50 protein-coding genes and 4 pseudogenes are annotated in these 55389 nt (G+C 70.9%); 32 read left to right on the top strand and 22 right to left on the bottom strand.

The window, feature by feature from the left end:
- Positions 1–167: 167 nt before the first annotated feature.
- Positions 168–428 (bottom strand): UBP-type zinc finger domain-containing protein, encoded by a 261-nt coding sequence (locus tag ACWD6R_RS10885; protein WP_451818395.1) that lies wholly within the window; start codon positions 426–428, stop codon positions 168–170.
- A 35-nt stretch (positions 429–463) separates the two neighbouring features.
- Here ACWD6R_RS10885 and ACWD6R_RS10880 point away from each other — a divergent pair, with 35 nt between their 5' ends.
- Positions 464–2074: a Na+/H+ antiporter gene (locus tag ACWD6R_RS10880; RefSeq protein ID WP_451818394.1), complete on the top strand. Its 1611-nt coding sequence runs from the start codon at positions 464–466 to the stop codon at positions 2072–2074.
- On the opposite strand, the gene ACWD6R_RS10875 is transcribed toward ACWD6R_RS10880, so the two are convergent.
- From ACWD6R_RS10875 to ACWD6R_RS10860, 4 genes and pseudogenes are all read right to left on the bottom strand, one after another.
- Positions 2041–2958: a 1-aminocyclopropane-1-carboxylate deaminase/D-cysteine desulfhydrase gene (locus ACWD6R_RS10875; RefSeq protein WP_451818393.1), complete on the bottom strand. Its 918-nt coding sequence runs from the start codon at positions 2956–2958 to the stop codon at positions 2041–2043. The two genes, ACWD6R_RS10880 and ACWD6R_RS10875, sit on opposite strands and share 34 nt — an antisense overlap.
- Before the next feature lie 50 nt (positions 2959–3008).
- Positions 3009–3564: pseudogene (locus ACWD6R_RS10870) on the bottom strand (N-acetylmuramoyl-L-alanine amidase).
- Positions 3565–3703: 139 nt separating this feature from the next.
- Positions 3704–4900 (bottom strand): globin domain-containing protein, encoded by a 1197-nt coding sequence (locus tag ACWD6R_RS10865; protein WP_451818392.1) that lies wholly within the window; start codon positions 4898–4900, stop codon positions 3704–3706.
- An 86-nt stretch (positions 4901–4986) separates the two neighbouring features.
- A complete protein-coding gene (locus ACWD6R_RS10860; protein ID WP_451818391.1) occupies positions 4987–5433 on the bottom strand; it encodes an RrF2 family transcriptional regulator in 447 nt (148 codons plus the stop codon).
- Between the two features lie 177 nt (positions 5434–5610).
- On the opposite strand from ACWD6R_RS10860, the gene ACWD6R_RS10855 reads away from it, so the two are divergent.
- From ACWD6R_RS10855 to ACWD6R_RS10830, 6 genes and pseudogenes are all read left to right on the top strand, one after another.
- Entirely contained in the window at positions 5611–7017 is a 1407-nt protein-coding gene (locus tag ACWD6R_RS10855; RefSeq protein ID WP_451818390.1) for a family 2B encapsulin nanocompartment shell protein, read from the top strand.
- Between the two features lie 267 nt (positions 7018–7284).
- A complete protein-coding gene (locus tag ACWD6R_RS10850) occupies positions 7285–8328 on the top strand; it encodes a family 2 encapsulin nanocompartment cargo protein polyprenyl transferase (RefSeq protein ID WP_451818389.1) in 1044 nt (347 codons plus the stop codon).
- Positions 8329–8454: 126 nt separating this feature from the next.
- A pseudogene (locus ACWD6R_RS10845) lies at positions 8455–9050 on the top strand (GNAT family N-acetyltransferase).
- A gap of 67 nt (positions 9051–9117) precedes the next feature.
- Complete coding sequence (locus ACWD6R_RS10840; protein WP_327244409.1) at positions 9118–9786, top strand: DUF6304 family protein; 669 nt, start codon at positions 9118–9120, stop codon at positions 9784–9786.
- A gap of 128 nt (positions 9787–9914) precedes the next feature.
- On the top strand, positions 9915–10886 hold the full coding sequence (locus ACWD6R_RS10835) for a DUF1648 domain-containing protein (protein WP_451818388.1): 972 nt from the start codon (positions 9915–9917) through the stop codon (positions 10884–10886).
- A 2-nt stretch (positions 10887–10888) separates the two neighbouring features.
- Entirely contained in the window at positions 10889–11248 is a 360-nt protein-coding gene (locus ACWD6R_RS10830) for a GntR family transcriptional regulator (RefSeq protein WP_451818387.1), read from the top strand.
- Positions 11249–11269: 21 nt separating this feature from the next.
- Here ACWD6R_RS10830 and ACWD6R_RS10825 read toward each other — a convergent pair whose 3' ends face one another.
- The gene (locus ACWD6R_RS10825) at positions 11270–11725 is read right to left on the bottom strand and encodes a group II truncated hemoglobin (RefSeq protein WP_451818386.1); all 456 of its coding nucleotides are present in this window, start codon (positions 11723–11725) and stop codon (positions 11270–11272) included.
- Positions 11726–11892: 167 nt separating this feature from the next.
- On the opposite strand from ACWD6R_RS10825, the pseudogene ACWD6R_RS10820 reads away from it, so the two are divergent.
- From ACWD6R_RS10820 to ACWD6R_RS10805, 4 genes and pseudogenes are all read left to right on the top strand, one after another.
- A pseudogene (locus ACWD6R_RS10820) lies at positions 11893–12055 on the top strand (LysR family transcriptional regulator); the annotation flags it as partial.
- 80 nt (positions 12056–12135) lie between these two features.
- On the top strand, positions 12136–13152 hold the full coding sequence (locus ACWD6R_RS10815; protein ID WP_451818385.1) for an NAD-dependent epimerase/dehydratase family protein: 1017 nt from the start codon (positions 12136–12138) through the stop codon (positions 13150–13152).
- Positions 13153–13535: 383 nt separating this feature from the next.
- Entirely contained in the window at positions 13536–13898 is a 363-nt protein-coding gene (locus tag ACWD6R_RS10810) for a DUF952 domain-containing protein (RefSeq protein WP_345510397.1), read from the top strand.
- On the top strand, positions 13895–14806 hold the full coding sequence (locus tag ACWD6R_RS10805) for an NAD(P)H-binding protein (RefSeq protein ID WP_451818384.1): 912 nt from the start codon (positions 13895–13897) through the stop codon (positions 14804–14806). Before ACWD6R_RS10810 ends, ACWD6R_RS10805 begins: the two co-directional genes overlap by 4 nt.
- A gap of 241 nt (positions 14807–15047) precedes the next feature.
- Here ACWD6R_RS10805 and ACWD6R_RS10800 read toward each other — a convergent pair whose 3' ends face one another.
- Complete coding sequence (locus tag ACWD6R_RS10800; RefSeq protein ID WP_358859758.1) at positions 15048–15659, bottom strand: TetR/AcrR family transcriptional regulator; 612 nt, start codon at positions 15657–15659, stop codon at positions 15048–15050.
- 100 nt (positions 15660–15759) lie between these two features.
- Here ACWD6R_RS10800 and ACWD6R_RS10795 point away from each other — a divergent pair, with 100 nt between their 5' ends.
- From ACWD6R_RS10795 to ACWD6R_RS10780, 4 genes and pseudogenes are all read left to right on the top strand, one after another.
- Positions 15760–17235, top strand: coding sequence for an MFS transporter (locus tag ACWD6R_RS10795; RefSeq protein WP_451818383.1), 1476 nt, complete (start codon positions 15760–15762; stop codon positions 17233–17235).
- A 131-nt stretch (positions 17236–17366) separates the two neighbouring features.
- Positions 17367–17711 (top strand): hypothetical protein, encoded by a 345-nt coding sequence (locus tag ACWD6R_RS10790; protein WP_451818382.1) that lies wholly within the window; start codon positions 17367–17369, stop codon positions 17709–17711.
- Between the two features lie 144 nt (positions 17712–17855).
- Positions 17856–18308 carry a hypothetical protein gene (locus ACWD6R_RS10785; protein ID WP_451818381.1) on the top strand — a complete coding sequence of 151 codons (453 nt, stop codon included), beginning with the start codon at positions 17856–17858 and terminating at the stop codon, positions 18306–18308.
- A gap of 41 nt (positions 18309–18349) precedes the next feature.
- Positions 18350–18670, top strand: a pseudogene (locus ACWD6R_RS10780) (tyrosine-type recombinase/integrase); the annotation flags it as partial.
- 10 nt (positions 18671–18680) lie between these two features.
- On the opposite strand, the gene sodN reads toward ACWD6R_RS10780, so the two are convergent.
- Positions 18681–19076 (bottom strand): superoxide dismutase, Ni, encoded by a 396-nt coding sequence (gene sodN / locus ACWD6R_RS10775; RefSeq protein ID WP_266981604.1) that lies wholly within the window; start codon positions 19074–19076, stop codon positions 18681–18683.
- 166 nt (positions 19077–19242) lie between these two features.
- Here sodN and sodX point away from each other — a divergent pair, with 166 nt between their 5' ends.
- On the top strand, positions 19243–19689 hold the full coding sequence (sodX, locus tag ACWD6R_RS10770; RefSeq protein WP_451818380.1) for a nickel-type superoxide dismutase maturation protease: 447 nt from the start codon (positions 19243–19245) through the stop codon (positions 19687–19689).
- Here the strand turns inward: sodX and ACWD6R_RS10765 are convergent.
- Positions 19593–20222 carry a CGNR zinc finger domain-containing protein gene (locus ACWD6R_RS10765; protein WP_451818379.1) on the bottom strand — a complete coding sequence of 210 codons (630 nt, stop codon included), beginning with the start codon at positions 20220–20222 and terminating at the stop codon, positions 19593–19595. The two genes, sodX and ACWD6R_RS10765, sit on opposite strands and share 97 nt — an antisense overlap.
- A gap of 95 nt (positions 20223–20317) precedes the next feature.
- On the opposite strand from ACWD6R_RS10765, the gene ACWD6R_RS10760 reads away from it, so the two are divergent.
- The 3 genes from ACWD6R_RS10760 to ACWD6R_RS10750 all read left to right on the top strand — a co-directional run bounded on the left by ACWD6R_RS10760 (position 20318) and on the right by ACWD6R_RS10750 (position 22477).
- Positions 20318–21079 carry a class I SAM-dependent methyltransferase gene (locus tag ACWD6R_RS10760; protein ID WP_451818378.1) on the top strand — a complete coding sequence of 254 codons (762 nt, stop codon included), beginning with the start codon at positions 20318–20320 and terminating at the stop codon, positions 21077–21079.
- Between the two features lie 145 nt (positions 21080–21224).
- Positions 21225–21713 carry a SigE family RNA polymerase sigma factor gene (locus ACWD6R_RS10755; protein WP_451818377.1) on the top strand — a complete coding sequence of 163 codons (489 nt, stop codon included), beginning with the start codon at positions 21225–21227 and terminating at the stop codon, positions 21711–21713.
- Positions 21710–22477 (top strand): hypothetical protein, encoded by a 768-nt coding sequence (locus ACWD6R_RS10750; protein WP_451818376.1) that lies wholly within the window; start codon positions 21710–21712, stop codon positions 22475–22477. Before ACWD6R_RS10755 ends, ACWD6R_RS10750 begins: the two co-directional genes overlap by 4 nt.
- Before the next feature lie 94 nt (positions 22478–22571).
- Here the strand turns inward: ACWD6R_RS10750 and ACWD6R_RS10745 are convergent, their stop codons facing one another.
- The 3 genes from ACWD6R_RS10745 to ACWD6R_RS10735 are packed head-to-tail and all read right to left on the bottom strand — an operon-like array spanning position 22572 to position 25259.
- Positions 22572–23324: an amino acid ABC transporter ATP-binding protein gene (locus tag ACWD6R_RS10745; RefSeq protein ID WP_451818441.1), complete on the bottom strand. Its 753-nt coding sequence runs from the start codon at positions 23322–23324 to the stop codon at positions 22572–22574.
- 11 nt (positions 23325–23335) lie between these two features.
- Entirely contained in the window at positions 23336–24274 is a 939-nt protein-coding gene (locus ACWD6R_RS10740; protein WP_451818375.1) for an amino acid ABC transporter permease, read from the bottom strand.
- Between the two features lie 28 nt (positions 24275–24302).
- Positions 24303–25259 (bottom strand): ABC transporter substrate-binding protein, encoded by a 957-nt coding sequence (locus tag ACWD6R_RS10735; protein WP_451818374.1) that lies wholly within the window; start codon positions 25257–25259, stop codon positions 24303–24305.
- Between the two features lie 547 nt (positions 25260–25806).
- Between ACWD6R_RS10735 and ACWD6R_RS10730 the strand changes: the two genes are divergently transcribed.
- Together ACWD6R_RS10730 and ACWD6R_RS10725 are read left to right on the top strand one after the other, a co-directional pair.
- Positions 25807–27030, top strand: coding sequence for an NAD(P)-dependent malic enzyme (locus ACWD6R_RS10730; RefSeq protein WP_451818373.1), 1224 nt, complete (start codon positions 25807–25809; stop codon positions 27028–27030).
- A gap of 205 nt (positions 27031–27235) precedes the next feature.
- Positions 27236–28201: a zinc-binding dehydrogenase gene (locus tag ACWD6R_RS10725; RefSeq protein WP_384140397.1), complete on the top strand. Its 966-nt coding sequence runs from the start codon at positions 27236–27238 to the stop codon at positions 28199–28201.
- A 306-nt stretch (positions 28202–28507) separates the two neighbouring features.
- Here the strand turns inward: ACWD6R_RS10725 and ACWD6R_RS10720 are convergent, their stop codons facing one another.
- Positions 28508–28642: a hypothetical protein gene (locus ACWD6R_RS10720; protein ID WP_451818372.1), complete on the bottom strand. Its 135-nt coding sequence runs from the start codon at positions 28640–28642 to the stop codon at positions 28508–28510.
- The gene (locus ACWD6R_RS10715; RefSeq protein WP_451818371.1) at positions 28639–28794 is read right to left on the bottom strand and encodes a hypothetical protein; all 156 of its coding nucleotides are present in this window, start codon (positions 28792–28794) and stop codon (positions 28639–28641) included. Before ACWD6R_RS10715 ends, ACWD6R_RS10720 begins: the two co-directional genes overlap by 4 nt.
- A 29-nt stretch (positions 28795–28823) precedes the next feature.
- On the opposite strand from ACWD6R_RS10715, the gene ACWD6R_RS10710 reads away from it, so the two are divergent.
- On the top strand, positions 28824–29033 hold the full coding sequence (locus ACWD6R_RS10710; RefSeq protein ID WP_014154112.1) for a sigma factor-like helix-turn-helix DNA-binding protein: 210 nt from the start codon (positions 28824–28826) through the stop codon (positions 29031–29033).
- A complete protein-coding gene (locus tag ACWD6R_RS10705; RefSeq protein WP_451818370.1) occupies positions 29033–29626 on the top strand; it encodes a Clp protease N-terminal domain-containing protein in 594 nt (197 codons plus the stop codon). The genes ACWD6R_RS10710 and ACWD6R_RS10705 overlap by 1 nt, the downstream gene beginning before the upstream one ends.
- Positions 29627–29948: 322 nt before the next feature.
- On the opposite strand, the gene ACWD6R_RS10700 is transcribed toward ACWD6R_RS10705, so the two are convergent.
- Both ACWD6R_RS10700 and ACWD6R_RS10695 read right to left on the bottom strand, forming a co-directional pair.
- Positions 29949–30944 carry a helix-turn-helix transcriptional regulator gene (locus ACWD6R_RS10700; RefSeq protein WP_451818369.1) on the bottom strand — a complete coding sequence of 332 codons (996 nt, stop codon included), beginning with the start codon at positions 30942–30944 and terminating at the stop codon, positions 29949–29951.
- A gap of 1 nt (position 30945) precedes the next feature.
- Positions 30946–31806 carry a DUF4097 family beta strand repeat-containing protein gene (locus tag ACWD6R_RS10695; RefSeq protein WP_451818368.1) on the bottom strand — a complete coding sequence of 287 codons (861 nt, stop codon included), beginning with the start codon at positions 31804–31806 and terminating at the stop codon, positions 30946–30948.
- A gap of 153 nt (positions 31807–31959) precedes the next feature.
- Between ACWD6R_RS10695 and ACWD6R_RS10690 the strand changes: the two genes are divergently transcribed.
- Positions 31960–32781: a hypothetical protein gene (locus ACWD6R_RS10690; RefSeq protein ID WP_451818367.1), complete on the top strand. Its 822-nt coding sequence runs from the start codon at positions 31960–31962 to the stop codon at positions 32779–32781.
- A 62-nt stretch (positions 32782–32843) separates the two neighbouring features.
- Here ACWD6R_RS10690 and ACWD6R_RS10685 read toward each other — a convergent pair whose 3' ends face one another.
- Complete coding sequence (locus ACWD6R_RS10685; protein ID WP_023586593.1) at positions 32844–33023, bottom strand: DUF6104 family protein; 180 nt, start codon at positions 33021–33023, stop codon at positions 32844–32846.
- Positions 33024–33414: 391 nt separating this feature from the next.
- On the opposite strand from ACWD6R_RS10685, the gene ACWD6R_RS10680 reads away from it, so the two are divergent.
- The 8 genes from ACWD6R_RS10680 to fxsT all read left to right on the top strand — a co-directional run bounded on the left by ACWD6R_RS10680 (position 33415) and on the right by fxsT (position 46912).
- Positions 33415–34014, top strand: coding sequence for a CU044_2847 family protein (locus ACWD6R_RS10680; protein ID WP_451818366.1), 600 nt, complete (start codon positions 33415–33417; stop codon positions 34012–34014).
- Between the two features lie 56 nt (positions 34015–34070).
- Positions 34071–36095 carry a VMAP-C domain-containing protein gene (locus ACWD6R_RS10675; protein ID WP_451818365.1) on the top strand — a complete coding sequence of 675 codons (2025 nt, stop codon included), beginning with the start codon at positions 34071–34073 and terminating at the stop codon, positions 36093–36095.
- Positions 36096–36210: 115 nt separating this feature from the next.
- A complete protein-coding gene (locus ACWD6R_RS10670; RefSeq protein ID WP_451818364.1) occupies positions 36211–37257 on the top strand; it encodes an AAA family ATPase in 1047 nt (348 codons plus the stop codon).
- Between the two features lie 7 nt (positions 37258–37264).
- Positions 37265–40726: an SAV_2336 N-terminal domain-related protein gene (locus tag ACWD6R_RS10665; protein WP_451818363.1), complete on the top strand. Its 3462-nt coding sequence runs from the start codon at positions 37265–37267 to the stop codon at positions 40724–40726.
- Between the two features lie 100 nt (positions 40727–40826).
- Complete coding sequence (gene fxsA, locus ACWD6R_RS10660; protein ID WP_451818362.1) at positions 40827–41030, top strand: FxSxx-COOH cyclophane-containing RiPP peptide; 204 nt, start codon at positions 40827–40829, stop codon at positions 41028–41030.
- A gap of 285 nt (positions 41031–41315) precedes the next feature.
- Positions 41316–42461 carry an FxsB family cyclophane-forming radical SAM/SPASM peptide maturase gene (locus ACWD6R_RS10655; RefSeq protein ID WP_451818440.1) on the top strand — a complete coding sequence of 382 codons (1146 nt, stop codon included), beginning with the start codon at positions 41316–41318 and terminating at the stop codon, positions 42459–42461.
- The gene (locus ACWD6R_RS10650; protein ID WP_451818361.1) at positions 42458–43843 is read left to right on the top strand and encodes an aKG-HExxH-type peptide beta-hydroxylase; all 1386 of its coding nucleotides are present in this window, start codon (positions 42458–42460) and stop codon (positions 43841–43843) included. The genes ACWD6R_RS10655 and ACWD6R_RS10650 overlap by 4 nt, the downstream gene beginning before the upstream one ends.
- 90 nt (positions 43844–43933) lie before the next feature.
- Positions 43934–46912, top strand: coding sequence for an FxSxx-COOH system tetratricopeptide repeat protein (gene fxsT, locus ACWD6R_RS10645; protein ID WP_451818360.1), 2979 nt, complete (start codon positions 43934–43936; stop codon positions 46910–46912).
- A 106-nt stretch (positions 46913–47018) separates the two neighbouring features.
- Here the strand turns inward: fxsT and ACWD6R_RS10640 are convergent, their stop codons facing one another.
- From ACWD6R_RS10640 to ACWD6R_RS10620, 5 genes are all read right to left on the bottom strand, one after another.
- Positions 47019–50816 (bottom strand): multifunctional oxoglutarate decarboxylase/oxoglutarate dehydrogenase thiamine pyrophosphate-binding subunit/dihydrolipoyllysine-residue succinyltransferase subunit, encoded by a 3798-nt coding sequence (locus tag ACWD6R_RS10640; protein WP_451818359.1) that lies wholly within the window; start codon positions 50814–50816, stop codon positions 47019–47021.
- Positions 50817–51076: 260 nt separating this feature from the next.
- Positions 51077–52153 carry a HAMP domain-containing sensor histidine kinase gene (locus ACWD6R_RS10635; RefSeq protein WP_451818358.1) on the bottom strand — a complete coding sequence of 359 codons (1077 nt, stop codon included), beginning with the start codon at positions 52151–52153 and terminating at the stop codon, positions 51077–51079.
- The gene (locus ACWD6R_RS10630) at positions 52150–52887 is read right to left on the bottom strand and encodes a response regulator transcription factor (protein WP_266981553.1); all 738 of its coding nucleotides are present in this window, start codon (positions 52885–52887) and stop codon (positions 52150–52152) included. The genes ACWD6R_RS10635 and ACWD6R_RS10630 overlap by 4 nt, the downstream gene beginning before the upstream one ends.
- 236 nt (positions 52888–53123) lie before the next feature.
- The gene (locus ACWD6R_RS10625) at positions 53124–53816 is read right to left on the bottom strand and encodes a spermidine synthase (RefSeq protein ID WP_451818357.1); all 693 of its coding nucleotides are present in this window, start codon (positions 53814–53816) and stop codon (positions 53124–53126) included.
- Between the two features lie 417 nt (positions 53817–54233).
- On the bottom strand, positions 54234–55067 hold the full coding sequence (locus ACWD6R_RS10620; RefSeq protein ID WP_451818356.1) for a nucleotidyltransferase: 834 nt from the start codon (positions 55065–55067) through the stop codon (positions 54234–54236).
- Between the last annotated feature and the right edge of the window lie 322 nt (positions 55068–55389).

The raw sequence follows: 55389 nt of genomic DNA, 5'->3' as shown, positions 1-55389 counted from the left end.
ACGTCTTCGGTTCTTGGTCCGGCGACGCTATCGCGATTCATGATGCCGTGTCGCCGGGACCCCATCCCACAACTGTCACTCATGGTAAACCCATGAGCACACACAGTGGCTAGAGGTCTGCGGCAGTCAATTACGAAGAACCGGCGCCGGTTTGACGTACCCAGGCGTCAGACGATCGAACCGTCCTCGAAGCACCAGCGCCAGTTCTCTCCCGCCTCGAAGCTCCGCATGACCGGATGGCCGGTCTCCTTGAAGTGTCCCGTCGCGTGCTGCAGGGGCGACGAGTCGCAGCAGCCGACATGCCCGCAGACCAGGCAGAGCCGCAGTTGCACGGGGTGGGTGCCCGCGGCAAGACATTCGGGACATGTGGCACCGAGCGGGACAGGCTCGGGGCTCGGCAGTTCGAGAACGTGCAGGCACTCACTCATGATTGTCAGGTTACGACGGATGCGAGGACCGTGAGATGGACGCATTGCCGCTGGTGGCACTGGTCGCGGCCAGTGCCGCGATCGCGGGCGCGGCGAGGCGCACCCCGGTACCGGCCCCGCTGCTGCTGGTGACCGCGGGGCTGCTCGCCTCCTACCTGCCCGGGGTGCCGACGTACACCCTGGACGCGCACATCGTGCTGCCGCTGCTGCTGCCTCCGCTGCTCTACACGGCTGCGGTCGACAGCTCGTATCTCGATCTGCGGGCCAATATCAGGCCGATCGCCCTGCTCTCCGTCGGCTACGTCCTCTTCGCGACCTTCGCGGTCGGCTGGCTGGCGTACTGGCTCGTGCCCGACCTGCCGCTGACCGCCGCGCTGGTGCTGGGCGCCGTCATCGCGCCGCCGGACGCCGTCACGGCCGCCGCCATCGCCCGTCGGGTCGGGCTGCCCGCCCGGGTCACGACGATCCTGCAGGGCGAGTCCCTGGTGAACGACGCGACCGCGATCACCGCCTACAAGGTGGTGCTGGCCGCCGCTGTCGGCGAGGGCGTCAGCTGGGGCGCCGGGATCGGCGAGTTCTTCCTCGCGGCGGTCGGCGGTGTCGGGGTCGGTCTGGTGCTGATGGTGCCGCTGCACTGGCTCCGCACCCATCTCAGGGAACCCCTGCTGCAGAACACCCTGTCGCTGCTGATCCCCTTCGTGGCGTACGCGGCGGCGGAACGGGTGCATGCCTCCGGAGTGCTCGCCGTGGTGGTCGTCGCGCTCTTCCTGGGGCACCGCTCCTGGCAGGTCGACTTCGCGACCCGGCTCCAGGAGGCGGCCGTGTGGAAGATGGTCGCCTTCATCCTGGAGTCGGCGGTTTTCGCGCTGATCGGACTGCAGCTGCCCTTCGTGCTGAAGGGGCTCGGTACCTACGCCGTCGCGGAGGCGCTCTGGTACGCGGTTGCCGTGTTCCTCGCCGTCGTCGTGGTCCGCTTCGTCTGGGTGTACCCGGCCGCGTACCTGCCCCGCTGGCTCTCGCAGCAGATCAGGGAACGCGAACCGGAGACCAACTGGACCTCGCCCCTGATCGTCGGCTGGGCCGGGATGCGCGGCGTCGTCTCGCTCGCCATCGCCTTCTCCATTCCGGTGATGACGACCGCAGGGGCCCCCTTCCCGGCCCGCAACCTGGTGCTGTTCCTGACCTTCACGACTGTCATCGGCACGCTGGTCATCCAGGGGCTCACCCTGCCGCTCCTGGTGCGCGTCCTGAAGCTCCCCGGGCGCGACGCGCAGGCCGAGACCCTCGCCGAGGCACAGGCCCAGAGCGAGGCGTCCGCGGCGGCCGAGGCGCGCCTGGACGAACTCCTCCAGGACCCGCGCAACTGCCTGCCCGGACCGCTCACCGACCGGCTCCGCACTGTCCTGGAGCGCCGCCGCAACGCCGTGTGGGAGAGGCTCGGCGCCTCCAATCCGCTGACCGGGGAGTCGGCGGACGACACCTACCGGAGGCTGGCCGGCGAAATGATCGAGGCCGAGCGCACCGTCTTCGTCCGGCTGCGGGACGAACGTCGGATCGACGACGAGATGCTGCGGAACCTGCTGCGGCGGCTGGACCTGGAGGAGGCGGCGGCCTACCGGGAGGAGTCCGACGCCCCCCAGGGCTGACCCGTGACGACAGCGGCGACCGTGGTGCCCGGAGCGAACGCGCCCTCCTGGGCGAGTGTCGTTAGTCCATAGAGCAATTTGGCGACATAGAGCCGCTCGACGGGCAGCCCGTGCCGGTCCTCGAAGTCGTCGGCGAAGGCGTGCAGCTCCGGTGTCGTCCGGGCGTAGCCACCGAAGGCGAAGCGCTCGTCCAGCGACCACGCCCCGGCCGGGCCGCCGAACGCCTCCCGCTGCAGCTCCCGTACCGCGTCCCCCAGGAAGCCGCCGCGCAGCACCGGGATGCCGAGTGCCCGCTGACCGGGTGCGAGGCCCGCGGCGAGACCGGCGAGGGTGCCACCGGTGCCGCACGCCACCGCGACCACATCGGCCCGGCCGTGCATCTCCCGCCCCAGCGCTGTGCAGCCCTGTGCGGCCAGGGCGTTGCTGCCGCCCTCCGGGACGACGACGCACTCCCCGCAGGCGCTCAGCAGCCCCGCCAGGACCGCTGGAGCGGTCTTCGCGCGGTACGTCGCACGGTCCACGAAGCGCAGACGCATGCCGTCCGCCGCGCACTGCGCCAGCGACGGGTTGAGCGGGCGGCCGGCCAGCTCGTCGCCGCGCACGACGCCGACGGTCGGGAAGCCGAGCAGTCGGCCGGCGGCGGCGGTGGCGCGCAGATGGTTGGAGTACGCACCGCCGAAGGTCAGCACGGTGCGCCCGGTGGCGGCCGCCAGGTTGGGGGAGAGTTTGCGCCACTTGTTGCCCGGCAGATCGGGGTGGATCAGATCGTCGCGTTTGAGCAGCAGCCGCACGCCGTGCCGGGCGAAGCGCTCGTCCTCGGCCGGTTGCAGGGGTGACGGGAGCACCGGCCGCAGCCGGGAGAGGGCGGGCGGGTCGGAGGGCATGCGCCCATTGTCGCCCGGCGCCCCGGTTACCTCGGGCGGGGGCGTGCGGGCTACTTCAGCCGGTCGCGGATCCGGGCGCGTAGGGAGTCCATCGTGAAACCGCGCGGATCGACCTTGCCGGGCTGCCACTCCCTGTGCCCGATGACGGACCGGGAGGTCCAGTCGTGGTGGCGGCAGACCGCGGCGGCGGCCGTCTCGACCGTCGCCGAGGTTCTCGCACTCGAAGCCGTAGAAGTGCCTGTTCCCGTCGGTGTTGGCCTCGTTGTCGGCCGGCAGGCGCTTCTCGGCGACGACGGCGCGCAGGACGTCGTCGTCGCCGAATCCGGCGTGGTTGGTGCGGCCGTGGCCGAGCAGATAAATCCGGCCGTCCTTGGCGATCACGCCGTGGCAGAGCGGTGCGGGAAGCTCCGGGTAGCTGTCACGGCAGATGCGGACGGTGGCCTCGGTGCCCCTGGTGGCGGTGTGATGGATCATCACGCCGTTGACGGGGCCCCAGGGGCCCTTGTGGTTGCGGTTGTGCGTACGCCAGTCGCCGACCTGGACGACGGTGAGCCCTTCGTTCATCAGGGCTTCGAGGAAGGTGCTCGCGGACATGGGTGAGGACATGGCCGACTCCTTGTGCGCGTGGGAGGAGCGAGTCCTTGCAGCGCTTGTACCGGAGCGCCGGGATCCGGGCCATTCCCGGGCCCTTTGTTCGGGCGGTGTGCGAGCCGATCCGGTCAATTCCGCGAGCACCCACGGCGGTTCAGTCCTGGGCGAGCCACAGGTCGGGGCCGAACACCTCGTAGTGGATGTCGGCCGCCGGGACACCCTTGGCCAGCAGCTGGGTGCGCACGGCCCGCATGAAGGGCAGCGGACCGCAGAGGTACGCGTGCGTGCCGGGCGGGACCGGGATGCTGCCCAGGTCGACCAGGCCGGTGCGGTCGGCCGGGTGGCCGGGCTCCGGGTTCTCGTACCAGAAGTGTGCCGCGCCGTCCGGGAGCTTGGCGGTGAGCTGCGCATGGTCGGTGCGCAGGGCGTGGTCGGCGGGGGAGCGGTCGCCGTGCACGACGGTGACCGGGGCCCGGTGGCCGGTCGCCGCGAGGTGCTCCAGCATCGACAGCATCGGGGTGCAGCCGATGCCCGCGGAGGCGAGCAGCAGCGGGGCGTCGACGGCGTCGATGACCAGATCGCCGTACGGGGCGGAGACGCGCAGCCGGTCACCGGCCCGGGTGGTGGCGTGCAGGTGCGTCGAGACCTCGCCGTCGGGCGAACCGCCGCCGTGCACCCGCTTGACGGTGATCGAGTGCAGCCGGGAACCGGGACCGCCGGAAAGGCTGTACTGCCGTATCTGCCGGGCCCCGTCGGGCAGTTCGACCTGCACGGAGACGTACTGGCCGGGCCGGAAGGCGGGGGCGGGCGCGTCGTCGGCCGGGCGAAGCTGGAAGGTGGCGACGTCGTCGTTCTCCTCGATCCTCGCGACCACCTCCCACTCGCGCCAGACGTCACCGGCGACGAGGCCCTGCTGGGCGTAGAGCCGGTTCTCGATGGCGATCAGGGCGTTGGCCATCAGCCAGTAGACCTCGTCCCAGGCGGCCGCGACCTCCGGCGTGACCGCGTCACCGAGCACCTCGGCGATGGCGGCGAAGAGATGGGTGTGCACCACCTCGTACTGTGCGGCGGTCACGCCGAGCGAGGCGTGCTTGTGGGCGATGCGGCTGAGCATCACGTCGGGACGGGTGTCCGGGTGCTCGACCAGCTGGGTCGCGAACGCGGCGATGGACCCGGCGAGGGCCTGGCGCTGGGCGCCGGAGGCCTGGTTGCCGCGATTGAAGAGGTCGCGCAGCAGCTCGGGGTGGGCGTCGAAGAGTTTCCGGTAGAAGAGATCGGCGATGTCCCCGATGGCTGCGCCGACGGCGGGGAGGGTGGCACGGACGGTGGCGGTCGACGACTCGGAGAGCATCGGGCGGACTCCTCAGGGTGTTGAATTGGTATTTTGGATTCTTATTTTTGGGCAGAGGTGAGGCCGGGCTGTGCCGGGCGGGGGATTCAGTCGGCGGGACGGCTGCTGCTGATGCCGATCAGCAGGGGGCCGGTGGGGGAGGTGACGAGTTCGGTGACGGTGATCGGGTCGAGCGAGGCGTAGAAGGCATCCTCTGCCAGGCGCAGGGCGCCGCGCAGCCGGCAGGCCGAGCGCAGCGGGCAGGGGGTGCTGCCCTCGCACTCGACGACATCGCCGGGCCCTTCGAGCTCGCGGACGAGTCCGCCGATCGATGCGGACCGGCCGGCTCCGGTGAGGCTGAGCCCGCCGCCGCGGCCGCGCCGCGCCTCGATCAGGCCGAGGTGCTGGAGCCGGGCGACCACCTTCGCGGTGTGGGTGTACGGCACCCGCATGGTCGCCGCCACCTCCCGGGTGGTCGGCGGATCCTCGTTCTCCACGACGGCGAGGCGCATCAGTACGCGCAGCGCCACGTCGGTGAATCTCGTCAGCCGCATGACCGTCACGTTAGATAACTTGCATCGAGGATGCAAGTTATCCGGGTCCGGAGACATCGCGGAGCGTCGTGCCCAGCCCAAAGCCCGATTAGTCACACTCTTTTGTGTAATAGCGCGCCGAGTCCCCATGCTGAAAGGCTCTTCACGCAGGTCAGCCGATGATCGAGAGGACGTCAGATGTCCGTTGGTGAAGAGGTTCAGAACGCGCAGGTACCGCCGCAGCAGAGTCTGGGCACGGCGGCCGCGCGGAACCTCGCGACGACCACCAAGTCCGCTCCGCAGATGCAGGAGATCACCTCGCGGTGGCTGCTGCGCATGCTCCCCTGGGTGCAGGTGCAGGGCGGCACATACCGGGTGAACCGCCGGCTGAGCTACTCGGTCGGAGACAGCCGGGTGACCTTCGTGCAGACCGGCGACCGGGTCACGGTGATCCCCGCGGAGCTCGGCGAGCTGCCCGCCCTGCGGGACTTCGCCGACGAGGAGGTGCTCGCCGAGCTGGCCCGCCGGTGCGAACAGCGCGAGATCGCCGCGGGACAGGTGATCGCCGCGTCCGGGGAATCGGCGGACCGGGTCTTCCTGCTGGCGCACGGCAAGGTCGAGAAGGTCGGCACCGGCCCGTACGGCGACGAGACCGTGCTCGGGGTGCACGCCGACGGGGCGTACTTCGGCGACCACTCGCTGATCGAGGGCGACGCCGTCTGGGAGTACACCGCACGTGCCGTCACGGCGTGCACGGTGCTCACGCTCAGGCGGGCGGACGTGCTCAACCTCGCCGAGCGGGCGGACTCGCTCCGCGCGCATCTCACCGGGCTGCTCAACATCCCCCACCAGCGCACCAACAAGTACGGCGAGGCGGAGATCGACCTCTCCGCGGGCCATGTCGGCGAGGCCGTCGTCCCGCACACGTTCGTGGACTACGAATCTGCCCCTCGTGAGTACGAGTTGAGCGTCGCCCAGACCGTGCTGAAGGTCCACAGCCGGGTCGCCGACCTCTACAACCAGCCGATGAACCAGACCGAGCAGCAGTTGCGGCTCACGGTCGAGGCGCTCCGCGAGCGCCAGGAGCACGAGCTGATCAACAACCGCGAGTTCGGGCTGCTCAACAACTGCGACTACGGGCAGCGCCTCCAGCCGCACGACGGGGTGCCCGGCCCCGACGACATGGACGAACTGCTCTCGCGCCGCCGCGGATCGAAGCTCTTCCTCGCGCACCCGCGGGCCATCGCCGCCTTCGGCCGCGAGTGCAGCAAGCGTGGACTGGTGCCGGAGAGTGTGGAGATCGGCGGACACCATGTGCCCGCCTGGCGCGGGGTGCCCATCTTCCCGTCCAACAAGATTCCGGTCACCGACTCCCGCACCACGTCGATCATCTGCATGCGAACGGGCGAGGCCGAGCAGGGGGTCATCGGACTGCAGCAGACCGGCATCCCGGACGAGATCGAGCCGAGCCTCTCGGTCCGGTTCATGGGCATCGACGAGCAGGCGATCATCTCGTACCTGGTGACGGCGTACTACTCGGCGGCCGTCCTGGTGCCGGACGCCCTGGGCATCCTGGAGAACGTCGAGGTCAGCCGCTGGCGCTGACGGTCAGGGGGCCCGGACCGGACCGTCAGGATCCGGGTCCGGGCCCGTGACGGCGTCGGCCCGGGTCGCGCACGACCGGGGTGCCCCACCGCAATGACCCCGTGGAAACCACCCACCCACCGAGTCCATCCATGCCCCGGGTCCGGGTTGCTCCGGACCCGGGTACTCACCGAAACCACCCACGCCCCCGGTCCGGGGTGCGCCTGACCGGGGTGCCCCGAGCCGGCGCACCCCGGTCAGGGGGTGCCTCAGGGGGAGCCTGTGACCATGATCAGTACGGACGCCGCCACCGAGGCCAACGAGGCCGCGGCGCTCCTGGAGTGCACCCGGAACCTCGTAGACCCACAACTGCGGTCAGCAGTCGAATCGTTGCCCGGATCCATCCGGCGCGTGGCGATGTACCACTTCGGCTGGGAGCACGCCGACGGCTCCACGGCCGGCGGGCAGGCCGGCAAGGCGATCAGACCCGCGCTTGTCCTCGCCGCGACCAGGGCGGTGGGCGGCGACCCCGAGCGGGCGGTGCGGGCAGCCGTGGCCGTGGAACTGGTCCACAACTTCAGCCTCCTGCACGACGATGTCATTGACGAGGACCGGACCCGCAGGCACCGTCCCACGGCCTGGACGGTCTTCGGTATCCCGGCCGCCGTCATCGCGGGCGACGCCATGCTCGCCCTCGCCCACCGGCTGCTCGCCGAGGACGCCCGCCCGGTGTCGGCGCGCGCCTCGGCCCGGCTCGCCGGCTGCGTCATCGAACTGTGTGCGGGTCAGCAGGCGGACTGCTCCTTCGAGAAACGCGGCCCCGACGAGGTCTCGCTGGACGAGTGCCTTGCCATGGCCACAGCCAAAACCGGCGCCCTGCTCGGCTGTGCCTGCGCGCTCGGCGCGCTGTACGCGGGGGTGGAGGAGCGGACGGTCGGCGCGATGGACGGCTTCGGCCGGGAGGCGGGCCTCGCCTTCCAGCTCATCGACGACCTGATCGGCATCTGGGGGGACCCGATGCAGACCGGGAAGCCGGTCGGGGCGGATCTCGCCGCCCACAAGAAGTCCCTGCCGGTGGTCGCCGCACTGACCTCCCACACCCCGGCCGCGGCCGAGCTCGCCGGGCTCTACCGGGGCTCCATGAACACGCCCGACGAGGTGAGCCGCGCCGCCGATGCCGTCGACCGGGCCGGCGGCCGGGACTGGGCACAGGCCTGCGCGGGGGACCGGATGGCCCGCGCCGTCCACCATCTGTCCCGGGCGGTTCCCGACCTGACCGCGGCGGGTGACCTGCTGGCCCTGGCGGAGTTCGTCACCCGCCGGACGCACTGAACCGGAGAGAGGAGGGAAGCGGAGACCGACGGGGCTCCCACCGGACGCGTGCGGCTTCAACTCCAAGATCCTGTGCGTAGGTTGAGGTCGCGCGAGTTCATGGGCGAGAGAGGGCGGGAGCCGGGCATGGGCGTACGGATACGGCAGGCGGACGCGGCGGACCGGGAGCAGGTCGTGCGGCTCCTCGACGAGTCGTTCCACGACGACCCGGTCAGCCGCTGGGTCTTCCCGGACGAGACGCACCGCCGGGCCGTTCATGGAAAGTTCCTCGGCGTCTTCGTCGATGTCACGCTCGCCGAAGGCCGTATCGATTTGCTGGAGGACGGAACGGCCGTCGTGTTGTGGCTGCCGGTGCCCGCCGGTGCACCCACGGAGGAGGACCCCGCCCCTGCCCTGATGCGGGCGACCGCGGACCCCGACAACGAGCGGACCGAGCTGGTCGGGAAGCTGACGGGGCGATCCATCCGCACGACCGGGCCCATGAGTACCTGCTCATGATCGGGGTGTCTCCGGAACGCCAGGGGGAGGGGATCGGGGCGGCCCTGATGGCCGAGGTGCTGGAGCGCTGCGACCGCGACGGCGTTCCCGCCTATCTGGAGGCGAGCAGCGCGCGCAGCCGCCGGCTCTACGAACGGCTCGGGTTCACCTTCATGGGCACGACCGTGGATCTTCCGGACGGCCCGGCGATGTGGCCCATGTGGCGGGAACCGCAGGCGGGCTGAGTCCGCGCGGCACGCAAGCGGAGGGCGGCACGGGGACGCCGGCGGGCACGGGCTACAGTCCCTGCCCATGACAGACGAGTCATGGGCAGGCTGGTACCGGGACCGCCAGGGTTCCGACGCCATCATCCTCACCACCGACGGACAGCAACTCCGCATCCGGATCCGGGGCGTCGATTTCGAGGGCGAGAGCTTCGACGACCTCGGACCGGTTTCCGGCATGCCGCCGGAGAGCGGCATGTTCGCCCTGGCGGACGGCGCGCTCACCGACTGCGTGCTGGAGTGGGACCTGCCGCTGCCGGTGATCTCGGACGGCACGGTCCATCAGGCCACCCTCAGCTGCCTGCTGTCGCTGCGCCGCCCCGACGCCGATCTCCATCTGGAGCTGCACTTCGGCGGCGCGGTCTACGGTTCGCGCCGGGCCGAGTGCGACTTCGCCACCGCGCTCGCCACGATCCAGCGCATCCTGCCGCCCGGAGTCCGTCTGCAGACCTGCATCGCCTGCGCGTTCTCGGACTACTTCCCGGCGCCCGGCCGTGGACTGTCCGGTGGCCTCGCCTGCTTCCGGGGTGCGAAGGACGCGTACCGGGGGGCGGCGGGCGAGGACGACGTCATCGGTCTGTGGGACCGGCGTACCGGATTCGTCCAGGAGATCTGGAGCTGCCGTGAGTTCGAGGCGCGCCCGGCGGAGGGTGCGGGCACCGGACACCGCGGCGCGTTCCCCCTCGAACACGCCTGACCCCTTTCCCGCCCGACGACATGTCCGGCGGCGCGCTGTGCCCCGTACCGGATGAACCTTCCCGGTGCGGGGCACAGCGCTTTACTGGAACCTCATTGTTCTACTAACATGCGAACAAGGAGGTTTTAATGAACCGTAAGAATGTCGGCCGCGCGACCCTTGTCGCCCTGCCGTTCCTGCTCGCACTCATCGTCGACCTGGCCCTCCTGGCCGCGTTCCGTGACCGGCTGCCCGGACAGTTGGCCAGCCACTTCGAGGCCGGCGGGCAGGCGAACGGCCATGTGGGCCGGACGTCGTACGTCCTTGTCACCGTCGTCCTGTTGGTGGTGACCGGCGCCTTGTGGGCCACCACGATGGTGAAGGAGAACTTCTCCGGCCGGGCCTACCGCCTGCTGGTCGCCGGGGGATACGCCTTCGCCGGATTCTTCGGCTATCTGATGGCCGCCGTGCTGATCGTGAACCTGGACGCCGGTGAAGGCGCGCCGGGTGTGTCGTTTCCGATGTGGCAGCTGGCTGCCGCCCTCGGTGCCGGCGCGCTCGCCGCCGGTCTCGGATTCGTGCTGGCCGCACTGGGCCCCGTACCGCAGCAGCCGGACCGTTCCACGGAGGCCATGGACGGAGAACGCATTGTGCTCGCCGACGGGGAGGTCGCCGGATGGGCACGCAGTGCCGACAGTTGGTGGCTGCCGCTCGTCGCGCTCGGACTCCTCGTCCTCGGAGTCGTCCTCTTCTTCGTCGGCGACTGGTCCGTCGCTGTTCTGCTGCTGATCGTCGGCGTGGTGCCGGCAAGCTTTGCCCGGCCGTACGTGAGCGTGGACCGGCGGGGCATCACCGTCTCCGGGATGCTGCCCTGGCCGCGCATCCGGGTGCCGCTCGACCGGATCGAGGCGGCGACCAGCCGGGACATCAACGCCCTTGCGGAGTACGGCGGCTGGGGCTACCGCATCCGGCCCGGGCGGACCGGGGTCATGATCCGCTCGGGCGAGGGGATCGTGGCGAGGCTGGTGGACGGGCGGGAATTCGCGGTGACCGTCGACGACTCCGCGACCGGTGCCGCGCTCCTCAACACCCTGATCGACCGGCGCCGGGCGGGGCACTGACCATGCTCTTCCGGGTCGATCCCACCTCCACCGTGCCGCTCGGCGACCAGATCGCGGCCTGCGTCCGCCGGGCCGTCGCCGACGGGGCAGCGGTCCCGGGCGAGCGGCTTCCCGCCGCCCGGGTCCTTGCCGAGTCCCTCGGCGTCAACGTCCATACGGTGCTCCGCGGCTACCAGCAGCTCCGTGAGGAAGGGCTGATCGAACTGCGCCGGGGCCGGGGCGCGGTCGTCACCGGTGGCGCCTCGCCGCACCGCGCCCGGCTGCTGGAACACGTACGCGACGTCGTCGCGGACGCACGCGAGCTGGGAATGACGGAGGACGAACTGCTGGCCCTGATCCGTACCGAACTCGACAACACATGAAGGCCGTTGAAGGGGCGGGGGTCAGCGCAGGCCGTCCCATCCCCAGCGTGGTGTCGGCCCGGGATCGCCGAGATCTTCGCCGGCCGGGGACGCCGAGACATCGCGTGCGATCTTCGTGCCCCAGTCGAAGTACTCCACGACGCGGCGGCGCAGCAGCTCGTCGTCCGGCAGCTCCTTGTCGACCGCCGCCGTCATCAGCTCCATCCAGCGCAGCCGCTGCGGCTCGGTGATCGACAGTCCGAGATGGGTGCGCAACAGTGCCTGGTGGCCGCCGAGCCTCGCCGTGTAGTCGGCGGGACCGTCGAAGATCTCGGCCAGCCACACGGCGACATGCTCGATGTGCGTCGGGGTGAAGTCCGCGAAGACAGGGGCGAGCAGCGGGTCGGCCAGCGCCTCGTCGTAGAAGGTGTTGCTCAGCCGGCGCAGTACGTCGATACCGCCGACGGCCTTGTACAGCGTTTCCGGACGCTCGCTCACGCGGGTACCTCCATGGGTGGGCCCGACCCTCGCGGGCCGCTGAGCCCAGCATCCATCAGGGGGCTCGGCCCCGCCGGGACCGTTCGCTGCCGGCGCATCAAGCGGGGGCAACCGTTCCCCCGTTCCGTCCCCCTTCCCGCATGCCGCAAGGGGCCGCCCCGGCATGCGACCCGCTGGCCGTACGGCTGCTGCTGGTGTCCCGGCCGGGCGCCGACATGGGTCCGGTATTGCGGGGAACTGGAAGCGGCCTACCGGGAGGCGGCGCAGCGGGTCGCCGGGTACCACCAGTGGCTGGTGCGCCACCGCAGCCCGCTCGCACGGCTGCCCTGACGTCCCGCCCAGCCCCGGCCGATTCCGCCCAGAGCGAGGAGCTGTTCCCAACTGCCCCGGCTGCGGGCAGAGTCGGTCCCATGAGGCTCTTGATCCTGGGCGGTACGGAATTCGTCGGGCGCGCCGTCACCGAGGCGGCACTCGCACGCGACTGGCAGGTCACCGTGTTCCACCGCGGCCGCCACGCACCCCCGGCCGGCGTCACAGAGCTGTTCGGCGACCGCACCGACGCCGACGGACTTGTGGCGCTCGCCGCCGCCGCGGGGGAGAGTGAGGGAGGGGCGCACACCTGGGACCTGGTCGTCGACACCTGGAGCGGCGCCCCCTCGGCCGTACGGGACGCGGCCCGGCTGCTCGCCGGCCGTGCCGGGCAGTACGCCTATGTCTCCAGCCGTTCGGTGTACGACTACCCCGCCCCGGCCGGACTCCCCGAGGACGGCCCGCTGGTGGACGGGGCCTCGCCGGACGCCGGGGCGGATGTCCCGTACGCGCAGGCCAAATGCGGCGGTGAACTGGCCGCACTCGACGCGTTCGGCGACCGCGCCCTGCTGGCCAGGGCGGGGCTGATCCTCGGGCCGTGGGAGAACGTCGGCAGGCTGCCGTGGTGGCTGCAGCGGATCGCCCGCGGCGGACCGGTACTGGCCCCGGGGGTGCCGGACACCCCGCTCCAGTACATCGACGCCCGCGACCTCGCCAATTGGCTGCTGGACGCGGCGGAACGCGGACTGCACGGACCGTACAACGTGGTCAGCCGCCCGGGGCACACCACCATGGGTGAGCTGCTGGACGCCTGTGTCCGTGTCACCGGCTCGGGCGCCGAACTGCGCTGGACGGCCGCCGAGGAGATCCTCGCGGCGGGTGTCGAGCCATGGAGCGAGCTGCCGATCTGGCTGCCGCCGGGCGAGCTGTACGACACCATGCACCAGGGCGACGTCAGCCGGGCGCACACGGCCGGGCTGCGCTGCCGGCCGGTCGGGGAGACGGTCACGGACACCTGGGACTGGCTGCGCGGGCTGGGCGGCGCGGCGCCGCAGCGGCCGGACCGGCCCGCGGTGGGACTGGACCCGGAGACCGAGGCGAAGCTGCTGACGGCCTGAGAGCCTGTCGGGTGACCTTCGATCGGAAAGCGGACGCGGTCTGGTGCGTGCGATTCCAAGGCGCCGGAAGGCCCTCGGATGGGGTCTCCCCTGCTCGAACGAAGCTGAGAGCTTGGGGAAGGAGCTACTAGGGCATTTCGGCAACGCGGGAAGCGTGCGTGCCAGGGCGTGGCCGCCCGATCAGAGGTCACCCGACAGGCTCTGAGCCGCCGGTGGCACGGCCGGGCGGTCGCAGAAGCGTCCACCCTCCCGGCGTGGCAAAGCGGCTGCTCGCCGCCCGGCCCCGGCGTAGTAGGCGGAGTAGCCTCCGCCTTGCGATGTGCCGCGTCTGACGCCGCGCGCTGGTGCGCCAGGGATCACGGGACAACCCTTAGTTTGGCCCCATGGCCGAACTCCTGCTGCACCTCACCGAAGGCCCTCTGTGGGAGGCGGCCCGCGGGATCGGGACGTACGAGATGTCCACCCGCGGCCGCACCCTGCACGAAGAGGGCTTCATCCACTGCTCGCTGCCCCACCAGCTCCCCGGCGTGGCCGAGATGCTGTACGGCGCCGGGGCCCCGGCCGATGCCGAGACCCCGGCCGACCTGGTGGTGCTCGTCATCGACCCCGCGCGGCTCTCCGTGCCCGTGCGGTACGAGTCGTTTGCGCCCGGCGGCGAGGAGTTTCCGCACATCTATGGCCCCGTCCCGGTGGACGCGGTCGTGGAGGTACGTCCCTGGCCGCGCAAGGAAGGCAGCCCCGCATGAACACCACACCTCCCACCGGCGCCCCGATCATCGCGGTCACCGGAGCGAGCGGCGCAGTCGGCGGCCGCGTCGCCCAGCGGCTCGTGCGCGCCGGCGTCCCCGTGCGGCTGCTGGGCCGTGACCCGTCCCGGCTGCCGAACCTGCCCGGCGCGGTCGCCGCTCCACCCGCCTCCTACGGCGACGGGGCGGCCATGCGCCGGGCGCTCGCCGGGACGCACACCCTGTTCCTCGTCTCCGCGCACGAGAGCCCCGACCGGGTACGCGAACACACCACCGCCGTGGACGCGGCGGTCGCCGCCGGTGTCGAACGCATCGTGTACGTGTCCTTCCTCGGCGCCGCACCCGACGCCACGTTCACCTTCGGCCGCGACCACTGGCACACCGAGGCGCACATCCGTGTCTCCGAGGTGCGCTGCACCTTCCTCCGCGACAGCTGGTACCTCGCCGGGATCCCGGCGATGACCGGGTCCGACGGAGTGCTGCGCGGCCCGGGCGGTGACGGCCGGGTCGCGGCGGTGGCGCACGAGGACATCGCGGACGCGGCGACGGCCGTCCTGCTGGCCGGCACCGAGAGCGCGGACACCCGCCACGACGGGGCGACGTACGACCTCACCGGACCGGAGGCATTCACCCTCGCCGAAGCTGCCGAGGAACTGAGCCGGGCCACCGGACGGACCATCACCTACCACCCGGAGACCCGGGAGGAGGCATACGCGTCACGGGCGCAGTACGGCGCGGCGGACTGGGAGGTCGCCGGCTGGGTGACGTCGTACGAGGCGATCGCGACCGGCGAGATGGCCACCGTCTCGGACGCCGTACCGCGTCTGACCGGCCGTCCGGCGCAGAACCTGGCCACGTACCTCCGGGAGCATCCGGACAGCTATCGGCACCTGCTCCGGACCGACTGAACTCCCGGCGGACCGGCCGGGACGCCGGCCGGCCGGACCGGTCCGACGGGACGGAACGACGGCACATGCGCACAGAAATCTCCTGGGGCCCGTGGGAGCCCGCCCCGCTCCCCGAGGTCGCCCGCCGCTTCTCCGTACGGGGAGTGCGCGACGGCTGCGCCACAGTTGTGGCGGACACCGCGCCGATGGCTGGGCCGCGGTTCCCGCGGACACTGGGCACCCCCGCCCGGCGCGCACCGCGTCACCTCACGTACACGCCCGCCCGCGCCGCAGCTGCCGCGGCCTCGGCGGCGAGGTCGGCGGCCGCCGCGTCGAGGGGAGCGCCGCTGGCCAGCAGCCGGTAGTAGAGCGGGGCCGAGACCGCGCGGATCACCTCGTCGGGGTCCGTGCCCGCGGGCAGCTCGCCGCGTTCCAGGGCCGCGGTGACGCAGCCCGCCCACTCCTCGACGCGGATCGCGTAGAAGCGGTGCAGGGACTCGGCCGTGCGCGGGTCGCACGTCGCCGCGGCGATCACCGACGTGAAGAGCGGGCCCTGGCGTGGGTCGGTCAGGGTCTTCACCACGAGCAGCGCATTGGCCCTGAGGTCCTCGATCAGTGAACCCGTGTCCGTACGGGGAGAGGACTGCTCGGCCATGTCGTCGAGCAGATCGGCGATGAGACCGGTGGGGGTGGACCAGCGGCGGTAGACGGTGGTCTTGCCGACCCCCGCACGGCGGGCGACATCGGCGAGGTCGAGGCCGTCGAAGCCGTGCTCGACCAGGGCGTCGCCCGCCGCCCGCAGGACGGATTCCCGGACCCGGGCGGTACGCCCACCGGGCCGGACGGTGCCTGGCTCCACACCCTCAGAAGTCATAACGGGTCTCCAGTTCCATTAGACAGGCTTCCCCTGCTACGGCGACCCCCACCTTAACGGAACTATGGAACCGTTAAAACTCCTCCTGAGGAAGACACTCATGTCCGCACCCAGCACAACCCCGTCACCGACGGTCGAAGCCGGCGCCACCGCCGCCGCCGCGCAGCCCGGGATCCGCATGACCGGGCGGCAGAAGCTCGTCCTCACCCTTCTTCTCGGCGCCCAGTTCATGATCGCCGTGGACTTCTCGATCCTGAACGTCGCACTGCCGGTCGTCGGCAAGGGGCTCGGCTTCTCCCTCGCCAACCTCCAGTGGATCGCGACCGCCTTCGCGCTCGCCGCCGCCGGCTTCACCCTCCTCTTCGGGCGTGTGGCAGACATCGTCGGGCGCAAGCGGCTGTTCCTCGGCGGGATGGCCGTCCTCGGCGCCTCCTCCCTCCTCGGCGGACTCGCCACCTCGCCCGAAGTCCTGCTCTCCGCGCGCGTGCTGCAGGGTCTGGCCACCGCGGCCGTCACTCCGGCCGGACTTGCCCTGCTGACGACGGCCTTCAAGGAGGGGCCGCTGCGGGAACGCGCCCTCGGTCTCAACGGCGCCCTGATGTCGGCCGGGTTCACCGCAGGGGCCATCCTCGGCGGACTCCTCACCGACCTGCTCTCCTGGCGCTGGGCATTCTTCATCAACGCCCCCGTCGCCCTGCTCGTCCTCGTTCTCGCTCCGTCCGTCATCACCGACTCGCGCCCCACCGAGCGGCCCAGGCTCGACATCCCCGGCGCCGTGACCGTCACCGGCGGACTCCTCGCCCTCGTCTACGGACTCACCCAGGCCGGTGAGACCGGCTGGACCACCCCCACCACCCTGGCCGCGTTCCTCGCGGGCGTCGCTCTTCTCATCGCCTTCTGGTTCGTCGAGAAGCGGGCCGCGACCCCCCTGGTGCCCGTACGGATCCTGAAGCGACGCAGCGTCATCTGGGGCAACGCCGCAGGGCTGATCGCCTTCGTCACCGAGACCTCCCTCGTCTTTCTCCTCACCCTCTACCTGCAGGAAGTTCTCGGCTACTCGCCCCTCGCCACCGGACTCGCCTTCGGGGTCCTGGGCCTGGGCACCGTCATCGGCGGCACCCTCGGTGGCCGCGCCGTCGGCCGCCACGGGACCCGGACCACCATCGTCACCGGCGGCATCGTCCAGGCCGCCGCCACGCTCACCCTGGTCGCCCTGGGCACGTCCGGCGCCTGGATCTGGCTCCTCCTCGCCGCCACCTTCATCGGCGGCATCGGCAACATGCTGATGATCGTCGGCTTCATGGTCACCGCCACCTCCGGCCTCCCCGACACCGAACAGGGCCTGGCCACCGGCCTCGCCACGATGACCCAGCAGGTCGGCATCACCATGGGCATCCCGGTCATGAGTGCCGTCGCCGCCGCCCGGATGGCCTCGCTCGGCGACACCGGACCCGTCGGCGTCCTGTCCGGAGTCACCGTCGCGATCCTGGTCAACTCCGCACTGGTCCTGATGGGTTCGCTGCTGGCCGCCGCGTTCCTGGGAACCCGGCGGCGCGGGGGAGCCGCCGGCCGGTGACCACCCGGGAGGTCCCGCCGAACCGGGGAGCTGCCGGGCCGTCCGCCCGGCAGCTCCCTGTCCTTCCACGGCGCCGCGGAGGCCGAGGAATCGGCTCGCGAGGGGCTTCCCGACCGCTCTAGGCTGGCCCCATGCCGGATCAGGATCTGCTGGACCAGGGGCAGTTGGCTGAGTTCGCCGAGCGCGGCTTTCTCGTGGTGCCACGGGCGGTGCCGCCGGACCTGGTGGCCACGGCGTCACAGGTCATCGACGAGCTGATCGACGGCGAACCGCCGGGTCCTGAAGTGCGCGAACCTCACAACTACTTCCCGGAGGCCGCACAGGCTCCGGCGCTGGCCGCGCTGCTCATGGACAGCACCGCCTTCGCTCTGGCCGAGTCGCTCACCGGCCCCGGGAGTTTGGAAGCGCGAGCGGGAGTGCCCTCACCGGCGCCCGGTCGTTCGCTTGGCAGGGACAGGGAAGATGTCCGAAGTTGAAGTAACGTCCGCGGGGCTGGCCGAGGTCAGCCCCGCGGGGCGGGCGGTCATCGCGTCGCTCGCTCTGCACAGGGTCTCGCTGTTCCCGATGGAGGGCGGATTCTCCGAGCTTTTCCCGGTTCGGAGGCATTCTTCGAGAGGACCGTGGCCGTCTCCAAGGCTCTGGCCTCGGGAGAGCCGGCCGCGGACGAACTCGCGGAAGTTCTGGAGGTGTACAACGAGCTCGTCCAGCCCGATGGCGAGCACATCGAGGAACCGGACGGCCCGGGTGCCTGGGGAATGGACGTCCTGGACATCGCAGGTTACGTCCTCGAAGCGTGGGACGATCCGGATTCCAGCGCCGAAACGGTCGCGGACGCCCTGGATGCGATGCATTCCTTCGCGGACGCCCTGGAAGAGATGATCCCCGTGGTGAGGGACGGCGACGATCCGGCGGACCTCCGCGAACTGGAGATCCAGCGCCAGGTCGACGATGTCGCCGATGTCCGTGCGGTTACCGCCCGGGGCGGCATCGACGCAGCGGCCATCGACCGTCTCTACACGGCATCGCTGCCGCTCGCGCGTGCCTATCGGGAGCGGATCGGCCTGCTTCCGTAGCGTGAGCGGTGAACTGTTCACCGCGCCGGCTGCGGGCCACCTGCGCCCGCAAGGTGCTCCAGGCGGCGGAGAACAGGGCGGCCGAGCGTGAGGGCCGCAAACCCGTCGAGCTGCCGCACATGGTGACCCACGACCTGCGGCACTTCTACGCCTCCGCGCTCATCGCAGGCGGGGCGAGCGTCAAGCAGGTCCAGATGGTCCTCGGCCACGCGTCCGCTGTCATCACGCTGCGGATCTACGCGCATCTGTGGCCGGGCGAAGAAGACCGCACCCGGTCCGTGATGGACGCCGTCCTCGGCGGCCTGCGGACCGGGTGCGGACAGGTAGGCGACGTGACCAGCGAAACCGCAGGTCAGGCGGCCTGGCCGGAGATCAAGCCTTCTTGGTCTCCCAGAAGATCTTGTCGATCTCGGCGATGTAGTCCAGCGCCTTCTGGCCCGTCGCCGGGTCCGTGGAGGCCTTCGCGGCCGACAGCGCCTTGAGGGCGTCGTTGACCAGCTGGTGCAGCTCCGGGTACTTCTCGAAGTGCGGGGGCTTGAAGTAGTCGCTCCACAGCACCGAGATGTGGTGCTTAGCGAGCTCGGCGCGCTGCTCCTTGATGACCACCGCGCGGGCCCGGAAGTGCGGGTCCTCGTTGGCCTGGTACTTCTCCTGGACGGCCTTGACGGACTCCGCCTCGATGCGGGCCTGGGCCGGGTCGTACACGCCGCAGGGCAGGTCGCAGTGGGCGCTGACCTTCACCTTGGGGGCAAACAGGCGGGAAAGCATTGAGCTGTCCTTCCTCGTGATCGTCTTCTCAGGTGGGACATTACTCCGTGAGAGACGTGTTTTCGTGGGTGCCCCCATGGGCTTAGGCCAAAAGTCCAGGGTGAGTATGGGGCCAGCGGGCGCATGTACGGAACGGTGTACGGAACGGACCGGGGAGGTGCCGGAGATGCCGGAGGTACCGGAGTTGGCGCAGGAGCCCGTGCGGGGCAGGGCGGGCCGGGTGCCGTTCCAGGTGGTGGAGGTGACGGGGCCGTCGATGGTGCCGACGCTCCATCACGGGGACTGGCTGCTCGTGCAGTACGGGGCGCCGGTGCGCCCCGGTGACGTGGTCGTCCTGCGCCACCCCTTCCAACAGGACCTGTTGGTCGTCAAGCGGGCCACCGAGCGCCGCGCGGGCGGCTGGTGGGTGCTGGCCGACAACACGTTCGCGGGCGGGGACAGCACGGACTACGGAACGGTCCCCGAAGAGCTGGTGCTGGCCCGGGTCCGGGCCCGCTACCGGCCGCTGAGGAAGGATCAGCGTTCGGTCCGCGCGGTGCTGGCCTGGGCGGTCTCCGCGCTGCGGCCGGTGTCGGCGGCGCGCTCCGTCTCCAGGCGCTTGCGGGCCCGGTAGGCGGCCACATTGGCGCGGGTCGCGCAGCGGTCCGAGCAGTAGCGGCGGGACCGGTTGGTCGAGGTGTCGAGGTACGCGTTGCGGCAGGGCGCGGCCTCGCAGAGCCCGAGCCGGTCCACCCCGTACGACGTGAGGTGGAAGGCGAGACCCATCGCTGCGATGGCGGCGTAGCCGGCCGTCGCGTTCGAGGGGTGGTCGGCCAGGTGCATGTGCCAGTCCGGTTTTCCGTCCGCGTCACGGATGTCGTGGCCGGAGATCTGCGGGCTGACCGGGAACTCCAGCAGCAGCGAGTTCAACAGGTCGACGGCGAGCGTCTCGTCGCCGATGTCGGCCGCCTCGAAAACGGCGCGCAGCCGTGCCCGTACCGACCGGAAGCGGGTCACGTCCGCATCGGTGGCGCGCCTTGCCGCCTGTCTGTTGACGCCGAACAGATCACGGACCGCCTCGACGGAGGTGAGGACGTCCTTGTTGCGGGCCGGCTCCTCGGTGTTGACCAGGCGCACCGCGTAGTCCGAGTAATAGGCCAGTTCCACTTGTAGTCCTTACGGGGTCGGTCTAAGGTCTGGGTACGGGGACCGATGTAACGGTCGTTTCTGCTTCGAGGGTATTACGTAGTGGAGGGGTTCGGGTGACGGAGACATCGACGGGCACTGACTGGCAGGCCTGGCAGCAGAGCTGGGACCGGCAGCAGGAGTGGTACATGCCCGACCGCGAGGAACGGTTCCGGGTGATGCTGGACATGGTCGAGGCCTTCGTCGGGCCGCGGCCGAGGGTGCTCGACCTCGCGTGCGGTACGGGAAGTATTACGGACCGGCTCCTCAAGCGGTTCCCGGAAGCCACCAGTACCGGCGTCGACCTCGACCCGGCGCTGCTCGCCATCGCGCGCGGCTCCTTCGCCGGCGACGAGCGCGTCACCTTCGTCTCGGCCGACCTCAAGGACCGCGCCTGGGTCGACCGGCTGCCGTACGACACCTACGACGCTATCCTCACCGCCACCGCCCTGCACTGGCTGCACAGCGAACCGCTCGCCACGCTCTACGGGCAGCTCGGCGGACTCGTCAGGGACGGCGGGGTGTTCATGAACGCCGATCACATGATCGACACCGACACCCCCCGTATCAACGCGGCCGAACGCGCCCACCGTCACGCCGGGATGGACCGGGCCAAGGCCGCGGGAGCCCTCGACTGGGCGGACTGGTGGGCCCTCGCGGCCAAGGACCCGGTCCTCGCCGGACCGACCGCCGAGCGGTACGAGATCTACGGCGAGCACGCCGACGGCGACATGCCGTCCGTGCGGTGGCACGCGGACACCCTGCGCGCCGCGGGTTTCGGCGAGGCACGGGCCGTCTGGGCCTCCCCGTCGGACGCCCTGGTGCTCGCCGTGAAGTAGCGGCACCATGCGTCACATGGGGCGGTACGGACTCCGGTCCGTACCGCCCCGAACTTTTCCGCCTCTGCTGCAACCCGCCGCGCACCCTGGCGCACTGGAAGGGTGAGACGGTCCGCACCCGCGGACCCGGGAGGGGGCGCCGACGATGCGGAGCGATGACGATGCCGCGCTGCACGCCTTCGTCGAGGGCAGACGTACGGCACTGTTCCGCAGCGCCTATCTGCTCTGCGGCGATCGGCACGAAGCCGAGGACCTGGTCCAGTCGACCCTCGTGAAGGTCGTGCTCGGCGGGCGGCGGCACGGGCGGCTGGACAACATCGAGGCGTACGCGCGCAGGACGCTGGTCAACACCTTCATCGCCGCCCGCCGCCGGTTCTGGCGGCGCGAGCAGGCGTACGGCGAACTGCCCGACCGCGCGGACCGGTCGACCGACACGGACACCGGCCTTGCGGTACGGGCGGCCCTCGCCCGGCTCACGGCCAAGCAGCGAACCGTCCTGGTGCTGCGCTACTGGGAGGACCTGAGCGTCGAGGCCACGGCCGACATGCTCGGGATGCGGGAGAACACGGTCAAGAGCCACGCGGCTCGGGGGTTGGCGGCGCTGCGCGCCGAGATGGCGGAGGAATACGTATGAGCGACGTCAGGGAGCTGCTGGGGCGGGCCGCCGGGCACGCGGGGCAGCCGGTCATCAGCACCGAAGGGGTGTACGCGAAGGCCGCCCGGGTGCGGTGGCGGCGACGGGCGACGATCGCGGCGGCCGCGTTCGCCGTGGTCACGGCCGGAGCGGTCGCGGTCCCGGGGCTGACGGCGCAGCCGAAGAAGGAGCAGTCCTCGGTGGCGGCGCCCGCCGAACCGGCCGGCAACAGCGGCCGGGCGAAGGCGCTCGTCGAGCTGCTGCCCAAGGGGGTGGGCTCGGTCGAGCAGGTCTCGCTCGCCGTGATCATCAAGCAGGCGACCCCGCAGCAGGCCAAGGAGCATCCGGTAGGGCCGCTGGACGGGCAGTACGCCGTCCGGAGGGACGGGGGCGTCGGCTACCTCGTCATCCGCGCCATGAACGGCAAGCAGGTCCAACAGAAGTTCGACGGGATCGATCCCGCCGTGAACTTCTGCAAGCCGACCAACGGCGAGCCGCGCCCGGCCGACTGTGTGCGTGAGGAACTGCCGGACGGCCGGGTGCTGACCATGTGGAGCGACTCGATGGACTACACCGGTACCCCGCAGTGGGGCCTCGAGCTCGTCGGCCGGCTCACGCTGAAGGACGGCGGGCTGCTGGCCGTACGGGACAGCACCGGCTTCCAGAGCGACACCTCGCAGGGGCCGCTGCTCAAGAACACCCCGCTCACGCGTGCCCAGCTGCGCACGCTGATGCTGAGCCCGGAGCTGCTGCCGAAGAAGTAGCCCGGCGGGGGATACGGGGATACGGGGATACGAGGATACGGGAGAGGGCGGTACGGACCGGAGTCCGTACCGCCCTCGTGCTCTGCCCGTACCGCTACAGCACCTTCGACAGGAACGACTTCGTCCGGTCGTGCTGCGGGTTCGTCAGTACGTCGCGCGGGTGGCCCGACTCGACCACCACCCCGTCGTCCATGAAGACCAGCGCATCGCCGACCTCCCGGGCGAAGCCCATCTCGTGGGTCACGACGATCATCGTCATGCCGTCCTCCGCGAGCCCGCGCATGACGTCCAGGACGTCGCCCACCAGCTCCGGGTCGAGCGCCGACGTCGGCTCGTCGAAGAGCATCAGCTTCGGCTCCATGGCCAGGGCGCGGGCGATCGCCACCCGCTGCTGCTGACCGCCGGAGAGCTGCGACGGGTAGTTCTTCGCCTTGTCGGCCAGGCCGACCCGGTCCAGCAACCGCTCCGCGCGGGCCCGGGCGACGGCCTTCGCCTCGCCCTTGACCTGTACCGGGGCCTCCATGACGTTCTCGATGGCCGTCATGTGCGGGAAGAGGTTGAACCGCTGGAAGACCATGCCGATGTCCCGGCGCTTCAGGGCGACCTCGGTGTCCTTGAGCTCGTAGAGCTTGTCGCCCTTCTGGCGGTAGCCCACCAGATCGCCGTCGACAGAGAGCCGGCCGGCGTTGATCTGCTCCAGGTGGTTGATGCACCGCAGGAACGTCGACTTGCCGGAACCGGACGGGCCGATCAGGCAGAAGACCTCCCGCGGGGCGACCTCCAGGTCGATGCCCTTGAGAATGTGTGCGGCGCCGAAGGACTTGTGGACGCCCTCGGCCTTCACCATGGCGTGCGTCGTCACTTGGCCACCTCCGAACGGCCGAACATGTTCAGGTTGGCCCGCAGACGCTGCAGCGGGGTGGGCGGCAGGGTGCGCAGCGTCCCGCGGGCGTAACGGCGCTCCAGGTAGTACTGGCCGACGCTGAACACGCTGGTCAGGGCCAGGTACCAGGTCGAAGCGACGAAGAGCATCTCCATCACCGCGAACGAGGTGGAGGCGATGTCCTGAGCGCTGCGCAGCAGATCCTGGTACTGGACCGCGACGACCAGCGACGAGGTCTTGAGCATGTTGATGAACTCGTTGCCCGTGGGCGGGATGATCACCCGCATCGCCTGAGGAAGTACCACCCGCCGCATGGTCTTCGACTGCGTCATACCCAGTGCGTGGGACGCCTCGGTCTGGCCCTCGTCGACGGACTGGATGCCGGCCCGGACGATCTCCGCCATGTACGCACCCTCGTTGAGGCCTAGCCCCAGCAGGGCGGCCAGGAAGGGGGTCATGACATCGGTCATCTCGTCCCGGTAGAACCCGATGTCGAAGACCGGGAAGATCAGGGCGAGGTTGAACCAAATCAGCAGTTGCACATAGACCGGCGTGCCGCGGAAGAACCAGATGTACAGCCAGGCCACCCATCCGGTCACTGGGTTCTTGGACAGGCGCATCACGGCGAAGACCACGCCGAGCACCAGGCCCAGGACCATGGAGGCCACGCTGATCAGGATGGTGTGCCACAGACCGGTGAGGATGCTGGAGTCGAACAGCTTCTCCGGCACCGTCGCCCAGCGCACATTGCCCTGCGAGAAGGCGTACCCGAGGCCCGCGAGGACGGCGACCACGACCAGTGCGCTGATCCAGCGCCCGTAATGCCGGACCGGGATGGCCTTGATGGCCGCAGGGGGGATCCGGTCCGGGGTGGGGGCCGCCCCGGACCGAACCTTGTCGATCTTGTCGTTCACCACGACTGCCCTTCGGTCGGTGCGCGGTTCACTTGCCGCCGTTGACGGCAGGTGCGGTGACGGCACCGTCGGCAGCGCCCCACTTGTCGAGGGCGGCCTTGTAGGTCCCGTCGGCGATGATCGCGTCCAGGGCGGTCTTGAGGGCGTCGCGAAGCTGCGTGTTCTTCTTGTCCACCGCGATACCGAACGGTCCGGCGTCCGACTTGTTGGCGACGGCCTCGAAGTCGTTGCCGCCTCCCGCGGTCTTGGCGATGTAGGCGGCGACCGGGGAGTCGTTCAGGTCGGCGACGGCGCCGCCGGACTTGACGCGGATCTGGGCCTCGGCGTCGGTGGAGAAGGCCTCGATGGAGATCTTCGCCTTGCCGTCCGTGGCGCACTTGGCCGACAGGTCCTTGGCGGCCTGCTCGTACGTCGTGCCGCGCTGGACGGCGAGCTTCTTGCCACAGAGGTCGTCGACCGACTTGATGCCCTCCGGGTTGCCCTTCTTCACCAGGATGCCAGTGCTGGCGGTGAAGTAGTCGACGAAGTCGACACCGGTGCCGGTCTTCTTGCCCTTGTCGTCCAGACCCTCCTGGCGGGCCTTGGTGTCGCTCATGGCGGACATGACGGCGTTGTAGCGGCCGGTGGGCAGCGCGCCGAGCAGGGTGTCGAAGGTGCCCGAGGTGAACTCGATCTTCACGCCGAGCTGCTTGCCGAGGGCCGCGGCGACGTCGGGGTCAATACCGACGATCTTGTCGCCCTGCTTGAACTCCATCGGGGCGTACACGGCGTCCGTGCCGACCTTGATGACGCCGGCCTTCTGGATGTCCGCAGGCAGCTTGTCGAAGAGGGGACCGGCGCTCTTGGTGCCGGTGCCCGGCTTCGTGCTGTCCGAGTTGGTCTGGTCGCCACAGGCGGTCAGCAGCATGGTGCCGGCGACCGCGATGGCGCAGACCGCTGCAATCCGGGACGTTGCGGTCGTACGACGGGTGGTGCGTGCGGTCATGATCGGGTTCCTCCGGCAGGTGAGGGTGGAGTTGCCAGGCGGTATGGCACACATCGTCGGATGTCGCCGCCTCGTGCGGTTACGGCATCTTGCCATTCGGAATAGGCCAATCAGGGGGCCAGTCATGTCAAAATCGGGTAACGGGCGATCCCCGAACCTCAACGGGCCGGTACATCAAGGCCGGACCTTCTGTGGGGTTTTCTTCTTCCGGCCGGAGAATGTTCGGTGCGTCTCGACTGGTGGACGCATATTTGATTGATTAGCCGACTTGTCCAGATATTCGACTATGAGGCACGTCACCGCGCCGAGGTGAGGCACGTCACCGCGCCGGTATGGACTCGTCCGGGATGCGGTCTGTCAGGTAAGAAAGACCTTTACACCCCTCATCCGGGGCTCAGGGCGCGTGTGCGGCGCGCCCGCGCGTACGTACCTCCCCCTGTCGGAGCGGGCCAACCGCCCAGCGCAGGGAACGTACGCGGTGCCCGCCCACCCCTCCTCAACCAGGAGTGGCCACCCTCAGACAAAGAAGACTTAAGGGGTCAACACCATGGCAGCGGAGATTGTCAATCCTCGCAGCGACAGCACGACTGACAGCAGTACCGGCAGCGCCACTGATGAGCCGTTCGACGCGGCCTTCGCGCTCCACCGTGGCGGGAAGATGGCCGTGCAGGCCACCGTCCCGCTGCGTGACAAGGACGACCTGTCCCTCGCATACACGCCGGGCGTTGCCAAAGTGTGCAGCGCCATCGCGGAGAATCCCGAACTGGTCCACGACTACACCTGGAAGTCGCAGGTCGTCGCCGTCGTGACGGACGGCACCGCGGTGCTCGGGCTGGGAGACATCGGCCCGGAGGCGTCCTTGCCGGTGATGGAGGGCAAGGCGATCCTCTTCAAGCAGTTCGGCGGGGTCGACGCGGTGCCGATCGCGCTCGCGACGACCGATGCGGACGAGATCGTGGAGACGGTCGTCCGGCTCGCACCCTCCTTCGGAGGGGTGAATCTGGAGGACATCTCGGCGCCCCGCTGCTTCGAGATCGAGCGCAAACTGCAGGAGCGGCTCGACATTCCGGTCTTCCACGACGACCAGCACGGCACGGCCGTGGTCACCCTGGCCGCGCTGCGCAACGCCGCGAAGCTGTCCGGGCGGACCCTCGGTGACCTGCGCGGCGTCATCTCCGGCGCGGGCGCGGCAGGGGTGGCCATCGCCAAGTTCCTCCTGGAGGCGGGGCTCGGTGACGTCGCCGTGGCCGACCGCAAGGGGATCGTCAGCCGGGACCGCGAGGACCTGACGGACGTCAAGCGTGAGCTCGCGGAGATCACCAACAGGGCCGGCATCTCCGGTCCTCTCGAGACCGCACTGATCGGCGCGGACGTCTTCATCGGCGTCTCCGGCGGTACGGTGCCGGAGACGGCGGTCGCGTCGATGGCGCCCGGAGCGTTCGTCTTCGCCATGGCCAACCCGGACCCGGAGGTCCACCCCGACATCGCGCACAAGTACGCGGCGGTCGTGGCGACGGGCCGGTCGGACTACCCGAACCAGATCAACAACGTGCTGGCCTTCCCCGGCATCTTCGCCGGTGCGCTGCAGGTGCGGGCGTCCCGCATCACCGAGGGCATGAAGATCGCCGCGGCGAATGCGCTGGCGGATGTGGTGGGGGACGAGCTGGCGGCGGACTACGTGATTCCCTCGCCGTTCGACGAGCGGGTTGCTCCCGCCGTGACGGCCGCGGTTGCCGCGGCCGCGCGCGCGGAGGGTGTGGCGCGCCGCTGAGGTGAGCTCGGGGCGGGGTGGGGTGCGGGACGCCTGCGGCGGACCTTCGCCCCGCCCCTTCCCGAACCGGGGCCCGGCCCCGGACCCCGCGCCTCGAACGCCGGCGAGGCTGAACGATGCCCAGCGCCCCCGGGTACGGCCACGCGGGCCACGTCACATCCTTCGGCGGTTCCGCCGCACCCGCCTCGCGCCTAGTGTCAGGGCCATGTTCGCCGCCTACGCAGCCCGCATCGACCGCGACCAGCCTCTCACCGGCCTTGAGCTGGGCGAGCGCCCCGCCCCCGAGGCGCGCCCCGGCTGGACCACCGTCAATGTCCGGGCCGCTTCCCTCAACCATCACGACCTCTGGTCGCTCCGTGGCGTCGGCCTCGCCGAGGACAAGCTGCCGATGATCCTCGGCTGCGACGCAGCCGGGATCGACGAGGACGGCAACGAGGTCGTCCTGCACTCCGTCATCGGCCAGACCGGGCACGGCGTCGGCCCGAACGAGCCCCGGTCCATCCTCACCGAGCGCTACCAGGGCACCTTCGCCGAGCAGGTCACCGTCCCCAGCTGGAATGTGCTGCCCAAGCCGAAGGAGCTCACCTTCGAGCAGGCGGCCTGTCTGCCGACCGCCTGGCTCACCGCGTACCGGATGCTCTTCACCAATGCCGGAGTACGGCCCGGTGACTCCGTCCTCGTCCAGGGCGCGGGCGGTGGTGTCGCGACCGCCGCGATCGTCCTCGGCAAGGCTGCCGGGCTGCGGATCTACGCCACCAGCCGCGACGAGGCCAAGCGCAAGAGGGCCGTCGAGCTCGGTGCGATCGAGGCGTACGAGCCCGGCGCGCGGCTGCCGCAGCGCGTCGACGCCGTCATCGAGACGGTCGGCGCGGCCACTTGGTCCCACTCGGTGAAGTCGCTGCGCCCCGGTGGCACCCTGGTCATCTCCGGCGCGACCAGCGGCGACCGGCCCTCGCACGCCGAGCTGACCCGGATCTTCTTCCTGGAGCTGAAGGTCGTCGGTTCGACGATGGGGTCCAAGGACGAGCTGGAGGACCTGCTGGCGTTCTGTGCGACGACCGGAGTGCGGCCCGTCATCGACGAGGTGCTGCCGCTGGACCGCGCCCGCGAGGGGTTTGAGCGGCTCGCTTCGGGCGACCAGTTCGGAAAGATCGTACTCACGACATCCTGAAGTGCTGCTCTCCGACGCAGAGGTGATGATGCGTCAGTTCTGCTGCTGAGATCTGCCGCCATGCGTGCGGTCGGAGTGAACCGTGGCGACCGGGCGTCGGCGGCCGGTTGCCGAGCGGCATGCCTGGAGCCGGTGCGGGGGCGGTGCAGAGAGGCGTGTCCGCGCCGGGTCGGGCGGATCCTGGACCGCGCCCGGAGATGCGGCAGCCACGTCCTGTTCGGCGCCCATCGGGACGCCTTCGGCCCGGCGTCCGGCTGCCGCGCCGTCCCGGCCTGAGTCACCCGCACGGACGGGCTCGCGTTCACCTCACACCCCGAGGACTGGTTCGCCGCGTACGTCGAGCCCGCCGTCCGGCGCGCCTTCACTCATCCGTACGAGAACCGCGGCCTGCAACGCGCGCGGGCCGGCCTGCGGCGGGTCGTCGCCGAACGCCTCGCTCAACCCGCGTGCGCCCCGCACTTCCGTCTCTCGCTCCCGCCGTCGGCGCGCGGGTGGCGCGTCTCGGCCGCCGGGTGCGCCGCGGTGCGCAGGTGCGTGCGGGTGGTGGTCGCGGTGGCGTGCGCGGTGCGGATCACGTCAACCAGGGTTGACATGGGCGCGTGTGTCAATGTAAGTTGACATCATGACCGAAGCAACGGATCTCGCCGCACGCGCCGGCGACCGTGACCCGCGCGTCGGGTTGCGAGCCGTCGCCGCCCTGCGGCGGCTGCTGGAGCAGCTCGAAGCCGTACAAGTCAGAAGCGCCCGCGTCCAGGGCTGGTCGTGGCAGGAGATCGCGGCCGAACTGGGCGTCAGCCGACAGGCCGTCCACAAGAAGTACGGGAGGCATTGATGTTCGAGCGATTCACCAGCGGTGCCCGCGCCGTCGTGACCGGTGCCGTGGACCAGGCCAAGAAGACCGGTTCCGACTCCGTCACCGAGGAGCACATGCTGCTCGCCCTGCTCGCCCTGCTCGACCAGCAGGGCAACCGGGCCGCCTTCGCCGTCGCGGCCCTCGGACTGACCGACCGCCGCGCCTCGGTGGAGACGGCGCTTGCCGAGGCCCGTCGGCGGGGCGGACTGACCAAGGCCGACACGGACGCACTCGCCGACATCGGCATCGATGTGACGGAGATCGTCACCCGGATCGAGGACGCCCACGGTGAGGGCGCCCTGGCCGCGGACCGGAAGGACCGCCGCGGGCGGTCCGGGCGGCCCTCCTTCGCCCGGGGCGCAAAGACGATTCTGGAGAAGTCCCTGCGGGTCGCGGTGGGGCGCGGTGACCGGTTCATCGGCGAGGAACACATCCTGCTGGCGTTCACCGTCACACCCGGTGTGGTCGCCGATGTGCTGACGGAGCACGGGGCGACGCACGAGGCGGTCACGCGCGCGCTGTACGGGGAGGGTGCCGGGGGAGCCGAGGGGCAGGCGAAGGCGGGGTTGTGAGCTGCTGTCGGTTTGCTGAGGTGAAGTGAGTGGTGGTGAGCGGGAGTGAGTCCTGGCGGTGGGGGAACGGGGGTTCTGGGGTCGAATGGGTGACCTTGGTGGCTGTGGCTCGTTGGGCGACCGGACGCCCGGGGGCGTGAGGGAACCCGCCCACCCACAGCGGACCACGCCCCTGGAGGCGTGCCGCCGAGCGGGAAGCGAAAGCGGGAACCCAGTGCATCCAACACCGTTCGGGATGCGCCCAGGACGCAGCAGTGGGTCCAAGACTCACTTACGCACACTGGTTAGGAACGGTAGGGATGTGTGGGACTGCCGGCCCTGCTCACTCCTGGGCGTCGGCGCCCTTCCGCAGGAGCGCGCCGATGCGGGCCGCCGCCGTCGACAGATGGCGGCGGGCCTCCACCAGCTGGTCCTCCGTGACACCCCGGTCGCGGGCCGCGTCGCGGATGTCGTCCCGGAAGCGGTCGAGCAGGCGGTCCAGGTCGCGGGCCGGGTCGCCCGTCGTGCCCGTCTCCTTGCCCCAGTCGGGGTCGGCGGCCGCCGGTTCGGGCTTGGTGTACGGGGGCCGGCCGGTCGTCCCGGTGTAGCCGGCCAGGCGGCCGGTGATCTCGGCCAGCCCCTCCCGTACGCCGGTGGGCCAGTCACCCCGGGCGAAGTGCTCCTGGACCTGCCGGGCCGCGTTCTGCATCTGCTCGCGCGCCTTCTCCTGGGCCTCCTTGGCCTGTCGGCGCGCCTGCTGGGCGTCCTCGCGGGCACGGCGGGACTCGTCCTTCGCCCGGCGGGCCTGCTCCTTCCACTCCTGCTTGGCCTTGCGCAGCTCCTCCTTGGCGGTGCGCCAGGCCTCGCTGTCGCCGAAGTCCGTGAAGTCGCCGAAATCGCCGAACGGGGAGCCCCGGTCGCTCTTCGCGCCGGTCCCGGTGGCGGAGGTGTGCCGGGTCTCGCCGGCTGCCGCGCGCATCTCGCTGCGCAGCTTCCCCGCCGCGCCCCGCACGTCGTCCCGCATCTCGGCGGCCAGTTCGGAGACCGACTCGCGGATCTCCAGCTCCAGATCGGCCAGTTCGCCGACGCGGTCCGCCAGTTCGGCGCGGCCCGCATCGGTGATCGAGTAGACCTTGCGGCCGCCCTCGGTGGCATGCGTGACGAGACCCTCGGCCTCCAGCTTGGCCAGCCGCGGATAGACGGTGCCTGCCGACGGTGCGTACAGGCCCTGGAAGCGTTCCTCCAGGATCCGGATCACCTCGTAGCCGTGACGGGGCGCCTCGTCCAGGAGTTTCAGCAGGTAGAGGCGGAGCCGCCCATGGGCGAATACGGGGGGCATGTCAGAGCACCTTTCCGGTCGATTCGGCGTCGTACGGATCGTCCTCGGCCGGTGGGCGGCGCAGCAGGGCTATCGACCCCGACACGGTCGTGGCCCTCAGTGTCCCGGTGCCTGCGCCGAGCGTCCCGGTGATCCGTTTCGCACCCCACTGGCCGCCGACCCGCAGATCCTCGAAGCCGTTGGAGACGGCGCCGCTGGCCGTGTTCGCCTCGACCGTCGCGTCCGCCGGGTGCGGCAGCCGGATGGCGACCTCGCCGGAGACCGTGGTCAGCCGGATGTCCGTGGGCTTCCCGACGGTCGGGTCCAGGTCCAGCACCATGTTGCCGCTGACCGATTCGGCCCGTACCGCCGCCCCGGCGCCCTCGACGACCGTGAGATCGCCGGAGACCGACTTGAAGCGGAGCTCCCCGGTGACGGACTGGGCCTCCACATTGCCGGAGACCGTGTCCGCGCGGACCGTGCCGGCGAGGGCGACGAGCGTGGTGTCGCCGGTGATGCCGCGCACGTCCGTGCGTCCCCGGATGCCCGAGACCAACGCTCCGGCGCCGACCGTGCCGAGCTCGACCGTCGACCCAGCCGGCACGGCGAGCGAGACCACCGCGCTGCGGTGCCGCCCCTTGCGGTCGAACCACTTCAGGAAGCCGTGCCAGGGCAGATCCTCGTAGGCGACCGTGAGGATGCCGTCCTTCTGCGTCACGCTGAGCGGCGGGCCCTCGATCGCGGAGACCTCCAGCCGCGCGGTCGGCTCCTCGGTGCCGACGACGTTGACGGTGCCGTTGACGATGCGCACGCTGAGCGCCGTCACCGGGTTGTCGAAGGTGAGCTTCTGAGGCTCGGCGATGGCCCACGTCGACACAGGCATGGATCTGACCTCCCAGGAGCGCGCCGTGACGCAACATATCGCGTCTCTTGAAGAACACGATATATCGCGGATCGAGGAAGTCAAGGGAGGGTGGGGCGACCTGGGTCGACCAAATGGAGCCAAATATGGGCAAATTGCCCTACGGTGTGGGGCATGAACGCGACATCACCTGTGGGTGCGCTGCTGCTCTGCCGGGCCGAACCCGACTCCGTACGGCCGGTGGCCCATCTGCTGCGCGAGCGGATGCTGCTCGCGCCCGCGGGTGACGGGTGGAGCGTCCTCGTGCCGGAGGGAAAGCCCTGGCAGGACGGGCGAGAAGGGGATCAGCCGGTCGACAGTGTGGTGGGCGGCTGGGCCACCGCGCTCGCGGTCGGCTCCACCTGGCCGGTTCTCGCGCTGTGGTGGGACGGCGACCGGGCCGGCTGCACGCTCGCGTCCGACTTCCGGCGGCCCGTCGGATACGTCTGGCTGGCGGACGGGACTCCGGCGGGTGAGGACGAGGCGATGCGTACGTTTGCCGCGCGGCTCGGCCTCGACCCCGTCCTGGACATCCAGCGGCTCGAAACGCTGACCCGCCCGGATCCCGACGCGGACGCCCGCACCCGGCTGCGCGGCCTCCTCGCCGCACTCACCCGCATCGGACTGACCCTCCCGGCCGGCCTCGATCCCGGCGAAACCGCCGATCGGCTGCACGCCTCGGCCGACAGCAGGCCCGGAACGGAGCGGATCGCCTGGGCGGGCTGGCGCGACGCCGTGAAGATCGAACTCGACGCGGTCGAGAGCGGCAGACTCGGCCCGTGGCTGCGAGGCCCCAGGGCGCGTGCGCTCGCCACCGCCCAGCTCGCCGCGGGGGTACCGCTCGTCACCTGGGGGATCGGGCGCCGCAGCGGAGGGTGGGCGTTCGCGGGGGCGCTGCTGATCGTGCACGGGGCACTCGGTCTTGCGTACGACCGGATCCGGGCCGACGGGCGCTGATCCGGTACAAGGGGGCTGATCCGGGCCGGCGGGGGCCGGCGGACGCGCCCTGGGGCGTCGCCCTATTCCTCGTCCTCGTCGTCCAGCCGGGCCAGCCAGGTGGCGAGACGCTCGACGGGCACCTCGAAATCGGGATTGAGGTCGACGAACGTACGCAGCTGCTCGGCGAGCCACTCGAAAGTGACCTCCTCCTCGCCGCGCCGCTTCTCCAGCTCCTCGATGCCACGGTCGGTGAAGTACATGGCGCAAGTTTAGACCGGCCGGCAATTGGGGGGCGGCGTCACGGGGCTGGGGCACGCACCTCGCGGCGTTGTCGTCCATCACCATGGCTCCGCCATGGCTCAATCCTCCGCCCTGCGAGGCACGCACACCAGCCCCGCTCCTTCCCCACCCCCCCCTTGTCGGTCGGTCTTAATGCCTGGTGACAGCCCTCAGGGGGCCGGGAGCGCGGGCGCCGGGACCCTCGGCGGGGGCGACGGAATCCGGCCGGGAAACGTCCGAGAACCGGTGCACCCGGCCCCGGCGTCCTGACGGATGTGCATCGCATCGATCGCGTACTGCCGTTAATCTGCGGGGAGTTCGGGAACGGGGGGTGTCATGAGTGACAGCGGGGCCCGTATTACACGTATTGAGATGCCGGACGGTACACCGGTCTGGGCACGCATCTCCGGGGCCGAGGAACTTGAGCGGCGGCCGGCCGGGAACGGACTGTCCCACACGGACACCGGCTTCTCGGACTTCGCCGACCAGGTGCAGGCCCGGGTGGAGAGCCTGCAGGGGGTGGTGACCAGCGTCGCGCGGTCGCTCGCCGAGCCGCTGCGGGCCGTGCGGCCGGACGAGGTCAGCGTCGAATTCGGCATCGAGCTCACCGCCAAGGCCGGCAAGGTGGTCGGACTCCTCGCGGACGGGGAGGCCAAGGGCGCCATCAAGGTCACGCTCACCTGGAGCGGTGGCGGCCCGGCCGTCGATCCGCCGATCACACCTCAGGTGCCCGCGCAGGCCGCCGCGCCACCCATCCCGTCCGTCCCGCCCGCGCCCGCCGCCCCACCTGCATCACCGGCGCCGCCGGGACCGGCACCCGCGGGGTCCGCGCAGCCGGGGTCCGCGCGGCCCGACCCCGCGTCCCCGCCGTCGCACGCCCCCGCATCCGCGGACGACGCGTCCGCCGGAGCATCCCCCGGCGCACCGGCGCACCCCGACGGTGCCGCGACCGCCGACGGCGGCGGGTCATGACGCAGGAGACCGCCGGGGGCGCAGAAGGGGGTCCGGGGCCGGAGGAGGCTGCGCTCATGGACCTCGTGCGGGACGCCACCGTACGCATCCATCGCCGGGGGGACGGGTATGCCACTGACGGACCCGGTCCGGGCTTCCTGGGGAGTGGCTTCTTCATCGCCCCGAGCTGGGTCCTCACGTGCGCACATGTCGCCATGCAGGGGGAGGGGCGCGAGGTGAACGTGCTGTTCAGGGCCGACCCCTACGACGCCGGGCTGACCGAGGTCCCCGGCGTGGTGCTCGCCGCGCTGCCCGAGACCCGGCCGGACGGCGCCCAGGGCTGGCCCGCGCCCGACCTCGCGCTCATCCAGCTGCGGCGGCCCGTCGAACACCCCTGTGTGTACGTCACCGAGCGCTCGGAGGCCATGCTCCGCGGCCGCAAGGTCCGCGTCGTGGGCTGGGCGCCCGCCCCGGGCGGCGGGCTGACGACGCTCAGCGGGGACTGCGAGGTGAAGGGCACCTTCGGCGGCTGGGCCGATGCCGACCAGCAGATCCGGCTTGCCGAGGACTGGCTGGCGCCCGGGATGTCCGGCGGGCCCGTCGTGGACGTCACCCGCGGCGAGGTCGTCGGCGTGATCAAATCGCGGCTCGACGGCCACCGGGGCGGCACCGCCATCGGAATCGAGCGGCTCCGCTCCCTCACCGTGCCCGCCGGACCCGTGGAGACCGAGACGGACGACACGTACCAGGCCGTCTTCCACGCCCACGACCGCTACCACGCCGACCGGCACAACAGCCCCGCATCCACCGAGCGGACCTGGGCCGATGTGCAGAGCGAGTTCCCCGGCCTGCCCGGCCGGGTGCTCAGCCCCAAGCGGCGGATCGACCTCCTGGGCAGGCTCGCCGAGTTCCCGCCGCCGGTCAGCACCCGCAATCTGCTGCGGCTTCTCGACGGCCTGCCGAACGTCCATGCGCGCGATCTCCGTCCGGCGCCGCGCGGCTGGCGCGACGGACTCGGCGCGCTGTACGACGCCCGCGTCCGCGACCGCGACGCCGCACTCGAACTGATCCTGCGCTACTGCATGGGCGTCCTCGCCGCCGACCGCCCGTACGACGTGCCGTCCACCCGGGCCGCCACGAAGTCCCTGTGGGAATGGGTGAAACGGATCGCCGACGAGGACCTGTCCCGCGACTTCCGGCAGGAACTCGTGCTGCACTGGCGCGCCGTCCGGCAGAGCCGGGACCAGGAACACCAGCGGGCCCCCGAGCCGAGGGGCGGGCCGACCCGGTACGGCGAACGCGCCTTCGTCCTGCTGGAACTGGAACCGAGGGGCTGGGAACGGGACCGTTACGACTGGCGGATCGGCGTCGCCCGGCGCACCGGGGAGGTCCTGCCCGTCGCCGAGGACAGCCAGGGCACGGGGCTCGACGCGCTCCCGGACCGGCTGGCCGCCCCGCTCGCCGAGGCGTTCCGGCGGTGCGACGAACCCGACAGCCCCGCCATGCTCCAGGTCGCGATCCCGCCGGCGCTGCTCGGCCTGGATGTCGACAACTGGAAGGTGACCCCCGACGGGCTGCCGCTCGGAGCCGTACGCCCGGTCGTCGTCCGCCGCTCGGCGCGGGAGCAGCCGTCGGACGACGACGTGGAAAGACTGCGCAGGGCCCGCTGGAACGGCACCCGGAACTCCTCGGCGCAGGCCGAAGTCGTCGACTGCGAGGACGGAATGGGGGTACGCGTACCGGAGGTGGCGAGGCTGCACACCCTGGCGTACGAGACCGTGCCTGTCCTCTGCCGGTACGGCGGCCGGCCGGACCCCGAGACCACGGCCGGACTGGTGCGGATCCTCGACGGCGGCTTCGGGGTGGCCCTGTGGCGGCGGACCGGGGAACCGGACGGGGTCTGCTCCGAATTCCATCGGCGCGCCCTCAACACCGTCGCGGAGACCCGCACCGCCGACCGGCTGCCGCAGCGGATCCACGAGCTGAGAAGGGACGTGAAGGCGGAACGTGCCGATGCGTTCTGGTCCTACGGCGTCGTTCTGTTCTATGACGATCCGCACCATATGCTCCCCGGTTCCGGTCAGCTCCTGGAGGCGCCGTGAACAGCGCCGGCCGGCCTCTTACGGGGGAGTTCACGGATCGATACCGTGAGGCACGTTCGACGGCTGCTGCCCCTCACACCGGACCTGGCGGACGAGTGACGACGAGGAACACGCTATGAGTGAACCCAGCGAGTGGCTCATCTACCGAGGGGCCGGTGAACCGCACGACGGCATCGAACAGCTGCCGTCCCCGCCGCCCTGGCGGGACTTCGCGGCCCGCGAGGCCCCGGACCCCGACGACGGCAGTACCGGGAGCGACCGGACGGACGGGTCCGCCACCCGGCGTCTCGGTGGCCACCGGCACATCGCCGAACTCCACCGGCCCGGCGCCGAAGAACTCGAAATGATCAACGCGGCGCTGTACCTGCGGCGCCCGCTGCTGGTCACCGGCAGCCCCGGCGCCGGAAAGAGCACCCTGGCCCACTCCGTCGCCCATGAACTCAGGCTCGGCCGGGTCCTGCGCTGGCCCATCGTCAGCCGGTCCACGCTCCTCGACGGCCTCTACCACTACGACGCGATCGCCAGGCTGCAGGACGTCCAGATCGCCGCGCACGGCGCAGCGGCCGGGGCAGCCGGCTCCGACGCGGCGGAGAACGTCGGCAGCTACATCCGGCTCGGCCCGCTCGGCACCGCGCTGCTGCCCTCCGACCGGCCCCGCGTGCTGCTCATCGACGAGCTCGACAAGAGCGACATCGACCTGCCGAACGACCTCCTCAACGTGCTGGAGGAGGGCGAGTTCGGCATTCCGGAACTGGAGCGCATCGCCGACCGGCTGCCCGAAGGCGAGGCCGAGGTGCTGACCGACGACGGCACCAAGGTGACAGTCAAGGGCGGCCGTGTGCAGTGCGGGGCGTTCCCGTTCGTCGTGCTCACCAGCAACGGCGAGCGCGACTTCCCGGCCCCGCTGATGCGGCGCTGCATCCACCTGGAGCTGGGCCGCCCCGACCACCAGCGGCTCGCCACCTTCGTCCGCGCCCACCTCGGCGACGAGGCGGCGCGCTCCGGAGACGATCTCATCGCCCATTTCCTGGAGCGGTCGCGCAGCGAACTCCTGGCCACCGACCAGCTGTTGAATGCCATCTACCTCACCGACGCGGCCGCCCCCGCCGGCCGGGACCGGCTCGCCGACCTGCTCATCCAGCGACTCGACAGGCCGAGGTGATGAGCTGATGCCCGACGCCGCGGCACGCCACGGCCCGGACGGAGCAGGGGGAGGGCGTCCTGCGGAACCGGAGCCGTACGACGGAGGCCTGCTGCCCGCACTCGTCGCCCGGCTGCGCGAGGCCGGGCTCGACCCCGACGCCGAACAGCTCTGCGACGCCCTGTGGCTCGCCCAATGGACCCGTCGCGCCGACACGCCGGAAGGAGCTGAGGAGCAGGGCGGCCCCGCCGTGCCGTTCTCACGCGCCGAGCTGTCCGGCGCGGGACCGGCCACACCGTCCGCCCGCACCACGGCCGGGCGCGCCCACGGCACGGGCGCCGCACGGGACGACGACGAGCCCGCGGAGCAGGGGGAGTCCGCGGCCACCGACCGCCGGATAGCTCTGTATCCGGTACCGCCCGCGGACTCCGTCCCGCACCGCGACGGGCAGCGCGAGGGTGACGGGCAGCGCGAGGGTGACGGGCCGCACAGCCATGGGCGTCGCAGCGCCGCCACCCTCACCCTCGGCGTGCCCGCTGCCCCCGTCCTGCCCGCACCTCTTGAAATCCAGCGAGCCTTACGTCCCTTGCAGCGCTATCGCCCCGCCGCGCCACCCCTGCGCCGCACCCTGGACGAGACGGCCACCGCCGAACTGAGCGCCCGCGCAGGAGGGTTGATCATCCCGGTGTTCCGCGGGGTGTCCCGCGCCGACGCACTGCTGCAGTTCGTCATGGACGCCTCCTCGTCGATGCGTGTCTGGGACCGGATGTTCGGCGAACTCCAGCAGATCTTCGGTCAGTTGGGCGCCTTTCGGGATGTCCAGGTGCGCTATCTGCACCGTGGCCCCGACGGTTCCTGCGCGGTCAGCCGCAGCCCCGACCCGGCCGTCGCCCCGCTGAACTCCGCGGACCGGCTCAGCGATCCGACCGGCCGCCGCGTCACCGTCCTGGTCAGCGACTGCGCCGGACCGCTCTGGCACAGCGGGCGCGCCCACCGGCTGCTCCACCAGCTGGCCCGGCAGGCCCCCACCGCCGTACTGCAGCCGCTGCCGCAGCGGATGTGGAACCGCACCCGGCTGCCGGTGACCTACGGTGCGCTCTCCCGCGGCGAAGGGCTCTCCGGTGCCGCGGTCCTGAAGGTCACCGAGGAGGCGGGCGGGGCACCCACCGCGCGTCCCGGCGCCCTCGCCGTCCCCGTACTCCCGCCCGTGGCGGGCGCGCTCGCCGCCTGGGCGCAACTGCTCTCCGGCACCGGCGCCGGCCGGATCTCCGGGGCGGTCGGCTGGGTCAGGGCCGACCAGCCCGCCGCGCCCGCACCACGCCCCGGCGACCGGCTGTCCTCGCTCCAGCTGGTCAGCCGCTTCCGCTCGGCGGCCTCGCCGGTCGCCGGGCAGCTCGCGGTCTATCTCGCCGCGGCGCCGCTCTATCTGCCGGTGATGCAGCTGGTGCAGCGCACGATGCTGCCCGACTCCGGCCCCTCCGAACTCGCCGAGGTGCTGCTCAGCGGACTGATCTCGCGGAGCAAGGGCGACGGCGCGGGTGACGGACAGTGGTACGAGTTCGTGCCCGGCGTCCAGGAGGCGCTGCTCGGACCGCTGGGACGGGACGAGGCGCTGCTCGTGCTCAAGCACTGCTCGGAGTACATAGAACAGCGGTTCGGCAAGGGCGGTCCGAACTTCCCCGCGCTGGCGTTCGCCCAGCTCGGAGACGGCCGGCGCACCTCCTCGTACGCCACCGACCTCGGCCGCCACGCGCAGGGCGGCGGCATCGGGGAGAACGACGAGGGCGACGAGAACGGGGAGAGCGACAGAAGCGGCGGGTCGCGCGTTCCCCATCCCTTCGCCGAGGTCGCGGCGCGCGTACTGGAGCGCTTCATGCCCCTGCCCGAGCAGTTCGCGCGCTACGGCGACCGAGGCGGCCGCGACGCCCCCGGCCGGACGACACACACGGCGGTGGAGAGCGCCCGCGCACTCCTGCGCCAGTTCGACTCGGACAGCATGGTGCAGTACCTGATCGACGCCGTGCAGCTGCTCCGGGGTGCGACCGAGCGCGAGCGGCACCCGGGCGCCGACCCCGAACTGTGGGCCGAGTACGCGCGCTGCGTGCTGCGGCTGTGGGAGGTCCAGGGTGGCGACGACCTCCTGCGCGAGGCCGAGAACGCCGCGGAACGGGCCGCCGCGCATCCCGGGGCGGTACGCGAACGGGCGGTGCTGGCCAAGGTGCTGCACGCCGCGGCCGACGACCGGCGGCGGCGCGGCGACCGACGCGCGGCGCTGAGCCTCCTGCGCCGCGCCGACGCCGAGTACACGGTCGCCTGCGCGGCGCCCGGACTCGACCCCGCCGAAGCGCTGCGGCTCACCCTGGAGCGGGTGCGGGCGATGGAGGCGCAATGGCGGCTCAGCGGTGACAGTTCTCTGCTGCAGGGGGCGGTCGGCATGCTGGAGGCGTTCGCCGATGTCTGGCCCGACCAGGAGAACCGCCCGATGAGCCTGCCGCTGGCGCACGGCCGCACACTGCTGCACCTGGCCCGGGCGACCGCCGACCCCGAGCAGTCCCGGCTCTACGCGGGACAGGGGGCCCGTTCGCTGCGCAAGGTGCTCGCCGGGGAGGGTGGCGCGCAGACCACGGGCACGCAGACACGGATCCTGCTGGACCTGGTGGATGCCCTGCTGGCCTCGGGCACCGAGCCCGACGAGGCATCGACCCTGGTCGAGCAGGCGCTGGCAACCGTACGCGACCAGCGCACGCGCGCCTTGCTGCAGATCAGAGCCGGCCGGGTCTGCGCGGCTCGGTACGAGCACACCGCTGACGCGGACGAACTCGGCTGCGCGGCAGAGTGGTTCGGCCGGGCCGCCCGCGGTGTGCCGCGGGACTCCCGGGCCCACGCGGATCTGCTCGCCGAATGGGGCGAGATCATGCTGCGCCGTGCCGAACTGCCCGACGGGCGGCCGTACATCGGCACGGCAGTGCGCATCCTGCGCGACTGCCGCACGGAGACCCCTTCGGACAGCAACAGCCAGGCGGGCCGACTGCTCATGCTCGGCCGGGCCCTCATGCTGCGGCACCGAGCCACCGAGGACCGGGTCGATCTGCGGGAGGCCGAGCATCTCTTCGGGCTCGCGGCCCGGGAAGCACGCGATCCGCTGACCGCCGCCCGCTGCCTGCTGGAACTCGGCCGGTCGCACGTCGACGCGTACCACGTGCTGCACCGGCCGACCCGTCTGGACGAGGCGGCCGAGGCGTTCCGGGACGCTGCTGAATCGGCCCGGACAGCCGCAGTCGAGCGCGAGAATCCGCAACAGTTGCTACAAGCAGTGGAGTTGAGTGCTCAGGCCAACCACTGTCGGGGTATGACCTATGAAGAAGCAGGCCGGCCCCGAGCGGCACGCGAGGCCTACCGCGCGGCCGCCCAGGAGTGGCGCACGATGCCGGACGGCGGCGGCGCGGCGGGTGAGTCGACCGCGGCCCGCCTTGCCGAGCTCGAGCGATGAGCGCACAACGGCGTGCGCTCGCAGCCGGAAGACCAGGTGCCTTGCGCCCACGGACGAGCGCAGGGCAGTGAGCCGAGTACGACGGTAACCGGGAGCGGTGATGAGCGTGTCCGCACGCAAGGACGAGGCAAGCCCGACGCAGGGGCCGGAGGGCGGCACAGGGGTCCTCCCCGACCTGTTGGAGATCGATCTCGAGACGCTGCGCACCGTGGACCATCCGGTCCTCAGGGCGGTGATCGAGGACCTGCGCGGTCGTTCCGAACGGCCGGGGGAGATGCTGTGGGGTTTCCAGAGCGCCCTTTGAGCGGTCGGGCCGGGCACCCCGGCAGGGAAACGGGCCCGTGCCGGGCGGGCGACCCGGCCGGTTTCGGCCGTCCACCCCAGCGAACAGGGCAACCTCGCCACAGCGGTGTTTGCGGTCCCGCCGGGCCAGAGAGACTCCCCTCGACGGCGGGGGCCGTCCGGCAGGGCGTGCCGTGGGTCGCACAGCGAGGGGGTCGGCGTGTCTCGACAGACGACCACGCGCGCGCCGTCCGACACCTGGCCCGAACGCCACGACGCGGTGCCGTTCCGGCAGTTCATCGTCAAGATGCACGGCCGCTGCAACCTCGCCTGCCGGTACTGCTACCTGTATGCGGGCCCGGACCGGACCTGGCGGGACCGCCCTGCCGCGGCGCGGGCCGATGTCCTGGAGCACACCGCGTCCCGCATTGCTGAGCACGCCGCGGCCCACCGGCTGACCGAGGTGGCCCTCGTACTGCACGGCGGCGAACCCCTGCTGGCCGGCGTCGAACGGCTCGCGGCGTTCACCGGCCGGGTGCGTGAGGGGCTTCCCGAAGGCTGCGTCCTGCACACCACCGTGCAGACCAATGCCACGCTGCTCACCGACGCCGACATCGCGACCCTGGCCGGCGCGGGCATTCGGGTCGGCATCAGCCTCGACGGCGGTCTGCCCGCCCACAACACCCAGCGTGTCGACCACGCGGGCCGCCCGTCCTGGCCCGCCGCCCTGCGGGGCGCACGCCTCCTCACCGACCACCACCCCGAGGCCTACGCCGGCATCCTCACCGTGGTCGACCTGCAGAGCGATCCCGTAGAGATGTACGCCTCGCTCCTCGACCTTCGCCCGCCCACCCTGGACCTGTTGCTGCCGCACGGGAACTGGTCCGCTCCGCCCCCCGGTCTGACCGGCGTCCGGCCGCAGGACGCCACGGCAGCGAGAGCGCAACGGACCGGCGGCCGGCCCACCCCGTACGGCGACTGGCTGTGCTCCGTCTTCGACCGCTGGTGGCCGGCCGGGCGACGCGAGACCCGGATACGGCTCTTCGAGGAGTGTCTCGCGCTCCTGCTCGGGCTGCCTGCCGCGGCCGAGGCCCTCGGCCTCGACCCGCTCAATGCCGTGGTCGTGGAGACCGACGGTTCGATCGAACAGGTCGACTCCCTCAAATCGGCCTATGACACGGCAGCCGCCACCGGACTCGACGTCTTCCGGCACAGCTTCGACCGGGCCCTGCGCCACCCGGGGGTCGCCGCACGTCAGGCGGGCGCCGGTGCGCTCGCCGCCACGTGCCGTTCCTGCCCCCTGCTCACGGTCTGCGGCGGCGGTCACTACGCCCACCGGTACCGCGCCGGACACGGCTTCATCAACCCCTCCGTCTACTGCGCCGACCTCGACCGGCTGATCCGCCATGTCGCGGCCGGGCTGTCCGACGCGACCGCTGGAGCCCCCGCATGACCTCCGCCGTCCCCGACCGGTTCCTGCGCGAGCTGGGCCGGACCGAGGGAGGACCCGAGGCGCTCGACCTGCTCGCCCGGGACCAGCACACCCGCAGGCTCGCCTCGCTGCGGGCGCTGCTCGACGCCGCCGGCCAGGTGCCTGCGGACGTCTGCCCCACCGACCGACTCGACCGGCTCCACGACCACTGGACGCTGCTGGCGGCGGCGGAGCGAGCCGACCGGGACGCCGCGCGATCGGTGCTGTTCTATCCGCTGGCGGGCCCCTGGGTCCGCAGTTGCCTGTACGGTCTGCTCTCCGGACGGGGCGGACCGGTGCTGCGAGCCGGTCTCTCGCACCTGGGAGCCATCGCCGCAGCGGCGGCCATCCGGTCCGCACTGCCCTTCACCGCTCGGCTCACCGCCGTCGCCACCACGCTGCCGCTGCCCACGCTTGGCTCGTTGCGCACGCTCCCGGGCGAGGCCGACCTCCGCTTCGACGGGGAGCGGCTGACGGTACGACAGAGGGACGCGACGGACCTCGTCGTCCGGTTCGGCGGTCGCGCGGCCGAGCCCGCCGACCCGCGCTGGCTGCCCCTGCTCGCACTTCCGGCCCTGGTGGCGGGCGGTGTCCTCGTGCCGCTCGACGACCTCGACCCCTACCGCACGTCCGGCAGCGGGCAGCGCCGCCACGGTCTCGGCGACGCCGCCCCGCGGGACACCGGGGAACAGGGCGCCTGGGCGGCGTCCTGGTCGCGCGTGACGCCCCTGCTGCGCATCGGGGGCGCTCACCGACTCGCCGAGGCGGCCACCCTGTTGCGGTGTGTGGTCCCCCTCGCGCCGCCGCCCGGATCCGGCGGTGCCGGTGACGGGGCCGCCCACTGCAGCGGGACCCGCCGCGAGGCGTTCGGCGCCGTCCTGAGCAGCAGGCCGGCCTCCCCGGCCCTCCTGGCCTCGACGCTCGTGCACGAACTTCAGCACACCAAACTGGCCGCGCTCGCCGCGCTGGTTCCGCTGCACCGCGAGGACACGATCCCGCGTCACTTCGCGCCCTGGCGACCCGATCCCCGGCCCTTCGACGGGCTGTTCCAGGGCGCATACGCCCATCTCGCCCTCGCCGAATTCTGGCAGCGGTGTGCACTCGACGCGCAGAGCGCCGGGTTGCGTGACATCGCCTGGACCGAACACACACGCAGCCGGGAGCAGACCGGTGCGGTTCTGCCGATCCTCGCCGGGTCCGGCGCGCTCACCCCGGAGGGAAGGGTCGTCGTCAATGAACTGATCACGCTTTACCACCGTCTGGCGGATTGTCCGCCCCCGACAGGCCATCTGGCCCGCGCGCGCGCCTATGTGAGCACGGCCCGCGTGATATGGCAGCAGAGGAACGACTCCGGTCGTGTGTGACGGCGGCCCCCGCGTGGCAGTGGATCACCGTCACCGACCTTTCCTGATGATAAGTTAGTAAGGCTTGTAATGATGCAGGGAGACGGCTGAATGCCCCTAGCAGGTAAGCAAGTTGAAACATCGGGGACGCAATCCGTCACGATCAGTTTCGCCGGATTCAACCGAGCCTGGGCAGCCTGGATCGGGGACCGTCTCGAACGGCGCGGAGTGCATGTCGTCTATCAGCGCTGGGATCCGCAGGACGATGCCACGCTGGAGGAATCGCTCCAGGACCTGATGCTCGCGCCGGGGCGCATCCTCGTCGTTCTCAGCGAGTGGTACTTCCAGCTCGGCCCCCGGAGCCGTGACGAGTGGAACAGGGCGCTGCGGCATGTCGTCGCACTCGACCGCGAGCGCTTCGCGGCGGTCTCGCTCACCACGTCGGCGCTGCCTGCCGCCACCTCTGTCTTCGGAGCCGCCGATCTCACTAACGTCGGCGCCGCCGAGGCCGAACGCCGCATGCTGCTCAGCCTGTCCCTGCCCACGGACCCGCTGCCCGACCAGGCAGACACCAGGCCCGGGCCACGATTCCCAGCGGACACCCCCGAGGTCTGGGGCGGAGTTCCCCGCCGCAACACACGCTTCACCGGACGCGAGCGCCTGTTGGGCGACACCTATCACGCGTTCCAGGGAGCCGGGCGGGGCGCCGGTGTCGTCACGTTCCACGGGATGTCCGGCGTGGGGAAGACGCAACTGGCCGCCGAGTACGTCTACCGGTTCGGCTCCGAGTACGACGTGGTCTGGTGGGTACCGGCCGACCGCCGGGCCCTGTACCGCCAGAAGCTCGCCGAACTCGCCCCCGAACTCGGTCTGTCCACCGGTGCCGAGTACGGCGAGCGGCTCCGGGCGGTCCGCGACTCCCTTCGGCGCGGCGATCCGCACGCCCACTGGCTGCTCGTCCTGGACGGCGCCGACGAACCCGAGCACATCTGGGACCTGGTGCCGACCGGCCCCGGCCATGTGCTGATCACCTCGCGCAACCCCGAGTGGGGCGAGCACAACAGCAATCTCGTCGAGGTCCCGGTCTACAGCAGGGACGAGTCGGTCTCCTTCATCCGCCGCCGTGCACCCCGGCTGACTCCCTCCGACGCGGACCGGCTCGCCGAGGCCCTGGAGGATCTGCCCCTCCTGCTCGACCAGACGGCGGGCTGGCTCAACGACTCCGACATGTCGGTCGAGGAGTACATCGAACTCCTGGGCGGAGGCATCGACCAGGACGTCGTCAAGGTGTCCGCAGACTTCCCGCTGGCCTTCCAGACCGCCTGGTCGATACTGCTGAACAAACTCAGGGAGACCGTTCCCGAGTCCGTCGACCTGCTGCGCCTGTGCAGCTTCTTCGCGCCCGGTTCGATTCCGGTGCGGCTGCTGAAGGACATGCCCTCCGGCGATCTGCCCGAGCAACTGGCCGGGCTGATGAACGACCCACTGCTGTGGAACCGTGCCATCAGCCAGCTCCGCCAGTACTCCGTAGTCCGGCTGGAGTCCCACGAGCCGTCCATCGCCGGGGAATCGGTCTACCTGCACCGCATGGTGCACCAGATCATCGGCAAGGACATGCCCGAGCGGGACCGGGAGGAGTTCGCCGGCGTCGTACGTCGCGCGCTCGCCGCCGCGGACCCCGGTCGGCCCATCGACTCCCGGCAGTGGCCCGCCTACGCCGAGATCACACCGCACCTCAAATGGGCTGATGTTCTGCGCAGCACCGATCCTGCCGTACACACCCTGGTGCTCAACTGCCTGCGCTACATGTACTTCTCCGGGGAGTACCGGGCGGGCATCAAGCTTGCCGGGCGGGCCATGACCGCCTGGAAGGAACTGCTCGGCGAGACCCATCCGCGGATCTGGGACCTCACCTACAACTACGCCAACCTGCTGCGGTCAGTGGGCAACTACGCGGAGACCGCAGCCATGGAGCAGGCCGCGGTCGATCATCTGCGCAGGGAGCGGGGTGAGAAGGACCTGGAGTTCCTGCGGGCCTCCAACGGCCTCGCCGCGGATCTTCGGGGGCTCGGCAGGTACGAGGACGCCCTGGAGATGTCGCAGCGGCTGTTGAACTCCTACCGCGAAATCCTCGGCGAGGACTCCCGTACCATCGCCGCCCAGAACAACCTGGCCATTTCGCTCCGACTGCTCGGCCGCTACGAGGAATCGCGGGAGCTCAACCGGCGCGCCCTGGACAAGCACCGGGACCGTCTGGGACACCGCCACGGCTGGACGCTGAGCTCCGAGATCAACTACTCGACCGATCTGCGGCTCCTGGGCCGGTACGCCGAGGCCGAGTCCCTCCAGAAGCAGAGCACCCTCAGGCACCGCAACGTCCTGGGCAAGGACAACCCGAAGACGCTCCTGTCCGAACACAATCTGGCCCTGTGCCTCTACCGCGGTGGCGACCGGACCGCAGCGGCGTCCCTCTTCACCCGCGTACTCGAGCGCAGCGAACGGGTGCTCGGCGAGGACGACCCCCTCACCATGATGTTCGCGGCCGGACAGAGCTGCTTCGCCCGCGAGCACGCGGACATCGACCAGGCGAGGGCGATAAGCGAACGCGTCGTCGACGGGTACGTACGGATGCTCGGCGAGAACCACCCGTACGTAGCGGGGGTCCGTTCCAACCATGCCCTGATCCTGCGCAACGTCGGAGAGCGGGAGCAGGCGCACGTCCTGGGCGAGAACGCGCTCCTGGACATGACGCGCGCCGTCGGTGAGAACCACCCGTGGACCCTCGGCGTCGCCATCAATGCCTCGGCGCTGCGCAATCTCGTGGGTGAGCCGGAGTCCGCGGCGGCCCTGACGGAATCGGTCATCGCGCGTGCCGCCGAGGCACTCGGCCGTACTCATCCGCTCAGCCTGTCCGCCCGGATCGCGTACGCGGCGGATCTGCGGGGCACCCGGGACCGGCAGCGGGCCGACAAGGTGGAGAGCGAAGCGCTGGGCGACCTGGTCTCGACGCTGGGGGCACAGCACGTGCACACGGTCTCGGCGCGTTCGCGCAACCGGCCCTTCTGGGATTTCGAGCCGCAGCAGATCTGACGTCCTGCCGGAAACCGCCGGAAGCCGCCGCACCCCGTACAGGCCGAAGGGCCCGGCACCGCGAGACGATCGCGGTGCCGGGCCCTTCGGCCTGTACGTCTGCCGGTCAGGCGTCGAAGACCTCGGCGGCCAGCTGTGCCTGCTCGGCCTGGTGGCGCTTGGCCGAGCCGACCGCCGGGGAGGAGCTGTGCGGCCGCGAGATGCGACGCAGGCGCTCACCGTGCGGGACGTCGGCGCCGACGGCCAGGTCCAGGTGGTCGATCAGGTTCAGGGCGATGAACGGCCAGGCACCCTGGTTGGCCGGCTCCTCCTGGGCCCAGAGGTACTTCTCGGCGTTCGGGTACTTGGCGATCTCGGCCTGCAGCTCGGCACCCGGCAGCGGGTACAGACGCTCCAGCCGGATGATGGCCGTGTCCTTGACGCCGCGCTTCTCGCGCTCGGCGTCCAGGTCGTAGTAGACCTTGCCGGCGCAGAAGACGACCTTGCGGACCGCGTTCGCGTCGACCGAGTCGTCGCCGATCACCGGGCGGAAGCCGCCGGTGGTGAACTCCTCCGCCTTGGACGCCGCCGCCTTGAGGCGGAGCATCGACTTCGGGGTGAAGACGACCAGCGGCTTGTGGTGCGGGTTGTGCACCTGCCACCGCAGGAGGTGGAAGTAGTTCGACGGGAGCGTCGGCATGGCGACCGTCATGTTGCTCTGCGCGCACATCTGGAGGAAGCGCTCCGGGCGGGCGGACGAGTGGTCCGGGCCCTGGCCCTCGTAGCCGTGCGGCAGGAGCAGCGTGACGCCCGAGGTCTGGCCCCACTTCTGCTCGGCCGAGGAGATGAACTCGTCGACGACGGTCTGCGCGCCGTTGACGAAGTCACCGAACTGGGCCTCCCAGATGACCAGCGACTCCGGGCGGGCCAGCGAGTAGCCGTACTCGAAGCCCATCGCCGCGTACTCGCTGAGCAGCGAGTCGTAGACGTTGTAGCGGGCCTGGTCGTCGGAGAGGTAGAGCAGCGGGGTGTAGTCCTCGCCGGTCACCTGGTCGACGAGGACCGCGTGGCGCTGGCCGAAGGTGCCGCGGCGGGTGTCCTGGCCGGCGAGCCGGACCGGGGTGCCCTCCATCAGCAGCGAACCGATGGCCAGGGTCTCGCCCATGCCCCAGTCGATCGTGCCGGTCTCCACCGAGGCGGCACGGCGCTGCATCTGCGGCATCAGGCGCGGGTGGACCGTGATCCGGTCCGGGATGTTGACCTGGGACTCGGCGATCCGCTTCACGACCTCCGCGGAGACCGCGGTGGTGACGGCGACCGGGAACTCGGGCTTCGCTTCCGGGACATGGGTCTGAGCCGGGTGCGAGGTGGCTTCACGGACCTCCGCGAAGACCTTCTCCAGCTGGCCCTGGAAGTCCTGGAGCGCCTGCTCGGCCTCTTCCAGCGTGATGTCGCCGCGACCGATGAGCGACTCGGTGTAGAGCTTGCGCACCGAGCGCTTCTTGTCGATCAGGGTGTACATCTGCGGGTTGGTGAACTCCGGGTTGTCGCCCTCGTTGTGACCGCGGCGGCGGTAGCAGATGAGGTCGATGACGACGTCCTTGTTGAACGCCTGCCGGAACTCGAAGGCGAGACGGGCCACCCGGACGACGGCCTCGGGGTCGTCGCCGTTGACGTGGATGATCGGCGCCTCGATCATGCGCGCCACGTCGGTGGCGTACATCGAGGAGCGGGAGGACTCCGGGGCGGCGGTGAAGCCGACCTGGTTGTTGATCACCACGTGCACGGTGCCGCCAGTGCGGTAGCCGCGCAGCTGCGACATGTTGAGCGTCTCGGCGACGACGCCCTGGCCCGCGAAGGCCGCGTCGCCGTGGAGCGCGACGGGCAGGACCGTGAAGTCCGTGCCGCCCTTGTTGATGATGTCCTGCTTGGCGCGGGCGATGCCCTCGAGGACCGGGTCGACCGCCTCCAGGTGCGAGGGGTTGGCGGCCAGCGAGACCTTGATCTGCTCGCCGTCCAGACCGGTGAAGGTGCCCTCGGCGCCCAGGTGGTACTTGACGTCGCCGGAGCCGTGCATCGACCGCGGGTCGAGGTTGCCCTCGAACTCCCGGAAGATCTGCGCGTACGACTTGCCGACGATGTTCGCCAGGACGTTCAGACGGCCGCGGTGGGCCATGCCGATGACGACCTCGTCGAGGCGGGCCTCGGCGGCGGAGTCGATGACCGCGTCGAGCAGCGGGATGACGGACTCGCCGCCCTCCAGCGAGAACCGCTTCTGGCCGACGTACTTGGTCTGCAGGAACGTCTCGAACGCCTCGGCGGCGTTGAGGCGGCGCAGGATCCGCAGCTGCTCCTCGCGCTCCGGCTTGGGGCGCGGACGCTCCACCCGGTCCTGGAGCCACTTGCGCTGCTTCGGGTCCTGGATGTGCATGAACTCGATGCCGGTGGTGCGGCAGTACGACTCACGCAGCACACCGAGGATGTCGCGGAGCTTCATCATCGTCTTGCCGGCGAAACCGCCGACAGCGAAGTCCCGCTCCAGGTCCCACAGGGTGAGGCCGTGCTCGGTGATGTCCAGGTCGGGGTGCTTGCGCTGGCGGTACTCCAGCGGGTCGGTGTCGGCCATGACGTGGCCGCGGACCCGGTAGGAGTGGATCAGCTCGAAGACCCGCGCGGCCTTGGTGACGTCGTCGTCGTGCGAGGCGTCGATGTCCTTGAGCCAGCGGACCGGCTCGTAGGGGATGCGCAGCGCCTTGAAGATCTCGTCGTAGAACTCGTTCTCGCCGAGCAGCAGCTGGGCCAGGATCCGCAGGAACTCGCCGGAGGCGGCGCCCTGGATGACCCGGTGGTCGTACGTCGAGGTCAGCGTCATGACCTTCGAGATGCCCAGCTTGTTCAGGGTGTCCTGGGAGGTGCCCTGGAACTCCGCCGGGTAGTCCATCGCGCCGACACCCATGATGAGGCCCTGTCCGGGCATCAGGCGGGGCACCGAGTGGACGGTGCCGATGCCGCCTGGGTTGGTCAGCGAGGCGGTGACTCCGGTGAAGTCGTCCATGCCGAGCTTGCCGATGCGGGCGCGGCGGACGATGTCCTCGTACGCCTGCCAGAACTCGAAGAAGTTGAGCGTCTCGGCCTTCTTGATGGCCGCGACGACCAGCTGGCGGTCGCCGTTCGGCTTCACCAGGTCGATGGCCAGACCGAGGTTGACGTGCTCCGGCTTGACCAGGGTCGGCTTGCCGTCCTTCTCCGCGAAGGAGTGGTTCATCGACGGCATGGCCTTGAGGGCCTGCACCATCGCGTACCCGATGAGGTGCGTGAAGGAGATCTTCCCGCCGCGGGCGCGCTTGAGGTGGTTGTTGATGACGATGCGGTTGTCGAAGAGCAGCTTCACCGGAACGGCGCGGACGGACGTGGCCGTCGGCATTTCCAGGGAGGCGTTCATGTTCCTCGCCACAGCAGCGGACGGGCCGCGCAGCGTCACGTACTCGGGGCCCTTGGCAGCAGTGGCCGGGGCCGCCTTGGCGGGCGCGGCGGCCTTCGCGGCCGGAGCGGCGGGCGCAGCCGGGGCCACCGGGGCAGCGGCCGGAGCGGCAGCCGCGGGCTTCGCCGGGGCGGCGGCCGGGGCCTGCACCGGAGCGGCAGGCGCGGTGTGATCGGTCCGGGCCGGTGCGGTGGCGGCCGGGGCCACCGCAGCCCCCGCGGCTGCGGCGCCGGGAACGGGCTTGTCCGCCGTGCCGGACGTACCCGGCTTGTAGTCGGCGAAGAAGTCCCACCAGGCGCGATCGACCGAATTGGGATCCTGGAGGTACTGCTGGTAGATCTCGTCGACGAGCCACTCATTGGGGCCGAAAGCTACAGCCGGGCTCGTGCCCGGGCTGGCTTGGTCGGTCGAGATGCTTGAGTTACTGGGGGACTGAGACGACACGGCGGCAACCGCCCTCTTCCGCTTCACAAGGTGATGGACAGCGGAAATCAAGGCTACGCCTCCCTGACCGTTCCATGCCGACCGGGCCGGTCTTCGTCGTGCAAGTCACATCAAAGAGCGGGTTTCGACGCAGGAAATGGCGGGAAACAAGCCTGGTTCCGCTTCAGTCCGGGTACGCGAGGCCGCGGCTACGGCCACGTGGACCGTATCCCTCTTGTGGGACGACACGTAGAACGCGCCCTTCCGGTTCGAACCCTATGTCAACTGCGTGGTTGATGGATCCCCGGAAGAGTGACTTGGATCCGGCAGCCGCGAGCTGATTCAGCCACTCCGATGCGGCCGCCGTGCAGATCCACCGCCCAGCGGGCGATCGCGAGCCCCAGACCCGTACCGCCGTCGCTGCCCGGACCGTGCGGGGACGGCACCTCGCCCCGGTTGAAACGCTCGAAGACCCGGTGCCGCTCGGACTCGGGGATGCCCGGACCCTCGTCCAGGACCTCCAGATCCAGCGACTCCGGCTGCGCGCCGCGCCGCGCCCGCACTGTGACCCGGCCGTGCGGCGGACTGTGCTTGACAGCGTTGTCGATCAGATTGGCCACCACCTGGTGGAGCCGCTCCGCGTCCGCATGCGCGGTCAGCTCGGGCGGCGACACATCCAGATGCAGATGTACGTCCTTGCGGCTGTGGTTCCCGGAGCCGGAGGAGAGCCGGCGGTGCGAGGCGGCCAGGTTCGCTTCCTTCAGCACGCCCGAGAGATACGGCCACACCTCGAAGCGGCGGGCCTTCAGGGTGACCACCCCGTGGTCCAGCCGGGAGAGGTCCAGCAGCGTCTCCACCAGCCTGCCGAGCCGCTCCGTCTGTTTGAGCGCTGTGCGCATCGTCTCCGGATCGGCCGCGGAGACCCCGTCCACGACGTTCTCCAGCACCGCTCTCAGCGCCGCGATCGGCGTACGCAGCTCGTGCGAGACGTTGGCCACCAGCTCCTTGCGGTGCCGGTCCACGGCCTCCAGATCGTCCGCCATGAGATTGATCGTCTGCGCCAGATCGCCGAGCTCGTCGCGCCGGTCGGCGCCCCTCACCCGTCTGGTGTAGTCGCCGTGCGAGATCGACCGGGCGACCTTCGTCATCTCGTCCAGCGGCGCCGTCAGGCCGTGCGCCACGAACTGTGTGATCAGCAGCGTCGCGATCACCGAGAACACGGTGATGAACCGCAGCTCGGTCCTGGTGCGCACCGCCACCATCAGAAGCCCGGTCGTGATGAACACCGAGACCACGACGAGCGTGCCCAGCTTGGCCTTGACCGAGAAAGGACGCAGTCGGGAGCCGGGCCGGGTCATGGCGCCGGGGTCTCCAGGGCGTAACCGACACCGTGCACGGTGCGGATCCGCTCCGCACCGATCTTCCGGCGCAGCGCCTTGATGTGGCTGTCGACGGTACGGGTGCCGGAGGCGTCCGCCCAGTCCCAGACCTCCGCGAGCAACTGCTCCCGGGAGAGCACGGCGCGCGGTGTGCCGGCCAGGCAGACCAGCAGATCGAACTCGGTCGGCGTGAGATGGACGTCCTCGGCGCGCACCCGCACCCGGCGCTGCGCGTGGTCGATCTCCAGCTCGCCGAGGCGCAGGATGCCGCTGCGCGGTGTCACCGCGGCCAGTGCGGCACGCTCCACCCGGCGCAGCAGGACATGCACCCGGGCGGCCAGCTCACGCATCGAGAACGGCTTGGTCATGTAGTCGTCCGCGCCGACACCGAGGCCGACCAGCATGTCGGTCTCGTCGTCCCGGGCGGTCAGCATCAGCACGGGCACCGGCCGTGTGGCCTGCACCCGGCGGCACACCTCCAGGCCGTCGAAGCCCGGCAGCATGATGTCGAGCACCATCAGGTCGGGCTGCCAGGACTCGGCCGCGTCGACGGCCGCGGGGCCGTCGAGCGCGGTCTGCACCAGGAAGCCCTCGGCCCGCAGGCGGGCGGAGATGGCATCGACGATCGTCGCGTCGTCCTCGACCACCAGCACCCGGCGCTGCGCGCCCGGGGTCGCCGCGACACCGTTGTGGGTGGTGTGTGTCTGTTCCATCGCCCCGCCCCTGCCCGTTCTCGCGGGGGCCGTTCCCCCGGACGCACGGTCTTCGCTTGTGAATTTCGTGGGTGATCCCGTTTGCCGTTCAGCAGCGTAAAGCCACCGGACGGCTCCCGGCTACGCACGGTGTAACGGCACGGGAACGGGTTGGACGCGAGGAGGAGGCGGAGTGTCTGCCTTGTGGCGCTTGGCCCCCGGGCGTCCGGGGGCCGCGCATACCCGGTGGGGGGACCTCAGGCGGTCCGAAGTGCGAGATGAACCACGTCGGGTACCCCTCGGGCAACATGCACCTCTTCCGTCCTTACCCTGCTGAATCCGGCATTCCGTAAGGCCTGTTCGAAGTGGGCGGACGGCTGCGCGGACCAGACCGCGAGTACCCCGCCCGGATTCAGCCGCTCCCGGCAGCCGGCGAGACCGGCGGGCGAGTACAGGCTGCCGTTGTCGTCCGTGACGGTCCAGTCCGGTCCGTTGTCGATGTCCAGGCACAGCGCGTCGTAACGGTCCGTAGCCGTGCGGAGGTACGCCACCAGATCCGTCGCCAGGATCTCGGTCCGCGGATCGGCGAGCGCGGCACCGGTGATCCGGGCCAGCGGGCCACCCCGGTGCCAGTCGATGATCGCCTGCTCCCGCTCGACGACCGCGATCCGCCCCCAGCGCGGTTCGGCTGAGGCATGGGAGAGGGAGAAGCCGACCCCGAGACCGCCGATCAGCACCGCCGGGTCCGGCCGCCCGGCGGGCAGCGCGGCAAGCGCCGCGTCGATCAGCAGCCGCTCGGAGCGACCGTCCGCGGTGTCCATCAGGAAGCAGCCGTTGGCGATGATCTCGAAGTCGTCACCCCGCTCCCGCAGGACGACCTCCCCGTACGGTCCTTCGCGGCGGTCGAGCGTGACGGGGCTGTGGGCGGTGCGGCGGTCGGCGGTGGGCATGTCCCTCGGTCTCCGGTAGAGGGTGGGTGAGTCCCTGCCATCCTCGCCCGGCCGCGCGGCCGGGACCAGCGAATTGCCGGATCCGTACGGGGCGCGGGGAGGCGAAAGGCGTGGTCACACGGGCTCCGGCCGCGCGCCGCGCACCACGAGGAGCGCCCCGCCGGCCACGTACGCCGCCACTGCCACCGCCCACGCCGCCCCGGCTGCATCGGCCAGGCCCTACGCACCGGGACCGAGCAGCCGGTTGCGCACGACGTACCGGCCGAGCGTCAGGCGCGACAGCTGTGCGTCGCCACTATGGGGGCGCGCGATGGGGGGCGCGCGCCGTTCTGCACGTACCGGGTCGGTGCGTTCGGGACCCCGTCCAGCCGGGAGAGCATGCCGCTCAGTGCAGGCGCGAGGGTGTGGTCGGGGCGGTCATGGGCGCGGTGCCTTCTCGCCGTGGACCGCGACGTACTCGGCAGCCAGCCAGGGCGCCAGATCGTCGATGAGCAGGCAGAGAACGGCCGGGTCTGCCGAGGGGGTGCGGCCGGTGGCCGCGGCGGTACGCATCTGCCCGGCCCGCTCCGGGTAGTACCGGCCGAAGATCTCGGCGCACTCCTGGAGATCGCTGGTCCAGCCGCCCCAGCGCGGCATGACCAGGGTGAAACCCGACCGGACGATGCGGCGGGCGGCGCCGCGGCTGAGGTTTCTGCGTTCGGCGTCCGTGGTGGCCGCGGCAGCCCGTCGGCGCCAGCGGGGGAGTGACAGGCACAGATCGCCGTTGGTCTCGCGGGCGAGCAGCGGGGTGGGGCGGTAGCGGGGCAGCTGGTCGGCGAGGTCGTCGCCCATCAGCGGGGTGCAGAGGCAGGCGAGGAAGAAGCCGAGGTCGTTGCGTTCGAGTTCGCTGAGCAGGGTGCCGGTGCCGAAGAGGAGGATGCCGACGCCGTCGATCAGGTCGGACGAGGCGTTCAGGGCGGCCTCGACGGACCGGGCCGTGGCCCGGTCGGCCTCGGTGGGTTCGGCGCGCAGGGCGAGCAGCAGGTCCAGATCGGAGACACCGGGAATGGCCGTGCCGCGCGGAATGCTGCCGTAGAGGTAGGCACTGTGCAGCTGCGTGGCGTCGAAGGCGCCGGCGATCCGGGCTCGGGCCGTTTCGACCACAGGGGTGAACGCCGCCGGCAGGCGGCTCAGCGAGCCTTCACGTCGGATCGTCCCGTCGTCGGCCAGTCCTTTGTCGCCGGGAGATCCGCGCCGGCCGTTGTCGGTCATACGGACACTGTGCCGGGTGCGCGCCGCGGCTGCCGAGTGGTTTTTCGCAGGTGACGGGCGGGTTGTCCGGTGCATTTATTAGTTGCATCGTGACCGGGCGCTGAGCTGCGAGGCGAAGGGTGGTGATGCCCTGCGCGGTCCGATTCTGTGCAGAATGACTCTGCGTTTTCGGAGGGCGGGTGCCGGGCTTTTCGGGGGCCGGGACTACTGAGTGCTCGCCTAGAAGACAACACCAGTGCGTTAGGGCTGTGACCTGCGGCGCAACTCTCCCGAAGAGGGGTGCCGGGACCGGGAAGCGAGTCCGTTCTCCATGAACGTGATC

Source organism: Streptomyces sp. NPDC005151, from assembly GCF_053599875.1.
This window is presented reverse-complemented; position numbering and strand designations above follow the sequence as displayed.

Bases quoted from the DNA above. Each gene is read 5' to 3' on its own strand.
- ACWD6R_RS10675 (WP_451818365.1), top strand. From the start codon at position 34,071: ATGGACCTCGTGCGGGACGCCACCGTACGCATCCATCGCCGGGGGGAC.
- ACWD6R_RS10865 (WP_451818392.1), bottom strand. From the start codon at position 4,900: ATGCTCTCCGAGTCGTCGACCGCCACCGTCCGTGCCACCCTCCCCGCC.
- ACWD6R_RS10715 (WP_451818371.1), bottom strand. From the start codon at position 28,794: ATGTCAACCCTGGTTGACGTGATCCGCACCGCGCACGCCACCGCGACC.
- ACWD6R_RS10685 (WP_023586593.1), bottom strand. From the start codon at position 33,023: ATGTACTTCACCGACCGTGGCATCGAGGAGCTGGAGAAGCGGCGCGGC.
- ACWD6R_RS10805 (WP_451818384.1), top strand. From the start codon at position 13,895: ATGAACACCACACCTCCCACCGGCGCCCCGATCATCGCGGTCACCGGA.
- ACWD6R_RS10625 (WP_451818357.1), bottom strand. From the start codon at position 53,816: ATGCCCACCGCCGACCGCCGCACCGCCCACAGCCCCGTCACGCTCGAC.
- ACWD6R_RS10850 (WP_451818389.1), top strand. From the start codon at position 7,285: ATGATCAGTACGGACGCCGCCACCGAGGCCAACGAGGCCGCGGCGCTC.
- ACWD6R_RS10795 (WP_451818383.1), top strand. From the start codon at position 15,760: ATGTCCGCACCCAGCACAACCCCGTCACCGACGGTCGAAGCCGGCGCC.
- ACWD6R_RS10655 (WP_451818440.1), top strand. From the start codon at position 41,316: ATGCACGGCCGCTGCAACCTCGCCTGCCGGTACTGCTACCTGTATGCG.
- ACWD6R_RS10705 (WP_451818370.1), top strand. From the start codon at position 29,033: ATGTTCGAGCGATTCACCAGCGGTGCCCGCGCCGTCGTGACCGGTGCC.
- fxsT (WP_451818360.1), top strand. From the start codon at position 43,934: ATGCCCCTAGCAGGTAAGCAAGTTGAAACATCGGGGACGCAATCCGTC.
- ACWD6R_RS10875 (WP_451818393.1), bottom strand. From the start codon at position 2,958: ATGCCCTCCGACCCGCCCGCCCTCTCCCGGCTGCGGCCGGTGCTCCCG.
- ACWD6R_RS10750 (WP_451818376.1), top strand. From the start codon at position 21,710: ATGAGCGACGTCAGGGAGCTGCTGGGGCGGGCCGCCGGGCACGCGGGG.
- ACWD6R_RS10700 (WP_451818369.1), bottom strand. From the start codon at position 30,944: ATGCCCCCCGTATTCGCCCATGGGCGGCTCCGCCTCTACCTGCTGAAA.
- sodN (WP_266981604.1), bottom strand. From the start codon at position 19,076: ATGCTTTCCCGCCTGTTTGCCCCCAAGGTGAAGGTCAGCGCCCACTGC.
- ACWD6R_RS10650 (WP_451818361.1), top strand. From the start codon at position 42,458: ATGACCTCCGCCGTCCCCGACCGGTTCCTGCGCGAGCTGGGCCGGACC.
- ACWD6R_RS10885 (WP_451818395.1), bottom strand. From the start codon at position 428: ATGAGTGAGTGCCTGCACGTTCTCGAACTGCCGAGCCCCGAGCCTGTC.
- ACWD6R_RS10855 (WP_451818390.1), top strand. From the start codon at position 5,611: ATGTCCGTTGGTGAAGAGGTTCAGAACGCGCAGGTACCGCCGCAGCAG.
- ACWD6R_RS10695 (WP_451818368.1), bottom strand. From the start codon at position 31,806: ATGCCTGTGTCGACGTGGGCCATCGCCGAGCCTCAGAAGCTCACCTTC.
- ACWD6R_RS10790 (WP_451818382.1), top strand. From the start codon at position 17,367: ATGCCGGATCAGGATCTGCTGGACCAGGGGCAGTTGGCTGAGTTCGCC.
- ACWD6R_RS10810 (WP_345510397.1), top strand. From the start codon at position 13,536: ATGGCCGAACTCCTGCTGCACCTCACCGAAGGCCCTCTGTGGGAGGCG.
- ACWD6R_RS10710 (WP_014154112.1), top strand. From the start codon at position 28,824: ATGACCGAAGCAACGGATCTCGCCGCACGCGCCGGCGACCGTGACCCG.
- ACWD6R_RS10860 (WP_451818391.1), bottom strand. From the start codon at position 5,433: ATGCGGCTGACGAGATTCACCGACGTGGCGCTGCGCGTACTGATGCGC.
- ACWD6R_RS10745 (WP_451818441.1), bottom strand. From the start codon at position 23,324: ATGGTGAAGGCCGAGGGCGTCCACAAGTCCTTCGGCGCCGCACACATT.
- ACWD6R_RS10680 (WP_451818366.1), top strand. From the start codon at position 33,415: ATGCCGGACGGTACACCGGTCTGGGCACGCATCTCCGGGGCCGAGGAA.
- ACWD6R_RS10620 (WP_451818356.1), bottom strand. From the start codon at position 55,067: ATGACCGACAACGGCCGGCGCGGATCTCCCGGCGACAAAGGACTGGCC.
- ACWD6R_RS10690 (WP_451818367.1), top strand. From the start codon at position 31,960: ATGAACGCGACATCACCTGTGGGTGCGCTGCTGCTCTGCCGGGCCGAA.
- ACWD6R_RS10830 (WP_451818387.1), top strand. From the start codon at position 10,889: ATGCTCTTCCGGGTCGATCCCACCTCCACCGTGCCGCTCGGCGACCAG.
- ACWD6R_RS10880 (WP_451818394.1), top strand. From the start codon at position 464: ATGGACGCATTGCCGCTGGTGGCACTGGTCGCGGCCAGTGCCGCGATC.
- ACWD6R_RS10815 (WP_451818385.1), top strand. From the start codon at position 12,136: ATGAGGCTCTTGATCCTGGGCGGTACGGAATTCGTCGGGCGCGCCGTC.
- fxsA (WP_451818362.1), top strand. From the start codon at position 40,827: ATGAGCGTGTCCGCACGCAAGGACGAGGCAAGCCCGACGCAGGGGCCG.
- ACWD6R_RS10635 (WP_451818358.1), bottom strand. From the start codon at position 52,153: ATGACCCGGCCCGGCTCCCGACTGCGTCCTTTCTCGGTCAAGGCCAAG.
- ACWD6R_RS10800 (WP_358859758.1), bottom strand. From the start codon at position 15,659: ATGACTTCTGAGGGTGTGGAGCCAGGCACCGTCCGGCCCGGTGGGCGT.
- ACWD6R_RS10735 (WP_451818374.1), bottom strand. From the start codon at position 25,259: ATGACCGCACGCACCACCCGTCGTACGACCGCAACGTCCCGGATTGCA.
- ACWD6R_RS10840 (WP_327244409.1), top strand. From the start codon at position 9,118: ATGACAGACGAGTCATGGGCAGGCTGGTACCGGGACCGCCAGGGTTCC.
- ACWD6R_RS10835 (WP_451818388.1), top strand. From the start codon at position 9,915: ATGAACCGTAAGAATGTCGGCCGCGCGACCCTTGTCGCCCTGCCGTTC.
- ACWD6R_RS10630 (WP_266981553.1), bottom strand. From the start codon at position 52,887: ATGGAACAGACACACACCACCCACAACGGTGTCGCGGCGACCCCGGGC.
- ACWD6R_RS10665 (WP_451818363.1), top strand. From the start codon at position 37,265: ATGCCCGACGCCGCGGCACGCCACGGCCCGGACGGAGCAGGGGGAGGG.
- sodX (WP_451818380.1), top strand. From the start codon at position 19,243: ATGCCGGAGGTACCGGAGTTGGCGCAGGAGCCCGTGCGGGGCAGGGCG.
- ACWD6R_RS10755 (WP_451818377.1), top strand. From the start codon at position 21,225: ATGCGGAGCGATGACGATGCCGCGCTGCACGCCTTCGTCGAGGGCAGA.
- ACWD6R_RS10670 (WP_451818364.1), top strand. From the start codon at position 36,211: ATGAGTGAACCCAGCGAGTGGCTCATCTACCGAGGGGCCGGTGAACCG.
- ACWD6R_RS10725 (WP_384140397.1), top strand. From the start codon at position 27,236: ATGTTCGCCGCCTACGCAGCCCGCATCGACCGCGACCAGCCTCTCACC.
- ACWD6R_RS10730 (WP_451818373.1), top strand. From the start codon at position 25,807: ATGGCAGCGGAGATTGTCAATCCTCGCAGCGACAGCACGACTGACAGC.